Consider the following 49,551-nt stretch of genomic DNA (forward strand, 5'->3'; position numbering starts at 1 on the left):
CGCTCGGCATCACGACGTTCGCCGAGATGGGCGAGACGGGCGAGGCGCGCGACAAGGTCATGCACGGGATGCTCGAGACCGAGGCGGGGCTGACCCTCATGGGTGCCGACACCCCGCCCGGTGAGCGGTTCGACACCGGCTCGCGCATCAGCGTGACGCTCAGCGGCGACGACGGCGACGACCTGCGCCGGTGGTTCGACGCGCTGGCCGAGGGCGGCACTGTGGCGGTGCCCATGGGCATGCAGCCCTGGGGCGACGAGTTCGGGATGTGCACCGACCGCTTCGGCGTCGTCTGGATGGTCAACATCACCAAGGCCGGCTGAGCGGGCTCAGACGACGGCGCCGTCGTCCCAGTCGTCGGGGCCGTCGCCGAGCCGGCTGACCAGCACCAGGAACCCGCCGACGAAGGCCGAGACGCCGAAGAGCCCCAGCCAGCCGGTGACGTCGATGTGCAGCCACAGGGCCAGCAGGAACAGCGCCGGCATCAGCAGCACCGCGGCCCACGCGAGCGCGGTGACCACCGTGATGCGGGGGAGCGGCGGCGGCGGCTCCGGCTCGAAGTGGTCGTCGTGGTCGACGACCTCGAACTCGGCGACCCGCTCGTCGGGCTCGGGGCCGGTGCCCGGGCGCTCGAGCAGCGCACCGGCAACGGGCTCGGCGCCGGTGGGAGCGGCGGGCGGCGGGAGCACGCGACCGGACATGTCCGCCGACGGGGCGCGGAACGAGGCCACGATCCCCGCCCACACGTCGTCGTCGACGCCGACCGCGGGGAGCTCGGCACCCTCGCCAGCGGCACGCCTGGACGGCTCCGACTCGTCGCCGGCGGGGACGTCGTCGGCGGTCCCGGCCCCGGCGTCGGTCGTCGGGTCAGCACCCAGCTCGGCGGCCTGGTCGGCAGGCACGGTCGCGCCCTCGTCGTCACGCATGCGGGGCAGCCGCTCCTCGAGCAGCGCCCGGGCCGCAGCAGCGCTGCCGCTCTCGACGAAGAGCCGGTCGAGCGTCGTGGCGCCGTGCTCGGGGCCAGCGGTCTCGGCGTAGGCCGGGACGCCCGCGTCTCGGAGCAGCACCAGCACCGCGTCGACGAGGTCGGGGGCGAGCTCCGCGAGCGCGACGAAGCTCTCGCCGCGCAGGCCGTTGTCACGCACGCGCGGCCCCCGCCGGGTGGAGGACCATGCGGGCGTGAACGACGCGGGCGCGCGGGATAGTCCCGCGCGGCGCGAGGGGCCGCTTCGGCATGCGGCCATGGTCGCACGGACGGCTGACGGTGTCAGTCCCATCGGGCGGACGCCCGGTGCTCTAGCCTGACGCGGTGTTCTACTGGCTCATGAAGCGCGTGGTCATCGGCCCCGCGCTCTGGCTCCTGTTCCGGCCCCGCGTCGAGGGGGTCGAGAACGTGCCTGCCGAGGGCGCGGCGATCCTGGCCAGCAACCACCTCTCGTTCTCCGACTCGTTCTTCCTGCCGCTGGTGCTGCGCCGGCGCGCGACCTGGATGGCGAAGTCCGAGTACTTCGACACCCCCGGGCTGCGCGGCCGGCTGACCGCCTGGTTCTTCCGCAACGTCGGCGCGACGCCCGTCGACCGCTCCGGCGGTCGCGCGAGCGAGGCGGCACTGCGTACCGGTCTGCGGGTGCTCGGCACCGGCGAGCTGTTCGGCATCTACCCCGAGGGGACCCGCTCGCCGGACGGGCGGCTCTACCGCGGCCGCACCGGCGTGGCCCGCCTCGCGCTCGAGGCGCGGGTCCCGGTCGTGCCCGTCGCGATGATCGACACCGAGAAGGTCCAGCCGCCCGGCCAGGTCGTGCCGACCCCCGGCCGCATCGGCGTACGCATCGGACGCCCGCTCGACTTCTCCCGCTACTACGGCCTCGAGACCGACCGGTTCGTGCTGCGCGCGGTGACCGACGAGATCATGTACGAGCTGATGCGCCTGGGCGGCCAGGAGTACGTCGACGTCTACGCCACCACGGTCAAGGGCCGCAAGGGTGCGGCGCGCGAGGAGCAGGCCGCGGGCTGACCGGCGCGGGGTTCGCGGCGCGTACGCCGGGGGTAGGTCCGCGGCGTGGCCGAGGAGGAAGCGTCGACCCGCACGGTCGTGGTGGCGGCCTCGGCGAACCTGCTCGTCGCCCTCGCCAAGGGCGTCGCCGCGCTGCTCACCGGCTCTGCGGCCATGCTCGCCGAGACGCTGCACTCGGTGGCGGACACCGCGAACGAGCTCCTGCTCTTCGTCGGGCTGCGCCGCAGCACGCGTCCGGCCGACGAGGACCACCCGCTCGGCTGGGGCCAGGAGCGCTACTTCTGGTCGCTGCTCGCCGCGGTCGGCATCTTCGTCGTCGGCGGCCTGGCCTCGGTCTACGAGGGCTGGTCGGCGATCCGCCACCCCGAGCCGGTCGAGTCGGTGCCCGTCGGCGTCGGGGTGCTCGTCGTGTCGATGGGCCTCGAGGGCTGGTCGTGGCTGACCGCGCGCCGCCAGCTGGGCCAGGAGGCGGGACGGCGGCGGGTCTCACGCCGCACCTACCTGCGCCACTCGTCCGACCCCTCCGCCACGACGGTCTACCTCGAGGACAGCGCTGCGCTCATCGGTCTCTCGCTCGCGCTGGCCGCCCTGGTGCTGCACGCCGCCACCGGGCAGGCGGTCTGGGACGGGCTCGCCAGCATCGCGATCGGCGTCCTGCTGATCGCGGTCGCCGTGCTGCTCGTGCGCCGCAACCAGGAGCTGCTGGTCAACAGCTCGGTGCCCGACCCGGTCGTCGACCGGCTGCGTGCGGCGGTGCTGCAGGCCGACTGGGTCGACGAGGCCCCCGACGTGGCGGCGGTGTGGCTCGGCCCGTCGCAGCTGCTGCTCCTCGTCACCGTGCGGGTGCGCCCGGGCGGGACGGCTGCCGAGCTGGTCGACGACATCGCCGCGCTGCGCCAGGACCTCCGCGGCATGGGCATGGTCGCGCGGGTCGAGGTCACGCCCGTCGCCTGAGCGCCCGACGGGGAGCCTGCCCGACCTGGGGTCGGAGTCGTGGACAGCACCCGGCGCTTCCGCCGCCGGCCGCACCGGGGGACCGTCACAGCGTCGAGAACCCGGGAGCTCAGCCGGTCGGAGCAGGCGTGAGGACCTCGTAGACGACGTAGGTGAGGTCGCCGTAGGCCTGGCTGCTCACCAGCTTCAGCGAGGCGGTCTTCGCGCAGCCGTCGAGCAGGCGGTTGCCGGACCCGAGCACCACCGGCAGCACGAACAGCCGCAGCTCGTCGACGAGGTCGTGGTCGAGCAGGTGGCACGCGAGCTGGTAGCTCGCGTAGACGACGACGTCGCCGCGCGCCTGCGCCTTGAGCCGCCTCACCTGACCCAGGACGTCGCCGGTGATGATGCTGGCGTTGCTCCAGCTCGCGGGGGTCGCGGTGGAGGAGACGACGTACTTCGGCATGGTGTTCATGCGCTCGGCCCACTCGCCGGGACGCCCGAGCCAGCGGGCGGCGAACCAGGCGTCGGTGCGTCGTCCCAGAAGGAGCGCCTCGGAAGCCATGGCCTCCTCGGACTCGATCGCTGCCCAGTGCTCGATGTCGGACCCGGCTGCGGCGTTGAACCACGCGCCGAGCCCGGAGCCCTCCTTGCCGTCGGGGTCCTCGACGACCCCGTCGAGCGATGCGTTCGTGGCGATGACGAGCTTTCCCATGGTGTGCTCCTGCGTCTGCGACGGGCGTGTCAGCCAGGTAGACACCGCGGGTCGCGAAGAGTGGGCAGCGCCAGCGGGAGTCCGAACCACGAGAAGTCCACCGTCTCGAAGCGCGACATCGCGGAGATGCGGCCACCGGCGACGGTGACGACGAACAGCCCTGTCGCGCGGCGGACACCGTCGGCTGCGAGGACGTAGGCGCCGAAGGCCGGCGCCCCGTTGGCACGGGTCGCCACCAGGGTGTAGCAGCGGGACGACACCAGCAGCAGCTCGAAGAACCGCTCGACCAGCTCGCGCCCCTCGTACTCCAGATGCATCGGCGGCATGGACAGGAAGACGTCGTCGGTGAAGAGCTCGACGAGAGCCGGGACGTCGGCCGCCTCGTACGCAGCCACGAACCTCGCCACGATCGCCTCCTCGTCAGCCGTGCCGGCGACCGGCGACGTGCGGGCGCGCAGCTGGGCCTGGCGAGCGTCGAGGCCGGCCCGGGCCCGCTTGAGCGAGCTGCTGACCGACGACGCCGTCGTGTCGAGCATCTCCGCGACCTCGCTCGCGGGAAAGCCGAGGACGTCGCGCAGCACCAGCACGGCGAGCTGTCGCGGCGGCAGCACCTGCAGCGCGGCGACGAAGGCCAGCGATATCGACTCGGTCTGCTCGTAGAGCGCCTCCGGCCCGACCGGCAGGTCCGACGCCCCCTGCAGCAACGAGTCGGGAAAGGCGCCGAGCCACGGGACCTGCCCGAGCCGGCTCGGCTCCGGCGGCTCGACGCCGGGGATGTCCCACGCCTTGGCGGGGCGCCGCCGCGTCGTGCGCATCGCGTTCAGGCAGGTGTTGGTAGCGATCCGGTAGAGCCAGGTGCGGATCGAGGCCTGCCCGGCGAAGCGCGGCAGACCGCGCCACGCCGCGACGAGGGTGTCCTGCAGCGCATCCTCGGCGTCCTGCACCGAGCCGAGCATGCGGTAGCAGTGCACGTGCAGCTCGCGGCGGTGCGGTTCGGTCAGCGCCCGGAACGCGTCGCCGTCACCTGCCCGCGCCCGCGAGATCAGATCGGCGGTCACTCCAGCTATGACACCACGGTGCCCGCCAGGTGGGCGCCCGTCCACCAGCTGCCCCGGTGTCCGTGCCTGCGTCTCCGGTGCGCTGTTCGCCTTCACCTGCCTGGGGTCGCTGCTGAGGCAGGCTGTCCGGTCCCCGGGCACCGCCCCGGACCCACGGCTGCACCGGCCGGTCCGGCGAGCTCGACCGAACGGATCACGAGGGTCTCAACTCGCGCGCCCGTGGGAACGCTGCGGGCATGAGCGACTCCACGCCCCAGTCCGGTAGCCGGCCCAAGGTCGTCGTGGTCGGCGCCGGATTCGCCGGCATCAACGCGGTGCACCAGCTCGCCCGCCACGAGGTCGACGTCACGCTGGTCGACCGCAACAACTTCCACACCTTCCAGCCGCTGCTCTACCAGGTGGCGACGTCGTACCTCCCGCCCGAGCAGGTCGGCGCGACCATCCGCGCGGTGTTCCGCAAGCAGCGCAACGTGAAGGTACGCGTGGGCCGCGTGGACGACGTCGACTGGGACGAGCGCGCGGTCGTCCTCGAGGACGGCGACCGGCTGCCCTACGACTACCTGGTCGTGGCGGCCGGCGCGACCACCAACTTCTTCGGGATCTCCGGCATGGAGGACCACGCCTGGCCGCTCTACACGATGGGCGACGCGGTGCGGCTGCGGCTGCACCTGCTCGAGGAGCTCGAGCGGGCGGCAGCCGAGCCCAGCGCTGACCTCGCCCGCCAGACGGTGGTGGTCGTGGGCGGCGGGCCGACCGGCGTGGAGACCGCCGGCGCGCTGGCCGCGATGGGCAAGGAGCACGTCGGCGGCGACGTCGACATGCGCGTCGTGCTCGTCGAGGCGCTGCCCCGGCTGCTCAACACCTTCAGCGAGAAGTCGGGGCGCCAGGCCCTCGACGACCTGCGTCGGCGCGGCGTCGAGGTCCTGCTCGACACCGCCGTCGCCTCGGCCGACGACAAGGGCGTCACCTTCAAGTCCGGGGAGCGCATCGACACCCGCACGGTCGTCTGGGCCGCCGGCGTGCAGGCCAGCCCGCTCGGCCGCGCCGTGGGAGTCGAGCTCGGCAAGGGCGGCTCGATCGTGGTGGGGCCGGACCTGCAGGTGAAGGGGCACCCGGGCGTGTTCGCCGCGGGCGACATCGCCTCGATCTCGCCGCCCCCGCACGGCACGCCGCCGCCGCTGGTGGCGCCGAACGCGATCCAGCAGGGCAAGCACGTCGGGCGGCAGATCGCCCGGCTGGGGGCGGGGGAGCAGACCGAGCCGTTCAGCTACTTCGACAAGGGCTCGATGGCGGTGATCGCCCGCGGAGACGCCGTCACCGAGATCCCGGTGCCCGGGCTGCGGGGCCGCATCCTGCGCGTCGCGGGGCTGCCGGCGTGGCTGCTCTGGGCCGGCGTGCACGTCGTCTACCTCATCGGGTTCCGCAACCGGGTCAAGACCCTCACCGACTGGCTGTGGAGCTCGCTGACCTCGTCGGGCGGCGGGGCGATCCTGGTGCGCGCCACCCGCACGCCGAAGCCTGACGTCGGCTGAGCTCGGTCAGCCCGTGACCCGGTGGGCGCCGTAGCTCGCCCACAGCTCGGCGTAGGCGCCGCCCGCTCCCAGCAGCTCGTCGTGGGTGCCGTCCTCGACGACGCGGCCGCCGTCGAGGACGATCACGCGGCCGGCGCGCGCCGCGCTCTGCAGGCGGTGGGCGACGGTGAGAGTCGTACGCCTGTGGCGCAGCCGCGCCGTCGCCTCCCGCACCGCCGCCTCGGTCGCGAGGTCGAGCGCGGCGGTCGCCTCGTCGAGCAGGAGCACCGCAGGGTCGACCAGCTCGGCCCGGGCCAGCGAGAGCAGCTGGCGCTGGCCAGCTGACAGCCCGCGCCCGCGCTCGCCGACGGCGGCGTCGTAGCCGCCCGGCAGCCGGCGCACCATCTCGTCGGCGCCCACGGCCTCGGCGGCCCGGCGCACGTCGTCGTCGGTGGCGTCCGGACGGCCGTAGGCGATCGCGTCGCGCACCGTGCCCTCGAACAGGTAGGGCTCCTGCGGCACGTAGCCGAGCTGCTGGCGGTAGTCCTCGAGGTCGAGCCGGCGCAGGTCGACGCCGTCGACGCGGACCGCCCCCGAGGTCGGGTCGTAGAACCGGGCGACCAGCTTGAGCACCGTGGACTTGCCCGCTCCGGTCGCCCCGACCAGCGCGACGTCCTCGCCCGCGGCGATGCGCAGCGTGATGCCGGCGATCGCCTCGGGGCTGCCCTCGGCGTAGCGGAAGTGCACGTCGTCGAGCTCGAGCTCGCCGCGTACGCGTCCGACCGGCTCCGGGTCGGCGGTCCACGGCGTGGTCGTGGGCGTGCGGAGCAGCTCGCGCAGCCGGCGGAGGCCGACCGACGCCTGCTGGTAGCCGTCGAACACCTGCGAGACCTGCTGCACCGGGGCGAAGAACAGCTCGACGTAGAGCAGGAAGGCGATCAGCGCACCGGAGCTGAGCGAGCCCTCGCGCACGCGGGAGGCACCCACGAGCAGCACCAGTGCCGTGGCGACCTCGCTGAGCAGCTCGACGCCGGGGAAGTAGGCGGCGATGTAGCGCTGGGCGCGCAACCGGGAGTCGCGGTAGGACTTGCCGGCAGCCGCGAACGCCGCGGAGTCGCGCTGCTCGCGGCGCGCGAGCTGGGTGACGCGCAGGCCCGCGACGCCCTCCTGGAAGGCGGCGTTGACGGCGCTCACACGCTCGCGGCTCTCGGCGTAGACCGGCACGGACAGGCGCCTGAAGACGAAGGTCGCGACGGCGAGCACCGGCAGGGTGGCGACGAGCACGCCGGCGAGCGGCGCGTCGAGCACCAGCATGGCGACCAGCACGCCGAGCAGCGACAGCACGCTGATGACGGCACTGGTGAGCCCGGTCTGCAGGAACTGGCTCAGCGCGTCGACGTCCGTCGTCATCCGCGTCATGATCCGGCCGGCCAGCTCGCGCTCGTAGTAGTCGAGGCCGAGCCGCTGGAGGTGGGCGAAGGTCTTCACCCGCAGCACGAACAGCAGCCGCTCACCGGTGCGGCCGGTCACCCGCTGCTGCAGCAGGTTGACCCCCCAGTCGAGGCTGACCACGAGCGCCGCGGCGGCGGCCGCCCACAGCAGCACGGCCTCGCTGTGCTTGGTCACGCCCGAGTCGACGGCGGTGCGCACGATCGCGGGCACGGCGATCTGTGCCGCCGCGTCGAGGCCGACGAGCACGAGCCCGAGCAGCAGCGGCAGCGCGAACGGTCGGAGCAGCCTCGACAGCGAGAACTCGAGGTCGCTGGCCTCGGCGGCGGCGAGGTCGACAGCCGGCTCGTCGGTCGCGGGCGGGAGGGCGTCGAGCAGGGTGCGCAGCGAGTCGGTCACGGGCACGGCCGCCAGGCCGGCCATCATGCCGCCGGGCCCGCCCGGCGCGGCGACCGCGCCGGTCGAGAGGGAGCGCGCCGCGGTCGGGCGCAGCGGCTTGGCAGCGGCGGGCGCGACCTCCGCCGCGCCGTCGTCGTGGTCCCCGGGATCGTCCGGCGTCAGCTCGCCGCTCAGCAGCCTGCGGAAGACCGGTGAGCGGGCGTCGAGCTCGTCGACGGTGCCGACGTCGACGACCCGGCCGCCCTCGAGCACCGCGACGCGGTCGGCCAGCGCGAGCGTCGAGCGCCGGTGGGCCACCACGAGCGTGGCCCGCCCGGCCAGCAGCGGGCGCAGCGCCTCGTGGATGCGGCCCTCCGTCGTCGGGTCGATGGCCGAGGTCGCGTCGTCGAGCACGAGCACCCGCGGGTCGGCCAGCAGCGTGCGCGCCAGCGCCACGCGCTGTCGCTGGCCGCCGCTGAGCGTCAGGCCCTGCTCGCCGACGCGGGTGTCGTAGCCGTCGGGCAGGGCGCGGACGAAGCCGTCGGCCTGGGCGACGAGCGCGGCGGCGGTGACCTCCTCGTCGCTCGCCTCCGGCCGGGCGTAGGCGAGGTTGGCGCGCACGGTGTCGGAGAACAGGAACGCCTCCTCGGGCACGACGCCGAGAGCACCGCGCAGGGACGCGAGCGTCAGGTCGCGCACGTCGACCCCGCCGACGCGTACGGCGCCCGACTGCACGTCGTAGAGCCGCGACACCAGCTCGGTGACCGTCGACTTGCCCGAGCCGGACGCGCCCACCAGCGCAACCGCCTCGCCCGGGCGCACGCGCAGCGAGAAGCCGCGCAGGACCGGGCGGTCGGGGTCGTAGCCGAAGGTGACGTCGTCGAGCTCGACGCCCAGCGGGGCGTCGGCCGGCAGCGTGCGCGCGTGCGGGCTCTCCTGCACCGAGGGCTGCAGGTCGAGAATCTCGAGGACCCGCTCGACGCCGGCCCGCGCCTGCTGGCCCATGACCAGCAGGGCGCCCAGCTGCCGCACGGGTGCGACGAGCGAGCCGATGTAGGCCGAGAACGCGAGGAACGTGCCGAGGCTGATCGAGCCGCGCAGGGCCAGCCAGCCGCCGAAGGCGAGGATGCCGACCTGGCCCAGCGAGGGCACGGCCTGGAGCAGGGGGTTCCAGACGCTGGAGATGCGCACCACCCGCAGGCGCGAGGCGAACAGCGAGCGGGAGAGCCGCTCGAGCCGGGCGAGCTCGCGCCGCTCCTGCCCGAAGCCCTTGACCACCCGCACGCCGGTGACCGCGGCCTCGACCGCACCGGCGATCTCGGCGGCCTGCTGCTGGGCGTGCCAGTTGGCGGGGAACAGCTGCCGGCGGCTGCGGGTGGCGACCAGCCACAGCCCGGGCGCGACGGCGAGCGCGACGAGGGTCAGCAGCGGTGAGAGCACCAGCATGATGCCGAGGCTCACGAAGAACAGCAGCACGTTGCCGGTCAGGTTGGGCACGAAGAAGAGCAGTCCCTGCACCAGCTGCAGGTCGCTGATCGAGCGGCTGACCAGCTGGCCCGTGGCGACGGCGTCCTGGCGGGCGCCGTCGAGGCGCTGCACGGCGGCCAGCAGGTCGTTGCGCAGGTCGAGCTGCACGTCGAGCCCGAGCCGGCCCGCGCGGTAGCGGCGCAGCGCGCCCGCCGCGAAGCGCAGCACGCCGGCTGCGACGAGCAGCAGCGCCCACGGCGTCACCGACGCCCTGCTGCCCGCGGCGACGGTGTCGACGACGTGGCGGGCGACCAGCGGGGTCAGCGCCGCGAGCGACGAGCTGACCAGCGCGCCCCCGAAGGCGAGGACGGCGTCGGAGCGGCGGCGCAGGCAGTAGCCGACCAGCCGGCGCAGCCAGCCCGCGGGCTCGGGGGAGGGCGGCAGCTCGGGGAGCCGGGACCCGGCGGCGGGCGTGAGGGTGTCGACCATGTCGTTCCTCAGGCTAACCATCGGGACCGACAGCCACCCCTTCAGCCGAGGGGGTGCACGAACAGCCCGCTGCCGAGCTTGGGGTCGAACCACGTCGACTTCGGCGGCATGTCGACGCCCGCATCGGCACACGCGACGAGCTCCGCGACCGAGGTCGGGTGCAGGGCGAAGGCCACGGAGCCTGCCACGGCGTCAGCGCGCCCGGCCAGCGCGTCGGTGCCGACCTCGCCGCCCACGAACGCGAGCCGAGGCTCGGTGCGGGGGTCGCGGATGCCGAGCAGCGGCTCGAGCACCCGGTCCTGGAGCAGCGCGACGTCCAGCGAGGCCACCGGGTCGCGCTCGTTGACCGAGCCCGGCGCAGTCGTCGCGGTCCACCAGCGGTGCCCGACGCGTACGCCGAAGCAGTGCCGCTGCTGCGGCCGCCCCCCGCCCGGCCCGTCGTCGGTCTCGGCGACCGTGAACCCGGCCGCTCGCAGGGCGGCCGGCAGCTCCTCGGCGGGCAGGCCGCCGGTGTCGAGCACGAGGCGGTCGTAGGCGAGCACGCGCACGTCGTCGGCCGGGACGAGCACGGCGAGGAAGGCGTCGGCGCCCGGCGAGAGCTGCCCCCGCTCGCGGCGCAGCCGGCGCACGCGGGCCGCGGCGGCGCTGCGGTGGTGGCCGTCGGCGACGTAGGCGCGGGGGAGCGCGGCGAGCGCGGCGCGTACGTCCTCGACCGCTGCGGCGGAGGTGACCGGCCAGACCTGGTGGCGCACCCCGTCGTGCGCGACGGCGTCGGTCTCCGGGTCGCCCGCCGTGGCGGTGGCGATCACCTCGCGGAGCACCGCAGTCGGGGGCGCGATGAGGAACACCGGCTCGTCGTGCGCGTCCACGGCGTCGACGTGGCGCACGCGGTCGAGCTCCTTGTCGGGGCGCGTCGACTCGTGGGTGGCGATGACGCCGGACTCGTAGTCGTCGACCGACGCGCAGCCCACCAGGCCGGTCTGCGAGCCGTGCGCGTCGCTCCTGCGGTAGGCGAAGTACGCGGGCGCGGGGTCGCGCCGCAGCACCTCGCGCGCGACCAGCCGCTCGAGCGCAGCGCCCGCCGCCGCGTAGACCTGCTGGTCGGCCGGGTCGACCGCGTCGGGCAGGTCGATCTCCGGGCGCGACACGTGCAGGAAGCTGTCGGGGTCGCCCGCCAGCGCGCGGGCCGAGGCCACGTCGACGACGTCGTAGGGCGGCGCCAGGACCCGGGCGGCGGCCGCGGGCACGGGCCGCAGCGCCCGCATCGGGGCGAGGTCGACCATCGCAGTCCTCCCAGGCGTCGGCGGCTGGCGGGGATTCTGCCCCACCGCCGCAGGAGGACGGCGGCGGACGGCTAGCGGACGCGTACGGTGCGGCGCACCTCCGTGACCGCGCCGAGCTGGTCGACGAGCACGATGCGTACTGCGTGCGACCCGCGCGGCAGGTGGCGCACGAGGGCGCCGGTGCCGTCCTCAGCCGCGTCGCGCGCGGCGGCGCGGCCGTCGACCGTGGCGGTCAGCTCCTGCACCCGCGCGCCGGGCCGCATGGCCGGCTGCACCGTGAGCACGCCGCGAGAGAGCGACAGCTCGACGGCGGAGGGCAGGCGCACGACCGCGCTCACGCGCGCCCAGGCGTCCGGCGCCGAGCCGTGCACCGTCACGACGAACGAGTGCCGGCCCTGGCGCAGGGCGGTCGCGGCGACGTAGAGCCGGTAGGGCTCCGAGCGGTCGACGGCGACCAACCGCCCGTCGACCTGCAGGTCGACGTCAGAGACGACCGCCCCGCCGGTGGCCGTGACCACCGGGCGCAGCACGACGCCGGTCGGGCCGGCCGCAGGAGCGGCGAGCGTGACCGCGAACGCCGGTGCGGCCTCCACCGGATCGGGGACGGGCGCCGTCTCCGGCCCCGTGCCCGGCGTCGGGCCGTCGGTCGGCTCGGGCGTCGCTCCGGGCACCGGGGCCTCGCTCGGCGCGGGCGTCGTGGTCGGCTCCGGGGTCGGCGTCGCGGGGGCGGTGGCCGCGGGGTCCGGCGTCGGCGAGCCGGTGGACGCAGGTGCGCTGTCGGTCAGGGCCGCCAGCGGGTCGACGAGGCCGGCGCCGAAGAAGTCGTCCCGACCCGGCGCGCCGAGGTCCTCCGCCGTGCGCACCAGGTGGTCGCGCAGGTCGGCCGGGGTGAACGACGGGTGGGCGGCCCAGTCGAGGGCGGCGGCCGCCGCGACGTAGGGCGTGGCCATCGAGGTGCCGGAGTCGTTGGCGTAGACCGAGGTCGGGTAGGTCGAGGTGACCTGGTCGCCCGGTGCCGAGATGTCGACCTGCGGCCCGTGGGTCGAGTAGGGCGCGATGGCGTCGCCGGCCTGGGCGGTGGCCCCGACGGCAAGGGTCTTCACGAAGCCGGCGGGGTACTCGACCGGGTTCGCCGCGTCGCCCTGGTTGCCGGCGGCCGCCACGACCAGTGCGCCGTGGGCCTCTGCGTAGTCGACCGCCGCCTGCTCCTGGGCGTCGACGCCGCTGCCGCCGAGCGAGAGGTTGAGCACCTTGGCGCCGTGGTCGACCGCCCAGATCATTCCCTGGGCGATGGTCGACCCGAGCCCGGTGCCGGCGCTGCCGAGCACCCGCACCGGCATGATCCGGGCCGAGCGCAGGAAGCCGGTGACGCCGACGCCGTTGCCGCCGACCGCCCCGATGATGCCGGCGACGTGGGTGCCGTGGCCGTTGGGGTCGGTGGCGGTGCCGGGAGCGATGGCGGTGCCGCGGATCGCGTCGTAGCCCGCGACCTGCACGCCCGCGAGGTCGGGGTGCGAGCCCTGGATGCCGGTGTCGATCACCGCGACGACGGGCGCGGGGCCCGCCACGGGCAGCGCGCTGACCTGGTCGTGGCGCAGCCGGTCCAGCGCCCACTGCATGCTGCGGTAGGGGTCGTCGTACGCGGCGGCGGCCGAGACGTCCGAGGCGGTCGCGACGGTGTCGAGCCCGGCGGACTCGACCGACGGCTGGCCGTCGAGCAGCGCGACGAGGGCGCGCGCCCGGCCGTTCTCGGCGCGCAGGCGCACGACCTGCAGGCGCGTGCCCTCGCGCACGGTGAGGGCGACGGGCACCCCGTCGGTGCCCGTGGTCAGCGCGTCGGTGGCGCGGAGGCGCTCCGACACGTCGAGCTGGCCCAGCAGGGGAGCGGGCAGCGCGCGCAGCTCGGCGCTGGCGCTGCCGGCCGCGAGGGCGTCGTTGCTGGCGTCGTGGGTCGTGTCGGCGGCGGCGACCGCTGGAGCGGCGAGCGCGACGGCGGAGCAGAGGAGCGGGGAGAGCAGAGCGGCGGCACGGACAGGACGGCGAGGCGAGTGCAGGCGGACCACGAGGTTGTCGTCGGCCCGTCAGGGCTCCGGCTTGAGCACTCGTACGGGTGACGCCCGGGCGGCGACGGTAGCCTTGGCCCCTGTGAGCACCGACGCGCTGGACCTGCCCGTGCTGCCAGCGGCCCAGCAGCCCGACTGGCCCGACCGTGCGGCCCTCGACGCGGTGGAGCGCGAGCTGAGGAGCCTACCGCCCCTCGTCTTCGCCGCCGAGTGCGACGCGCTGAAGGAGCGGGTGGCCGCCGCCGCCCGGGGCGAGGCGTTCTGGCTGCAGGGCGGCGACTGCGCCGAGACCTTCTCGGGCGCCACCGCCGACGCCATCCGCGGCAAGCTCAAGACGCTGCTGCAGATGGCCGTCGTGCTCACCTACGGCGCGCGCGTGCCCGTGGTGAAGGTCGGCCGGCTCGCCGGCCAGTTCGCCAAGCCGCGCTCCTCGGGCAACGAGACCCGCGACGGCGTGACGCTGCCCGCCTACCGCGGCGACGCGGTCAACGGCCTCGAGTTCACGGAGGCCTCACGCGTACCCGACCCGCGCCGGCTGGTGCAGATGTACAACACCTCCGCCGCCACCCTGAACCTCGTCCGCGCCCACACGCAGGGCGGCTTCGCCGACCTGCGCCAGGCGCACGCCTGGAACAAGGGCTTCGTCCGCGACGGCGGCGCGACGGCGCGCTACGAGAAGCTCGCGGGCGAGATCGACCGGGCGATCCAGTTCATGGAGGCGGTCGGCGCCGACTCGCCCTCGCTGCACCGGGTCGACGTCTGGACCAGCCACGAGGCGCTGCTGGTCGAGTACGAGCGCGCGCTCACCCGCATCGACTCGCGCACCGGCACGCCCTACGACACCTCGGCGCACTTCGTGTGGATCGGGGAGCGTACGCGCCAGCTCGACGGCGCCCACGTCGACCTGGCCGCCCGGGTGCGCAACCCGATCGGCGTCAAGCTCGGCCCCACCACCAGCGCCGACGACGCCCTCGCGCTGGTCGACCGTCTCGACCCCGACCGCGAGCCCGGCCGGCTGACCTTCATCACGCGCATGGGCGCCGGGCGCATCCGCGAGGCGCTGCCGCCGCTGGTCGAGAAGGTCACCGCGAGCGGGGCGCAGGTGCTGTGGGTGTGCGACCCCATGCACGGCAACACGATCGAGGCGGCCGGGGTCAAGACGCGCCGGTTCGACGACGTGGTCGACGAGGTGCGCGGCTTCTTCGAGGTGCACCGCGCGCTCGGCACCGTTCCCGGCGGCGTCCACGTCGAGCTCACCGGCGACGACGTGACCGAGTGCATCGGCGGCGCGAGCGGGCTCTCCGAGCCCGACCTGGTGCTCCGCTACGAGACCGCCTGCGACCCGCGGCTCAACCACAGCCAGTCCCTCGAGCTCGCCTTCCTCGTCGCCGAGATGCTGGACCAGCGCTGACGCCCCACCCCGCGATGTTGATCGGCAAGGCCGATCACACTCGTGCCAGGCCTAGCAGCTTGCATGGGCCTGGCACGAGTTCGATCGGCCAGGGCGATCAACGTCGGGCGGCTCAGCTGAGCTCGACGACCTCGTTCTCGCCGCCGTCGAAGCGGGTGCCGGTGACGCGGGCCTTGACGTAGCTGATCAGGGTCGTCACCTTGCCGCCCGGGGTGTCCCAGTACTCCGCCGACTCGGCCTCCACGCGCAGCAGCGCAAGGCCGGGCGTCTCGGGGCCGTCGGGGAACCACGCGGTGAGGGCCGGGTTCCACAGCTCCTTGGCCTTGTCGAGGTCGTGCACGACCTGCGCGCGGCCGGCGACCGAGACCCAGGCGTCGTTCGAGGAGAAGGCGACGCCCACCTCGGCGTCGGCCTCGACCTGGTGGACCTTGCGCGAGTCCTCGTCGATCGCGAACCACAGGTCGCCGTCGAACTCGACCTGCTGCACCGCCATCGGCCGGCTGACCAGCCGCCCCTGCTCGTCGACGGTCGTCAGCATGCAGGTGCGGATGTCCTTGATCAGCGCGGCCACCTTGGCGACGCCTTCCTCGTGCGACACGGGCTGCTCCACCACGGTGGTGTCCTCTCGTTCGGCTGTCCCCGGCCCCTACCCGCCGAGCGACCCCTCAGACCGCGCCGCGGCCGGCCGATGGTCAGGGCATGCGGCAACGTGCGTGGTGGCTCCCTCTCCTCCTGGGGGCGGCCGGCATCGCCGCGTACCTCCTCTCGCCCGTGGCGGCGAAGGACTGGGTGTACGCGGCGGTCGGCGCCGCCAGCGCCGTGGCCATGGCGCGCGGTGCGGCACGGCAGAGCGGCCGGGCACGGCTGGCCTGGGGCCTGCTCGCCGCCGGGAACGCCGTCGCCGTCGTGGGCGACGTCCTCTGGGTCGTCGTCGAGACCTTCACCGGCGCGGACCCCTACCCGTCGGTCGCCGACGTCGCCTACCTGCTCGAGTACCCGCTGGTCGCCGCGGGCCTGATGACGGTCGTGCGCGCCCGGCGCAGCAGCCTGGCCCGCGAGGCGCTGGTCGACAGCTCGATCGTCACCGTCGGGCTCGGACTGCTCGTCTACGTCACGCTGGTACGGCCGCTGATCGGCAGCAGCGACCCGCTGCTCACGCGCCTCGTGGGGCTGGGCTACCCCGTGGGCGACATCGTGCTGCTCGCGTCGCTCGCGCGGCTGCTCACCTGCGGCGGCTCCCGCACCCCGGCGTTCCGCCTGCTGAGCGGGGGGATGCTGCTCGTCCTGCTCGGGGACACCGTCTTCACCGCAGCCTCGGACGCCAGCTCGTCGTCCGTGGTCGGGATGCTGAGCTCGGTGCCGTTCCTGGCGGCGTACGCGGTGTGGGCCGCCGCCGCGCTGCACCCGTCAGCCCCTGCCTTGCTCGAGGACCCGGAGGAGACCGTCGTCTTCTCGCGGCGCCGGCTCGCGGCGCTGACCGTGGCCAGCCTGCTCTCGCCGGCCACGCTGGCGGCGGAGCTCGCCCTGGGCCTCCGGCTCGACGGCTGGGCGGTGGCGTCGAGCTCGGCGCTGCTGTTCTGCCTCGTCGTGCACCGCATGTCGGGCCTGCTGGGCCGCCTGCAGGACCAGACCCGCCGGCTCGAGGACCAGACCGCGCGGCTCGAGGAGCAGGCCGTGCGCCTGGACCTGCTCGCCCGCACCGACGAGCTGACCGGGCTGCCCAACCGGCGCAGCGGCGACGCCGAGCTCGAGCGGGCGCAGGCCGCCGGCGCCCCGCTCTCCGTCGCGCTGCTCGACCTCGACCGCTTCAAGGGCTACAACGACGAGCACGGCCACCAGGCCGGCGACCGGCTGCTCGTCGGTGCCTCGGCGGCCTGGCTGGCGTGCCTCGGGCCGGGCCAGGTCCTGGCCCGCTACGGCGGCGAGGAGTTCCTGCTCGTGCTGCCGGGCGCCGGGGCCGAGGACACCGCCGAGCTGCTCGAGCTGCTGCGCCGGGCCACCCCCGACGGCCAGTCGTTCTCGGCCGGCGTCGCCGCCTGGGACGGCGTCGAGGCGGCCAGCCGCCTGGTGCACCGCGCCGACCTCGCGCTCTACGAGGCCAAGCACGGCGGCCGGGCGCGTACGACCGTGGCCGCCTGACGCCTGACGCCTGACGCCTGACGTCCGGCGACACAGCGACACGGCGACCCGGCGGACGCGCTAGCCCCGCCCCACCATCGGCGGCAGCTGCCGGCACACCGCCGCCAGCGCGCGCAGGTCGGAGTCGACCAGCGCCTGCGGCCCGTCGCACAGCGCGGTCTCCGGGTGCGGGTGGACGTCGACGAGGATCCCGTCGGCGCCGACCGCGATCGCCGCGCGCGAGAGCGGCAGCACCAGGTCACGGCGCCCGCCCGAGTGCGACGGGTCGACCATCACCGGCAGGTGCGAGAGCCCGTGCGCCACCGCCACGGCAGCGATGTCGAGGGTGTTGCGGGTAGCGGTCTCGAACGTACGGATCCCGCGCTCGCACAGCACGATGTCGAGGTTGCCGCGCTGCGCGACGTACTCGGCGGCCATCAGCCACTCCTCGATGGTCGCGCTCATCCCGCGCTTGAGCAGCACCGGCTTGCCCACCGAGCCGACCGCTTGGAGCAGGCCGAAGTTGCCGGCGTTGCGGGTGCCGATCTGCAGCATGTCGGCGTAGGACGCGACGAGCTCCACGTCGTGGGCGTCCACCACCTCGGTGACGACCGGCAGCCCGGTCTCGGCGCGCACGTCGGCGAGGATCTGCAGGCCGCGCTCGCCGAGTCCCTGGAAGGCGTAGGGCGAGGTCCGCGGCTTGTAGGCCCCGCCCCTCAGCAGCGTCGCGCCCGCCGACTTGGCCATCTGCGCGGCGGCGAGGGTCTGCTCCGGCGACTCGACGGCGCACGGACCGGCCACCAGCGTGAACGTGTCGGGCCCGATCGGCACGCCGCCGACGTAGACGGTCGTCTTGGCCGGGTGGTGCTCGAGGCTGACCAGCTTGTAGGGGGTGCTGACCCGCACGACCTCGTGCACGCCGCCCATGGCGGCGAGCCCCATGTCGGCGAACGCCTCGACGTCGCCGACCAGCCCGATGATCGTGCGGGTGACGCCGCGGCTGACGAAGGCCTGGCCGCCAGCGCCCTCGACGCGCGCCACGACGGCGCTGATCTCATCCTCTGCGGCCCCGGGGGCCATGACGACGACCATGGGAACTTCCTCCTGGTGCGAACGGGCAAAAAGAAGACCCCGGTGCTCGGGCGAGCGCCGGGGTCGGAGGTGCGGGGTGCGGTCAGGCAGAGTCTGCCGGGCGCCCCGCCCGGATGCTCCCGGGCGCGTCGCCATAGGCGAAGACGGTCTGCTGCACGTCGCACACCGTACAGCACCCGCTGTGTCCGAACGGACTGCTGTCCCACCAGACGAGATGCCGCGGCGCGTTCGGACACTAGGCGTCGCGGAGGCGGACGAGCGTGGCGATGTCGCGCGCGTTGTCGGCGGGCTCGCCCGGGGTCTCGACGACGAGGGGTACGCCGCGGACCGCCGGGTGCCGCAGCAGCCGCCCGAAGGGCGCCTCGCCGATGTGGCCGGCGCCGATGTTCTCGTGGCGGTCCTTCGAGGCGCCGCAGACGTCCTTCGAGTCGTTGGCGTGCACGAGCCGCAGCCGACCGGGCCCGGCCACCTCGACCAGCGTGTCGAGCATCGCCTCGACCCCGCCCTCGGCCGCGAGGTCGTGCCCGGCGGCGAACGCGTGGCAGGTGTCGAGGCAGACGCCGACCTTGGGGTGCCGGTCGAGCGCGTCGAGGTAGGGCCCGAGGTCCTCCACCCGCGCGCACAGCGACTGGCCCTGGCCGGCGGTCGGCTCGAGCAGCAGGTCCGGGGCGTCGGCGAGCGCGTCGAGCTCGTCGAGCAGCGGCAGCACGCTCTCGCGCACCTGGCGCAGCGCCGCCTCGCGCGAGGTCGCCGCGACCGCCGAGCCGGTGTGGACGACGACGCCGCGCGCGCCGACCTGCGCGCCGCGCGCCAGCGCGTGGCGGACGCTCTCGACGCTGCGCTCCACCGTCAGCGCGGTGGGCGAGCCGAAGTTCACGAGGTACGCGGAGTGCACGAAGGCAGGGATCCCGGCCTCGGCGCACCCGGCGCGGAACGCCTCGTCCTGGGCCGGGTCACCGGCGGGCAGGGCCCACCCGCGCGGGTTGCCGACGAACAGCTGCACGGCCTCGGCGCCGATCGAGCGGGCGTAGGGCAGGCCGCCGCGCGCGAGGCCGCCCGACACCTTGATGTGCGCGCCGACCGGCGAGCGCAGGTCGGACCGCCTGGCTGGGCTCAGGACGCGCTCACGTGATCGTCAGGTGGATGGTCGTCCCCTTGGGCACCATCGACCCGCCCTTGCGGCTCTGGAACAGCACGAGGTGCAGGATGTCGACCCCGCTCGTGGTGACCTTGAAGCCGGCGGCCTGCAGCTTGGCGACCGCGCTGCCGCGGGTCTTGCCGACGACGCCGGGCACCTTGACCAGCGGCGGGCCCTTCGAGACCACGACCGCGACGCTGGTGCCGGGCAGCACCGAGGTGCCGGCCGGCGTGGCCTGGCTGATCACCGTGCCGTCGGGCACCGTCTCGCTGTAGTCCTCGGTGCTCGCGACCTCGAGCCGGAGCGCGGTCAGGGCCGTGGTCGCGTCCTCGAGCGTCGAGCCGACGAGCTTGGGGACCGCAACCGGCTGGGGGCCCTTGCTCAGCACGAGCGCGACCGGCTTCCCGTGGAGCAGCGACGCCCCGGCCACGGGCGAGCTCGAGGCGACCTGGCCCGCGGGCACGCTGTCGCTCCAGGCTGCCGTGACGCGCCCGGCGCTCAGGTGCGCGGAGCGTACGAGCTCGGTCGCCTCCTCGCGCGTGCGGCCGGTCAGCTGCGGCACCGTGCGCAGGTCCGGGCCCTTGGAGACCACGAGCCGCACGGCGCGGCCCTTGCGCAGCCAGCCGCCCGGGCCGGGCGAGCTGGTCAGCACCTCGCCCTTCGGGACGGTGTCGTCGAAGCGCAGCTCGGTGGCGGCCGCGTGGAAGCCGGCCGACTGCAGCCGCTCGGCCGCGGTGGCGGCGCTGAGCCCCACGAGCCGGGGCGCGCTGGCGTAGCGCCAGGGACCGAAGGCAGCGCCGGCCGCGCCGGCACCGAGCAGCAGCACCAGGAGGGTCGCGAGCAGGGCGCGACGACGGCGTACGCGGCGGCGCCCCGGCCGCTCCGCCGCCTCGGGCCCCGGCCGGGGAGCGCGGGTGGTCGGCTCGGCGGCCGCCGGGCGGGGGGTGCGGGTGGTCGGCTCCGAGCGGGGACGCGGACCGGGCGGGGCGACCAGCTCGGTCGGCTCGTCGGCCGGCCCGAGGGTGCGCTGCGCCGCGATCGCCTCGGCGAGCATCTCGCCCGCGTCGCGGGGGCGCTGGTCGGGGTCTCGGCGGGTGGCGCGCACCACCAGGGCGTCGAGCGCCGCAGGGAGCCCGCGCACGCGGGTGGAGGGCGCGGGGACGTCGCCGTGCACGTGCTGGTAGGCGACCGCGAGCGGGGTCTCGCCCTCGAAGGGCTTGTCGCCGGTCAGCAGCTCGAACAGCAGGATGCCGGCGGCGTAGACGTCGACGCGCTCGTCGGCGGTGCCGCGCTCGAGCAGCTCGGGGGCGAGGTAGCTCACCGACCCGAGAACGGCGCCGTCGCTGCGCGTGTGGGAGCTCGCGGTGACGGCGCGCACCAGCCCGAAGTCGGCGACCTTGACGGTGCCGTCGACCCCGACCAGCACGTTCTCGGGCTTGACGTCGCGGTGCACCAGGCCGGCGGCGTGCGCGGCGGCGAGCGCCCGCAGCAGCGGCAGGGCGACCTCGAACGCCTCGGCGGGCTTCAGCCGCCCCCGGGTGGTGAGCACGTCGCGCAGCGTGCGGCCCTCGACGTGCTCCATCGCCAGCCACACGAGCTCGCCGTCGCGGCCCTGGTCGTGGACGGCGACGACGCTGGGCGCCGACAGCCGGGCCGCGGCCTTGGCCTCGCGGGCGAAGCGGGCGACCAGCTCGGGGTCGTTGGCGAGCCACGGGTGCATCACCTTGAGCGCGACGACCCGCTCGAGGCGGGTGTCGAGCGCCTCGTAGACGACCGCCATGCCGCCCTGCGCGATGCGCCGGGTCACGCGGTAGCGACCGTCGAGGACCTGCCCGACCAGCGGGTCGGTGACGGTGGCATCCACCCTGCCGAGTCTAGGTACCCGCGCGCCGTGCTCGGCTCCGGCGCGCGGGCCGCCTGCTCAGAAGCTGCGGCGCAGGCTCATCACGTTGGACACGTAGCGCTTGGTGTCGGAGTACATCCCGTTCTTCCGCACCGAGGCCAGGCCCTGGTAGTAGCCGGCGACGGCCTGCTCGGTGGAGCTCGCCGTGCGGGTCAGGATGCGCAGCAGCACCACGCCGGCCGTCGCGTTGTCGCGCGGGTTGAGCAGGTCGAGCCGGCGCCCGATGACGCTCGACGCCCACTCGCCGGTGGCCGGCATCACCTGCATGGCGCCGATCGCGTTGGCGACCGAGACGACCCGCGGGTTGAACCCGGACTCCTGGTAGGCCACGGCCAGCGCGAGCGAGGGGGACACGCCGTTGGCGCGCGCGGTCGCCGAGATGATGGAGCGCATCTGCGTACGCGTCGGCATCGAGCGCCGCGCCAGCACCGAGCGGTTCGCCGCCGCCCGCTGCACGGTCGCATTGGGGTACGTCCGCCCGGCGAAGGTGTTGTTCTTCGTGGGCTTCGAGGTCTTCTTCGACGAGACGCGGACGGGCGCCTTGACGGTGTGCGAGGTCGTCGTGCGCTTCACCACCGGGATGCGCAGGTGCTGGCCGATGCGCACGACGCCCGAGACGGGCAGGTGGTTGGCGAGGCGGATGCCGCTCGTGCGCGCGCCGAAGTGGCGCCCGATGCGGATCAGCGAGTCGCCGCTGCGGACGGTGTAGGAGACGTACACGGTCCTGTACGTCGTGCGCCGGACGGTGCGGGTGGCGCTGCGCGACGTGGTGGACCGCCGCGACGCGCTCGCCTTCGGCTTCGCCTTGGCGCGGGACCTGGCGATCTTCGCCTGCGCGGCGGCCGTCGGCACGCGCAGCCGCTCACCGGCGTAGATGGTCGAGCCGTTGCCGGGGAGGTCGTTGGCCCGGACCAGCCGCGAGACGCTCGTGTGGTAGCGCTTGGCGATCTCGGACAGCGTGTCGCCGCGGTGGACGAGGATCGACTGCCAGCCCGGCGTGCCTGCGGTGACCAGCCCCGCGAGCAGGAGGGGCAGGGCGGCGACCCCGAGCGCGCGCCGCCACGAGCGCGTGCCCGTCCGCGGTGCGTCGGTGTGCGGTGCCTGGCTCAATGCCCGTCCTCTCGTCGGTCCGACACGACATCTCTCGGCGTGTCGTCACCAGGAACTGATGAGGCAAGGTAATAGCCTTGTGACGCCTGTGACAACTGGGACTGCTGGTTTGCCAGAGGCGCACGCTCAGTCGTGCCCGATTTGTCCGCATCCTGGGACGGGTTCCCGGAGCGCCGATCCGCCCGTTCGAGCGGTCGGCGACCCAGGTCGTAGGCTCCCGTCGTGGACACCCCTGCCGAGCTCGACGCGCTCGTCCCCGACTGGCTCGCTGTTCCCGACGTCGCCGAGGCGCTCGGCGTCGACGTGGTCAAGGTCCGCTCGCTGCTGCGCGAGCGCCAGCTGCTCTCGACCCGCCGCGGCGAGCGAAACGTCGTCTCCGTGCCGGCCGACTTCGTCGTCGACGGCGCGATCGTCAAGGGCCTGCCGGGCCTGATCACGCTGCTGTCGGACTCCGGCTACGACGACGAGGCGGCGCTGCGCTGGATGTTCACGCCCGACGACTCGCTGCCCGGCACGCCGGTGCAGGCGCTGCGCGAGAACCGCGGCACCGAGGTCAAGCGCCGCGCGCAGGCCCTCGCGTTCTAGCCGCTCGCCGGCGAGCCGGGCTCAGTACGCCGGGGCGCTGAGCGCTCGCCAGCGACCCTCGTCGCGGCGGGCCAGGGCGGCGCGCGCCATGCCGGGCGCCGCCACGGCCAGCCGGCGGGGGAGCGGCACCGAGGCCCGGCCCGAGAGCACGTCGTGGTCGGCCTTCTCGACCTCGTCGAGGATGCCGCCGTAGAGGCGCAGCGCCGTCTCGATGCAGTCGCGGCTGGTCGGGTGCAGCAGCGGGATGCCGGTGGCCGCCTCCGCGTAGAGCGCGCGGCAGCGGGCGACCTCGAAGCGCACCAGCTCGCGCACGGGCTCGCCCGCGGAGCCGAGACCCAGGTCGGAGCGCTGGACGCCGAAGCGGGCGAGGTCCTCGAGCGGCAGGTAGACCCGGCCCCGCTTGTAGTCCTCCGCCACGTCGCGCACGAAGTTGGTGAGCTGGAACGCCTCGCCCAGCGCCTGTGCGGGCGCCAGCGCGTCGGGCGACAGCGGCTCGAGCAGCGGCACCATCTGCAGCCCGATGACGGCGGCCGAGCCGTACATGTAGCCGCGCAGGTCCTCGTAGGTCTCGTAGTTGGTGACCGTCAGGTCCATCGCCATCGAGTCGAGGAACGCGACGAAGTAGTCGCGCGGGATGTCCCAGCGCAGCACGGTGTCGACGGCGGCGCGGCAGACCGGGTCGTCGGAGTGCCCGCGGTCGAGGTCGGCGAGGAACCGCTCGCCCCACGGCACCAGCGCCTCGGGGTGCGGGTCGTCGAGCGAGTCGACGAACTCGTCCGCGTAGCGGGCGAAGCCGTAGAGCGCGTGGACGTAGGGCCGCTTGTGGCGCGGCAGCAGCAGGCTGGCGAGGTAGTAGGTCTTGCCGTGCAGGGCGTTGAGCCGGCGGCACTGCTCGTAGGAGGCGCGCAGCTCCGGGTCGGTGATGCCGGCCGCGTCGAGGTCGCGCGCGCTCACCGCCAGGCCCGCGAGCGGTAGGAGCGGTCGGGCCCGGTGATGCGCTCGGCGGCGAGCCGCCCGCTCACCAGCACCATGGGCACGCCGACGCCCGGCAGGGTACCGCTGCCGGCGAAGACGACGTTCTCGCCCCAGGTGTTGCGCGGGCGGAACGGGCCGGTCTGGAAGAACGTGTGGGCGGCCGCGAACGGGGCGCCGCGCTCCATGCCGCGCTGCTGCCAGTCGAGCGGGGTGGTGAGGTGCTCGACCTCGATGGCGTCGCCGAACCCGGTCAGGCCACGTGACTCCAGGGTGGCCACCATGCGGTCACGGTAGCGAGGACCCTCGGAGCGCCAGTCGATCGGGGCGCTGAGGTTGGGCGTGGGGAACAGCACGTAGTAGGACTCGCGCCCGTCGGGCGCCAGCGACGGGTCGCTCGCTGTCGGCCGGGTGACGAGGTAGGACGGGTCGCTCATCAGCTCGCCCCGGTCGATGATCTCGTCGAACACCTGCTTCCACTCGTGCCCGAAGGAGATGTTGTGGTGCACGAGGCCGTCGTAGCGCGCACTGCTCCCGACCAGCAGCACGGCGCAGGACGGCGAGTAGCGCAGCCGGCGCAGCGTGGGCGGTGTCGACCCGAGCAGGTCGCGGTGCGCGACCGGCAGGTCCGGGTTGAGGACGACCGCGTCGCACTCGATGCGCTCGCCCGCGGACGTGTGCACCGCGACCGCGCGGCGCCCGCGCAGCTCGACCTTCGTGGCCGTGGTGCCGTAGCGGAACTGCACGCCGTGCTTCTCGGCCGCGCCGGCGAGCGCCCGCGGTACCGCGTGCATGCCGCCGCGCGGGAAGAAGACGCCCGCGACCGAGTCCATGTAGGCGATGACCGCGTAGAGCGCGAGGGCGTCGTGCGGCGAGAGGCCGGCGTACATCGCCTGGAACGAGAGCACCTTCTGGGTGCGCGGGTCCTTGAGATACTGCTCGACCTTGGGCGCCAGCTTGCGGAAGGCGCCGATCGCCGCGAGGCGGCCGAGGGTGGGGGAGACGAGCGAGAAGGGCGAGTCGATGTTGCGGTCGATGAACTCGCGCATCTCGTAGTGGTAGAGCGTGGACACGAACTCGACGTAGCGGCGGTAGCCTGCGGCCTCGGCCGGCCCGCACACGCGCTCGATCTCGTCGGCCATCGCGTCGACCGAGCCGTGCACGTCGAGCACGGAGCCGTCGGCGTAGGTCGCGCGGTAGAGCGGCTCGACCGGCAGCAGCTCGAGCCAGTCCTCGAGCTTCTCGCCCACGCAGTCGAGCGCGTCGGCGATGAGGTCGGGCATGGTGAGCACCGTCGGGCCGGTGTCGAACGACCAGCCGCGGTCCTCGAGCAGGCCCGCCCGTCCGCCCGGCACGTCCTCGCGCTCGAGGACCGTCACCTCGCGGCCGGCGCCGGCGAGCCGGAGCGCCGCCGAGAGCCCGCCCAGCCCGGCACCGACGATCACCACGCGGTCGCTGGGACCCGACGTCGTACGCATCGCGCGCCTCAGACCGAGCGCGCGGTCGCCGCGACCGCGAGCTCGCGCAGGACGCCGGCGGCCTCGCCGTCGATGCAGCCGTCGGCGGCGGCCGCGTCGAGCGCACCGAGGGCGGCGTCGAGGCTGGCCGTGATGCGCCGCTCCGTCGCGTCGAGGGCACCTGTGTCGACGATCACCTCGCGCAGCGTGCTGACGCCGGCCGCGTCGAGGCGCGGGTCGCCGAGCAGCCGCGAGACCGCCGCCGACTGGGCCGGCGTGGCCTGCGTCAGGGCCTCGGCGACCAGCACCGTGCGCTTGCCCTCGCGCAGGTCGTCGCCGGCCGGCTTGCCGGTCTCGGACGGGTCGCCGAACACGCCGAGGACGTCGTCGCGCAGCTGGAAGGCCTCGCCGAGGCCGACGCCGTAGTCGGTGTAGGCCTGGACCGTGGCGGGCCCGGCGCCGGCGAGCGTCGCGCCGAGGTGGAGGGGCCGCTCGATGGTGTACTTCGCGCTCTTGTAGCGGGCCACGCGCAGCGAGCGCTCGACCGAGGAGGAGCCGACCGCCTGCTCCAGCACGTCGAGGTACTGCCCGGCCATGAGCTCGATGCGCATGGCGTCGTAGACGGGCTGGGCCCGCACCAGCGCAGCGGGGTCGAGCCCCGAGCCCCACAGCATCGCGTCGGCCCACACCAGGCACATGTCGCCGAGCAGCACCGCGGCCGACAGGCCGAACGACTCGGGCGCGCCGTGCCAGCGCTCGCCGCGGTGCATCGCGGCGAAGCGCCGGTGCACCGAGGGGTTGCCGCGGCGGGTGTCGCTGCCGTCCATGAGGTCGTCGTGGATCAGCGCGCACGCGTGAAGGAGCTCGAGCGAGGAGGCCGCCGCCACCACCTCGTCGCAGTCGGAGCCGCCCGCGCCGCGCCAGCCCCAGTAGGCGAACGCCGGCCGCAGGCGCTTGCCGCCCTCGAGCAGGAAGTCCTGCGCCGCGCTCAGCGCGGGGGTCAGCTCGGGCCCGACCGCGTCGAGGGACGGAGCCTGCCCGTCGAGGAAGGCGGCGAGCGCCTTGCCCACACGGGCGCGCAGGTCGTCCACGTCGAGCGGGTGGGTCACGGTGTCTCCTCGCGGTCCGGGGTCGCGTCGAGCCTAGGCCAGTCCGGGCGTACCGGCAGTCCGAGACGACGCGCGCGGGAAGGCCCGCCCAGCCCCTACCCGGTAGCGTGGGCCCGTGCCCGTCTCGAGCCCGACCGCCCCCAGGACCGCCCAGCGACCCGGCCGGGTCGGCGCCCTGCTCAGCTCCGGGACGCCGTCGTTCTCCTTCGAGTTCTTCCCGCCCAAGACCGACGAGGGCGAGCGCCAGCTCTTCCGCGCCGTGCGCGAGCTCGAGTCGCTGAGCCCCACCTTCGTCTCGGTCACCTACGGCGCCGGCGGGTCCACCCGAGACCGGACCGTGCGCATCACCCGGCGCATCGCCGAGGAGACGACGCTGCTCCCGGTCGGCCACCTCACCTGCGTCGGCTCGTCGCGCGACGAGCTCCGCTCGGTGATCGGGCAGTACGCCGACGCCGGTGTGCGCAACGTGCTCGCCCTGCGCGGCGACCCGCCGAGCGGCGTCGGCACCGAGTGGCGCCCCCACCCCGAGGGCCTGAGCTACGCGGTCGAGCTGGTCGAGCTGGTCCGCTCGCTGGGCGACTTCTCCGTCGGCGTCGCCGCCTTCCCCGAGAAGCACCCCGAGGCCCCCGACCTCGACGCCGACGCCAGCCGGCTCGCCGACAAGGCCGCCGCCGGCGCGGAGTTCGCCGTCACGCAGTTCTTCTTCCAGTCGGCCGACTACTTCCGGCTCGTCGAGCGCCTCGACGCCCTGGGCTGCCGCATGCCGGTCGTGCCGGGGCTCATGCCGGTCACCAACGTCGCCCAGATCGAGCGGATGGTGGCCCTGTCGGGGGCGGCGTTCCCCGCCCGGCTCGCCGAGCGGCTCCACGCGGTCGACGGCGACCCCGAGGCCGTGCGCCGGGTCGGCGTCGAGATCGTCGTCGAGCTCGGCCAGGAGCTGCTCGACGGCGGCGCGCCCGGCCTGCACTTCTACACGCTCAACCGCTCGACGGCGACCCGCGAGGCCTACGCCGCGCTCGGCCTCGGCTCGCGCTGAGCCTGCGCCGCCCGGTGCTCTCCCGAGCCGAGTACCTCTCCCGCTGGTCCGAGCTGCACGGCGGCTACGACCCCGCGCGCTCGCGGTGGGTGCTCGGCTGGCTCACCACCGCGTACGCCTGCGCCCGGCCGCTGGTCGCGCTGCGCGCGTCGCCCGACGCGGTGACGCTGCTCGGCCTGCTGCTCGGCGCAGGGGTGCCCGCCGCGGCGGCCGCCGGCGCGCACTGGCCCGTGCTCGGTGCGGCGCTGGCCGGCCTGACCGGGCTCGCCGACGGGCTCGACGGTGCCGTGGCCGTCGTCACCGGGCGCACCACCCGCTGGGGCTACGTGCTCGACTCGGTCGTCGACCGGCTCACCGACCTCGCGCTGCTGGCGGCCCTGGGACTGCTCGGCGCGCCGTGGGCGCTGGTCGCCGCGGTCGCCTCGCTGACCTTCGTGCAGGAGTACGCGCGGGCGCGCGCCGCCGCGGCCGGCCTGTCCGAGATCGGCGTCGTGACGCCGTGGGAGCGCCCGACCCGGATCGTGGTCGTGGCGCTGTTCGGGCTCGGCGCCGGGCTGTGGCCGTCGGCGGCCGGCACGTGGGTGGGCGCCGCGGCGTGGCTCGGCCTCGTGCTGGCGGTCGGGTCGGTGGTGCTGCTCGGCGTGGTGCTGCGCCGTCAGCTGCGCTGACGCCCGGTCAGCGCGTCTTGACGAGGATCGGCGAGGTCCCGATCTTGACGACCTGCCCGTGCCGCGTCGGCGTCGACGCGCCGCTGAGCGCCACGGCGGCCTTCGTGCCCCACGGCGCCGCGTAGTCGACCGGCTTGCTGCCTGCGCCGGGGTTCCACACGACGCGGCCGGTGGCGACCCAGCAGGTCCAGGTGCCCTCGTTGTCGACGCTGCAGCCGCGGAAGCCGCTGCCCTGCAGCCAGGTGTGGATGCGGTCGTAGGCCTTGCCGGCGGCGTTCGGCGTCGTGCCGTCGCTCTCGGTCAGCGGCACGCCGAGCACGTGGTTGTCCCACGCGTACCAGTAGGCGCGCCCGACGCCGAGGTGCGCGGTAATTAGGTAGGTGCGCGCGACCCACGCCGCTGCGTCGTCGGCCGACAGCGGTGCCGGTGCTGCGGCGCCCCCGGTCGGCAGCAGGTAGTTGACCTCGGTGTTCCAGATGGGCTTCTCGACCCCGAAGGCGGCGAGCCGTGTCTTCACCTGGTCGAGCAGCGGGGCCATCGCCTCGGGGCCCTGGTCGGCGTCGGGATAGAGGTGCAGGTTGACGACGTCGGCCCACTTCGCACCGTCGGCGGCGAGGTAGCGGGTGAGCTCCCCCTGCTGTGCCGGGCGGCGCACCACGAAGCTGGGGGTGGTCACCGTCGCTCCCGGGTCGACCGCCTTGATGGTGGTGTAGGCGGACTTCGCCAGCGGGATCAGGTCGCCCTGGCTGCCCAGCCAGAAGTTCTTCGCGTTGGGCTCGTTCCAGACCTCGTAGTCGGCGATCCGGCCCTTGTAGCGGGTGACGACGGCCTTGACGTAGGCCGTCCAGTCGGAGAGCTTCTTCGGCGGCGAGGAGCCAGTGGGCAGCTGAGAGGGAGGCGTGGTCACGGCTACCTTGTCCGCGGCCCACTGGGGCGTCTGGCCGAGCACGAGCATGACGCGGGCGCGGGCCTTGTTGGCCGCGGCGACCTGGGCGTCCAGCCTCGCCCAGTCGAACGTCCCTCGCTCCGGCTCGAGGTCCTGCCACGTGACCTGCGTGTCCCACAGGCGCACAGCGCCGTAGGGGGCGTCGACGGCGGCGCCCGAGCCGTAGCCGTTGACCGTCAGCCCGAACAGCGAGGCCGGCACGCTGGTCGGCGCGTGCGGCGGGGTGACGTCGGACTGCGCCGGTGCTGTCGGTGTCGGCGAGGACGCCGGCGTCGTCGGCGGCGTCGGCGTGCTGGCGGGCGGGACCACCGGCCTGCTCGGCGTCGGCAGCGGCACGGTCACCGGCGGCACGACGCTGACCGGCGGGATCGTCGGCGGCGGTGCGGCCACCGGGGGCGCGGTCGGCGCGGCGTAGGACGGCAGCGCGCTCCCGCCGGCGAGCGGACCGGTCGAGGGGTCCACCATCCAGCCCGGAGTCTGCGAGAACGTCGCGATCGAGGCCGCCGAGGCACCGTGCGGCTCGCCGTCGACGACGCTGACCGCCACGACCGTGCCGGCCGCCAGCAGGACGGCCACGCCGGCCGCTGCCGCAGCGCGCGTCGAGCGCCGCGCGGGCATCCGGGGGCGCAGCCGCACCAGCCCGGCGGGTGCGGCGGGCAGGCGCGGGAGGGTCAGGCGCGGTCGGGGCAGGCGCATGGAGCGGCGGTGTCCTTCTCGGCTGGGGGCGGCTCGGCTGGAGCAACGGCTCCACCCACACTACTTGCCGGTCGGGGCCTCGCCGGACCTCGCGCGGCCGGTGCCGAGCAGCCCCGTCGTGCGGTAGGGGACCAGGTCGCGCAGCACCACGGCGGTCGTCGTCCGCCGGATCCCGGGGCACGCGAGGATGCGCTGACCGACGCGGTAGAGGTCGTCGGGGTCGCGTGCGACCACGCGCACCATGACGTCGTGGTCGCCGGTCGTCGCCGCGACCTCCAGCACCTCGGGGATGGCCCGCAGCCCCGCCACCACGGCGCCGAGGTGGGCCTGGTCGACGTCGGCCTCGACGAACGCGCCCACCGCGTAGCCCAGGCTCGCCGGGGCGACGCGGTCGCTGTGCGGGCGCAGCAGCCCCTCGTCGTGGAGCCGCGAGAGCCGGGTCTGCACCGTGCGGCGCGCGAGCCCGAGGCGCTCGGCCAGCAGCAGCACCGGTACCCGCGGGTCGGCGTCGAGGGCGAGCAGGATGCGCCGGTCGGTGTCGTCGAGCGTGGCCACGGTGTGCCTCCGGGGTGCACGGACGGGCAAGGGAGTGACCATTCTGCGCCACTTCGGCGGCGATGGTTGACCACCTCGACCACCGCATGGCTCGATGACGCGCATGGACGACACCTCCGACCGCTCGGCCGGCGCGGCCACCCTCCCGCTCGCGGCCTACCTCGCACGGCGGCTGCGCCAGCTCGGCGTCGACCACGTCTTCGGCCTGCCCGGCGACTTCAGCATGGGCCTGCTCGACGGGATGCTCGAGGGCACCGGCCTCGAGTGGGTCGGCACGACCAACGAGCTCAACGCCGCGTACGCCGCCGACGGCTACGCCCGCCTGCGCGGCTTCGGTGCCCTGGTGACGACCTACGGCGTGGGTGAGCTGTCGGCGCTCAACGGCGTCGCCGGCGCGTACGCCGAGAGCGTCCCGCTCGTGCAGGTGACCGGTGCGCCGCCGCGCGGCGCGGCGCGCGGCGGCTCGCTGGTGCACCACTCGCTCGTCGACGGCGACCTCGGGCACTTCGCCCGTGCGTACGCCGAGGTGACCGCCGCCGCGGAGGTGCTGGAGGAGGCGAGCGCGGCCGAGCAGGTCGACCGGCTGCTCACGAGCGCGCTGCGCGAGCTGCGCCCGGTCTACCTGAGCGTGCCGAGCGACCTGACCGCGCTCCCGGTGCCGGCGGCGCGGCTGCAGCAGCCGCTGGCGCGGCCCGCCAGCGACCCGCACGCGCTCGCCCTGCTCGGCGAGGCGCTGCGCTCCCGGCTGGCCGGCGGCGCGCCGGTCACCCTGCTCGCCGGACACCTGGTCCGCCGGCGCGGGCTGGGCCAGGTCGTCCGGCGGCTCGCCGACGCAGGCGTCACCGTGGCGACTCTGCTGGGTGCCAAGGGGCTGCTCGACGAGGACCACCGCTCGAGCGCCGGCACCTACGTCGGCGCCCTGACCGCGGACAAGGCGACCCGCCGCGCGGTCGAGCACGCGCCGCTGCTCGTGCTCGCCGGTGCGGTGCTCAGCGACCTCTCGACCGGGATGTTCAGCGCCGAGCTCGACGAGTCCAGCGCTGTGGTGCTCGGACTGCGCGAGGCGCGCGTCGGCGACCTGCGCGTCGCCGACGTCGACCTCGCCGACAGCCTCGAGCTGCTCGCCGACCTGGTGGCGCCGCACGAGGAGGCCGACCGCCCGCTCGACCAGGCGGGGCTCTGGGCGACGCTGCAGTCGTGGCTGCCGGCCGGCACCCCGCTGCTGGCCGACGCGGGCACCGCCTACTTCGGCGCCGCGGAGCTCGCCCTGCCCCGCGGCACCGAGCTGGTCGGGCAGCCGATCTGGGCCTCGATCGGCTACACGCTGCCGGCGCTGCTCGGCGCCGCTCTGGCCGACCCGACCCGGCGCCCGGTGCTGGTCATCGGCGACGGTGCGGCGCAGCTGACGGTGCAGGAGCTCGCCACGGTGCTGCAGCGCGGGCTGCGCCCGGTCGTCGTGCTGATCGACAACGGCGGCTACACCGTCGAGCGCGCGATCCGCAGCCCGCAGGCGACCTACCACGACATCACCGACTGGGACTGGGGCTCGCTCGCCACCGCGCTGGGGGGCGCGCACCCGCCGCTCGTGCTGCCCGCGGGCACCCGGGCCGAGCTGGCGGCCGCGCTGGGCACGGCCGGAGCGACCCCCGGGCGTGCGGTGCTCGTGCACGCGGTCCTGCCCCGACACGACGTGCCCGCCCTGCTCTCGGCCATCGCGACCGGGCTCTCGGCGTCGCACGACGCCGGCGCGGACGACGTCGTCGGACAGCCCGCCTAGGAGGCCCGGGGGCGCCGCTCGGCCTTGCCGACCATCTCGGCGACGATCGCCGCCGACAGGGCGACGAGCGGGAGCCCGCCCCCGGGGTGCGACGACCCGCCGACCAGGAAGAGTCCCGGCACGGGGGAGCGGTTGGCCGGGCGCAGGAAGGCGGCGCGCGGGCCGTTCGACGACGTGCCGTAGATCGCGCCGCCGGGCGATCGGGTCTCGCGCTCCAGGTCGGCCGGCGTGCGCACCACGCGCCAGCGCAACCGGTCGCGCACGTCGAGCCCGCGCCGGGCCAGGATCTCGAGCACCGAGTCGGCGTAGGCGTCGGCGAAGCCCGGCGCGTCCCAGTCGGTGCCGGTGCCCGGCTCGTGGCGCGGCGCGTTGACCAGCACGAACCACGCCTCGCTGTCGTCGTCCGGGCGCAGCGCCGGGTCGTCGGCCGCGCTGACGTAGACCGTCGGGTCGGCGGGGACGCGGCCGCCGAAGACGGAGTCGAACTCGTCGTCGTAGTCGGCGGGGAACAGCACCGTGTGGTGGGTGAGCCCGGGCGTCCGGCCCTCCAGCGCCAGCAGCAGCACGAAGCCCGACAGCGACGGCTCGGCCCGGCGCAGGCGGCGCAGCGGAGCGGCCGCGACGTCGGGCGCGAGCAGGTGGCCGTAGAGCTCGCGGGCGTCCGATCCCGCGACGACGACGTCGGCGTCGACGCGGCTCCCGTCGGCCAGCTCCACCCCCGCGGCGCGTCCGCCCTCGACGAGGACCCGGCGCACCTCGGTGCCGAGGCGCAGCTCGGCACCGGTCTGGACGGCGCGCGCGCAGACCGCGTCGGCGAGGCGGCGGATGCCACCGCGTACGTGCCAGGCGCCGAAGGCCTGCTCCATGAACGGGATCACGCACAGAGCCGCCGGCGCGCGCCGCGGGTCGGACCCGGTGTAGGTGGCGTAGCGGTCGAGCACCATGCGCAGGCGCGGGTCGTGCAGGCGTCGGGTGCCCACGGTGCGCAGCGAGCGCCACGGCGCGACGGTGCGCAGCGCCCGCAGGTCGCGCGAGAGGCGCACCATGTCGCGCGCGGTCAGCGGCGCCTCCAGGAAGGGCCCGCGGGTCGCCTCCCACACGCGCGCGGCGTGGGCGATGAGGGCCTCCCAGTCGTCGGCCGCCTGCTCGCCGAGCGACTCGCCGACCGCCTGCCGCACCGCGGCGCGCGAGGCGTTCGGCATCCGCAGCCGGGTGCCGTCGGGGAAGCGGTAGGTGAAGACCGGGTCGACGGGCTGCAGCTCGACCTCGTCCTCCAGCGGGCCGCCCGTCTTGAGGAACAGGTCGCGGTAGGCCGCCGGCAGCGTCAGCAGCGAGGGCCCGGTGTCGAAGGTGAAGCCGTCGCGCGAGACCGTGCCGACCTTGCCGCCCGCGCGCTCCGACTGCTCGCACACGACGACCGAGTGGCCGAGCGCCCCGAGCCGCGCCGCCGCGGCCAGGCCGCCCATCCCTGCACCCACCACGACGACCCTGGCCACGCCCGCGAGCCTAGGTGCCGCGGGAGTCCAGCGCAGTGCGACCCCGGCGCCTCTCAGCGCAGTGCGACCTCCCGCAGGTCGATCGCCGGGCGGTGCGCCAGGTCGATCAGCGACCCGTACTCCGCCGGCCGCGAGAGCAGGTAGCCCTGGCCCAGGTGGCAGCCGCTCGCGGCGGCCAGGTTGAGCTGCGAGCCCGTCTCCACGCCCTCGGCGACCGTCACCAGGCCCAGCGCCCGCGCCAGGTCGGCGACCGAGCGCACCACCGCCCGGTCGACCGGGCTGGTGTCGATCGCCTGGGTGAAGCTGCGGTCGAGCTTGACCGCCGAGACCGGCAGCCGGGTCAGGTAGGTCAGCGCCGTGTGGCCGGCGCCGAAGTCGTCGATCGCGAGGCGTACGTGCTGGCGGCGCAGCTCCTGCAGCGCCCGGCCGGTGGTGGCGAGGTCCTCGAGCAGCGCGTTCTCGGTGACCTCGACCGTCAGGTCCTCCGGCGCTAGACCGGCGTCGGAGCGTGCCGACTCGGTCACCTTGCACAGGGTGGGCGAGGCCAGCGTGCGGGCGGAGTAGTTGACCCACGCGCCGAGCCCCCGGCCGAGGGCGCGCCCGAGCACGCCGATGTCGGTGCAGGCCTGCCGGGCGACGTGCTCGTCGAGCTCGATGATCAGGTCGGAGTCCTGCGCGAGCGGCAGGAAGTCGTCGGGCGCCAGGAGCCCCATCGTGGGGTGCTGCCAGCGCATCAGCGCCTCGGCCGCGACCATCGCGCCGGTGCGCAGGTCGACCAGCGGCTGGTAGTGCACGACGATCTCGTGGCGCTCCAGCGCCCGGTGCAGCTCGGCGCGCAGCCGCATCCGCCCGCGGGCCCGCTCGCGCATCCGCTCGTCGAAGAGCACCGCCCGCCCGCGGCCGGCGTCCTTGGCGGCGTAGAGCGCGAGGTCGGCGTCGCCGATCAGCGCCTCCGCGCTCAGGTCGCTGCCGGACTCGCGGTTGACCGCGACGCCGACGCTGACGGTGGGGAACACCTCGGTGCCCGAGATGGTCACCGGCTGGCGCACGCCCTCGACGATGCGCGCGGCGAGCCGGAAGACGGCGTCGGCGTCGGGCACGTCCTCGCACAGGATGACGAACTCGTCGCCGCCCAGGCGCACGATCGTGTCCTCGGGGCGCACGGCGTCGCGCAGCCGGCTCGCGATGGTGACGAGCAGGGTGTCGCCCGCGCCGTGGCCCAGGCTGTCGTTGACCGACTTGAAGTGGTCGAGGTCGCACAGCAGCACGCCGACGCGGCTGCGGTGGCGCCCGACGCGGGCGAGGGCGTGGCTGAGCCGGTCGTCGAGCAGCGCGCGGTTGCCGAGCCCCGTGAGCGTGTCGTGGCGCGAGAGGTAGGTCAGCTTGCGGGCGAGCTCGGTGCGCTCGGTCGTGTCGCGCACCATCGCGCAGCTCAGCCGCCGGCCGGGCACGTCGACGGTGGTGACGCTGACCTCGGCGGGGAACGTGCTGCCGTCGCGGCGCCGGGCCGTCACGTCGTGGCCGCGTCCGAGCAGCGCCGGGTCCTCCGGCTCGGTCGCGGCCTCGACCGGGGCAGGGGTGTCGTCCGAGTCGCTGGGCAGCAGCCGGCCGAGCTCGAAGCCGACCAGCTCGCCGGGCCCGAAGCCGAACATCCGCTCGGCCATCGGGTTGGCCGTCTCGATCGTGCCGTCCTCGAGCACGGTGAGGATGCCGTCGGCGGCCGACTCGAACACCGCGCGGATGCGCTGCTCGGACTCGCGCAGCGCCTCCGCGGCGCGCTGCTCGCGCTCACGGCTGCGGAACTGGTCGACGGCCAGCGCCACCCGGTCGGCGACCAGGCGCATGAGCTGCAGGTCGTCGACGACGAAGCGGTTCGGCTCGTAGGCGGAGACCTGCACGACCCCGGTGACCGCGCCACCCAGCACCAGCGGCGCCAGCAGCAGGCTGCGCAGCGGCGCGTCCTGGGCGGCCAGCGGCTGGCGCTGCCGCGAGGCCAGCAGGTCGGGGATGATCCGGGCCTGCCGGCTCTCGGCGACGCCGCCCAGGATCCCGGCGCCCATCGCGATGCGCTCGAGACCGGGCTTGCTGTCGCGGAAGCCGACGCTGGCGTGGGCGACCAGCTCGCCGCCCTCGACCAGGTAGAGCGTCGCGGCGTCGCCGCCGAGGGTGTCGCGGAACCGGGTCACCAGCTCCACCAGCGCCTGGTCGGGCGGCAGCGGCAGCAGGGCCACGTCCACCATCTGCTGGAGGACCAGCATCAGCAGCTCGGGCTCCGGCGTGTCGGTGCCCGTGCTGCTGGCGCTCGTTGCGCTCGTGGGCATGGCCGCAGGCTCCTCGTACGTCGAGTTCAGACCCCCGTGGACCGAACGGTGTGTGCTGCCTCGCTTACCCAGCGTACGGCTGGGGATGTCCCGGATGCACCGACACCACCCGTTCGGCCCATCCAGCCACTCGTCCGAGGTCGTGCGCGCGCGGCGCGCCGGGACGTCACCCTGCCGGGCGTCACCCCAACGGGCGGCCCTTCCACGCCAGCGTGCCGGCCCGCCGGCCGAGCCACGAGCGCACCGCCAGCCAGCTGAAGACGGCCACCGACGCCGGGTGCGCGAGCGCGTCGAGCTGCCGGCCGCCCGTGCGGCGCGCGACGAGCACCCTCCCCGCGACCGCGGCGGCGTAGCCGGCCAGCCCCGCGCGAGAGCCGCGCAGGGCAGCGGCCGGCGGCACGACGTACGCGAGGGCGAGCGCCCCTGTCACCGCCGCGGTGCCGGCGGGAGAGCCGAACGCCGCCCACAGCGACTTGGTGTAGCCCTCGCGCAGCTCGCCCCAGCCGGTGTACATCCGGCAGGTCGCGAGCGTCGTGCCGTCGGCGACGCCGCCGCGGCCGCCGCTGCGCTTGACCGCGCGCAGCAGGGCGAGGTCCTCGAGCACCTCACGGCGTACGCCTGCGTGCCCGCCGCACCGGTCGTAGGCCGCGCGGTCGACGCAGAGCAGCTGGCCGTTGGCGGCCGCGAGCGAGGGCCGGGTGCTCCGCTCGGCCAGCCCCAGCGGCAGCGTGGTCGCCCACGACCACTGCAGCAGCGGCTGCACCAGCCGCTCGGCCGGCGACGCGCACAGCTGCCGCGGATAGGGCGAGACCAGTGCGAGGCCGCGCTCGCGCAGCAGCTGCACGGTGGCGCGCACCGCGTGGGGGGCGAGCACGACGTCGGCGTCGACGAAGACCAGCGCGCTCGAGGCCGGGTCGGCCAGCTCGGCCAGCTGGGCGCACGCCCACGGCTTGCCCAGCCAGCCGGCCGGCAGCGGGCGCCCGCTGACGACCCGGCCGACGGGCCCGAGCACCTCGGCGGCGAGCGCGGCGGTGCCGTCGGAGGAGCCGTCGTCGAGCACGAGCACCTCGACCCGTGGGTCGGCGCGGACGACCTCGCGCAGCGCCTCGAGGCAGGGGCGGGCCCGGTGCTCCTCGTCGCGCAGCGGCAGCAGCACCGAGACCCGCTCGGCCAGCGGAGCGGGCTCCGCCGGCGGGCGCGGGAGGCGGCGCAGGTTGTAGGCGGTGTGCGCGGTGCCGAGCGACGCGAGCATGGCGCCGGCGCGCACCAGCCTGCTCACCGGGCGTCCCGCACCAGGCTGCGCACGAACGGCACCGCGACCAGGCCCATGACGACCCCGCCGACCAGCGCGACGCTCGGGCGGCCGAAGAACGCCGCAGCGGCCAGGGTCGAGCCGACCCACGTCCAGAGGAAGAGCACGGCCGGCACCAGCTCGTCGACGGGGCCGTGGGTCCGCCGGGCGTCCGGCAGCAGCCGGTCGAGCAGCGCCATCAGCACCGCCGCGACGAGCAGCCAGCCGGCGACGTTCGTCACCGGGATGCCCGGGACGCCCGGCAGCGCGGGGTCGGGGTGCACCCAGGTCCAGTGGCCGGCGTCGACCATCTGCGGGTCGAGGAACAGGTCCCAGCTCGCCAGCGCGAGCGTCGCGGCGCCCACCCGGCCGGCCCTCGTCGTGCCGACGCGGCGCCCCACGACCAGCGCCGGGTAGGCGAACATCGCCCACGCCAGCGGGATGACCAGGGGCACGTCGAGCAGCTTGGGCCCCAGCGACCCGGCGTAGGAGTAGTCGCCGAACGGGTAGCCGGTGGCCACGCCGACCGCCTCGGCGCCGAGGCCGACGGCGAGCGTCGTCGCTGCGTACGTCGCGGCCCAGCGCGCCCCCCGCTGCACCGCCGCGTCGGCGAGCACCGCGGCGAAGAAGACGCACACCGTCGCCACGGTCAGCCGGTCCTGCGCGGTGCCCTCGGGGGTCAGCGGGTAGGCGACCTGGAGCAGCACCACGGCCGCCGCGGGGAGCAGCGTCCAGGGCAGCCGGGTCGCGGCGGGGAGCGCGCGCTGCACGGTCACGGGCTCGTGCCGGCGTGGGTGCCGCCGGCGTCGAGGACCTCGAAGCGCGCGAACAGCTCCTCGGAGTACCACTGCAGCTCGGCCGTCCGCCGCACCGCCTGCTGGTGCGCGGCGCCGCGGTGGGCGAAGGCGGTCAGGTCGGCGGCGGAGTCCCAGACCGAGAAAGTGCCCTGGAGCCCGACGGGCGCCTCGCCGATGCCGAGCGCCAGGCGCAGTCCGGGGGAGCGGTGCAGGTCGGCCGAGACCGGGGGCACCGAGCGCCAGAAGCGGGCCAGCGTGCGGGGGCGCAGCCGCGCCCGCGTCAGCGCCGCGACAGGGCCCTGGTGGCCTCGCACGGGCTCGGGGTCGCCGAACGGCTCCAGCCCCGCCCAGCGCCCGCGGCTGGCCAGCGGGCGCAGGTCGAGGTGCAGGACCTCGGTGCTGCGCCGGGCCCAGCCGGCGTGCAGGCTGCCGCGCTCGAACGCCCGGGCCGCGTCGGGGCCGTCCCAGGCGGCGAGCAGCGCCCAGTGCGTGAGGTCGGCGTCGCGCAGCCCGAACGTGCGGCCCGACCCGGTGCCCAGCAGCTTGGCGAAGCGCAGGCCGGGTACGCGGTGCAGCCGCCGCCGGTCGAGCGCCATCGCCGCCAGCGCGCCGCCCACCGCCGCCGGCCGTACGCCCCACACGTGCAGCGTGACCAGGGGGGTCGTGCTGGTCGGGCTCGGGCTGGTCGTGGGGGTGCTCTCCATCGCCCTCGCGACCCTACTTGCCGCCCCGCGCCCCTGCACCCGCGCGCCGGGCCTGCTCGCCCCCCGCTCGCGATGGTCATGGGGTTCTCAGGCGACACGCCGGCGTGCCGCGCTGACAACCTCATGATCGTCCGACTGGCGGTGGTGCGGTGGTCCCGCGGGCGCTCCACAGGGGTGGAGGGGACCCGTTGCGCCGGGCCCGTGCACCGGTCTACTCTCGAACTGTTCGAACACTCGTTCGAACAGCCTGGTGCTGGCGGCGTGGGACCTCGACCCCCGCGCCGCCGGCACCAGGCGGTGGTGCCGCGGGTCGGCTGGGCGTGGGGAAGCGCTCCAGCCGGGCCGCGCACCTCCACGACGTGCTGCCTTCCCCTCGGCACGCCGACCCTGCCCAGCCCCGCCGCGCGCTGCCCGCGTGCTGCTCGGCCAGGTCCGGGTCGGGCTGCGGACAGACCGGCAGGACGATCGAGGAGGCGCGGAGTGCGACGCTACGACGACCCGGTGGACGTGCGGGCGGGTGACCTGCACGACCCCGAGCTGCAGCAGCCCCAGCAGTTCCTGTGGCGCGGGCGGCTCTACGTCGTCCGCGACGTGCTCGCCCACTGGGTGGAGACCGGTGCCTGGTGGCGCGCCCCGTCGGCGCAGGTCGTCCACGGCCTCTCCGACGCGGAGCCCGTGCCGTCCGGCGTGCCGTCCAGCGGGTCGTCCGGCGTGCCGGCAGGCGGGCGGGCCGCAGCGGTCCTGCCGCGCGCGGTCGCCGACGACGGCGAGCGGCAGGTGTGGCGGGTCGAGGCCAGCGCCGGGCGCGCGCAGGGCACCGGCGTCTTCGACCTGTCCCACGACCCCGCTGCCGGTGCGTGGCGGCTCACCCGGGCCCTGGACTGAGCAGCGATGACCACCACTGCCCTGCGCTCCGCCGCCCCGCTGCCCGGCGGCGCCCTCGACCTGCTCGGCTCGGCGCACCGCGACCTCGACGAGGCCGTGCGCGCGCCGGCACCCACCGACCGCTACGCCGCCGCCCACCGCTCGGCGCTGCGGGCGGCCGCCGCGGTGCTCGCCGTCCGCGCCCGCCCCGACGGCCGCCGCCGCGTGCGCACCGCCTGGGACCTGCTGGCCGGCGTGGCGCCCGAGCTGCAGGAGTGGGCCGCCTTCTTCGCCGCGGGTGCGGCCAAGCGGGCCGCGGCCGAGGCCGGGCTGCGGCGCAGCGTCTCCGAGCGCGACGCCGACGACCTGGTCCGCGACTCCCGCACCTTCCTGCAGGTCGTCGAGCGCTCCCTGGGGGTCGAGTGAGCGCCGTCGGCAGCGACCCGTTCGTCCACCTGCACGTCGCGTCCGGCTACTCGCTGCGGCACGGCACCAGCCACCCGCACCTGCTCGTCGAGCGCGCCGCCGAGCACGGCATGGACACCCTCGCGCTCACCGACCGCGACGGCACCTACGGCGCGGTGCGCTTCGCCAAGGCCTGCCGGTCGGCGGGGCTGCGCCCGGTGCTCGGCGTCGACCTGGCCGTCGAGCCGAGCGGCCTGCTGCCCGAGCCCGGGGCCGCGGCGGGCGGCGCCGCCCGGCGCACCCCTGCCCGCGGCGGCGCCGAGGTCGACCCGAGGCACCCGCGGGCCGTGGTCCTCGCGCGGGCCGGCGGCGGCCTGGGCTGGCGCGCGCTGTGCCGGCTGGTCTCGGCCACCCACCTGCGCGGCGAGCGCGGCCGGCCCGTGACGACCCTCGAGCTGCTGGCCGAGCACGCCGCCGACGGCGAGCTCGTCGTCCTGCTGGGCGCGGCCTCCGAGGTGGCGCGGGCGCTCGAGGCCCGGCGCGACGACCTGGCCCGCGAGCTGGTGCAGCGCTGGCGCGCCGCGCTCCCCGCGGGCGCGCTGGTCACCGAGGTGGTGTCCCACCGCGGCCCGGGCGACAGCGTGCGGGCCGCCCGGCTCTACGCACTGGCCGCAGAGGAGCGGGTGCCCGCGGTGCTCACCAACGCCGTGCGCTGCCTCGACCGGTCCGACGCCCCGGTCGCCGACGTGCTCGACGCGGCCCGCCGGCTCGTGCCGCTGAGCGAGCGCTCGGTCGACCGGGCCAACGCCGAGGGCTTCCTCAAGAGCGGGCGCGAGATGGCGGTGGTCGCCGCCGAGGTCGCCCGGCTGGCCGGCGCGGCCGACGAGACCGGCGGAGAGCTGCTCCGGGCGACGCGCCGCATCGCCGACCAGTGCGCCCTCGACCCCAAGACCGACCTCGGCCTCGGGGTCGTCCACCTGCCCGAGCTCGACGTGCTCGACCGGGGCGGGCTCCCACTGGGGACGGTCCGCGAGTCCGCCCAGCAGGACGCCAACGCCGTGCTCGCCGCCCGGTGCGAGGCCGGGCTCGTCCGGCGCCGTATGGACCAGGGCTCCGAGCTGGGCCGCCTCGAGGCCCGGCGCCGGCTCGACGACGAGCTCGGCGTCATCGCCACGCTGGGCTTCGCCTCCTACTTCCTCACCGTCGCCGACGTCGTCGACCTCGTCCGCGAGATGGGGGTGCGGTGCGCGGCCCGCGGGTCGGGAGCCGGCTCGCTGGTCAACTACCTGCTCGGCATCTCGGGGGTCGACCCGCTGCGCCACGGCCTGCTCATGGAGCGGTTCCTCTCGCCGCTGCGCGCCCAGCTGCCCGACATCGACATCGACGTCGAGTCGGCCCGGCGCACCGAGGTCTACGAGCGCGTCCTGGCCCGCTTCGGCGCCGAGCGCGTGGCCTGCGTCTCGATGACCGACACCTACCGCGTGCGCCACGCGATCCGCGACGTCGGCGCCGCGCTCGGGATGCCGCCGACCGAGGTCGACATGCTGGCCAAGGCCTTCCCGCACATCCGGGCCCGCGACGCGCGGCTCGCCATGGAGGAGCTCCCCGAGCTGCGCGCCAGCGGGCTCGACGCCGGTCGGCTCGACCTGCTGCTCGGGCTCGTCGAGCGCCTCGACGGCCTGCCGCGCCACATCGCGCTGCACCCGTGCGGCGTGCTGCTCTCCGACGCCACGCTGCTCGACCGCACGCCCGTCGAGTCCAGCTGGCTGGGCTTCCCCATGAGCCAGTTCGACAAGGACGACGTCGAGGACCTCGGGCTGCTCAAGCTCGACGTGCTCGGCATCCGCATGCAGTCGGCGATGTCGCACGCGCTGGAGGAGGTGGCCCGGGTCGACGGGGTCCACGTCGACATCGACGACCAGCTCCAGGTGCCCCTCGACGACCCGGCGACCTTCCGGCTGGTGCAGTCCTCGCGCACGCTGGGCTGCTTCCAGATCGAGTCGCCCGGCCAGCGCGAGCTCGTCGGCAAGTTCGCGCCCGAGACCTTCGCCGACCTCGTCATCGACATCTCGCTGTTCCGGCCGGGCCCGGTCAAGAGCGACATGGTCACCCCCTTCCTCCAGGCGCGGCACGGCTGGACCGGTGCGAGCTACCTGCACGAGGACCTGCGCCCCGTCCTCGAGCCGACCTCGGGCGTCGTCGTCTTCCACGAGCAGGTCCTCGAGATCGTCGCGACCTTCACCGGGTGCTCGCTCGCCTACGCCGACGAGGTGCGCCGCGCGCTCGGCGACCCCGTGGGCAAGCCGGAGGTCGAGGCGTGGTTCCGGCCGACAGCGCTGGCCCGGGGCTACTCCGAGCACGACGTCGAGCGGGTGTGGGAGGTGCTGGTCGCCTTCGCGTCGTTCGGCTTCTGCAAGGCCCACGCCGCCGCCTTCGCCCTGCCCACCTACCAGTCGGCGTGGCTCAAGGCCCACCACCCCGCCGCCTTCCTCGCCGGCGTGCTCACCCACGACCCCGGCATGTACCCCAAGCGGCTGATCCTCGACGACGCCCGCCAGTTCGGCATCGCGGTGCTGCCGCTCGACGTCAACGCCTCCGACCCCGAGTACCGCGTCGAGCGCGTCGGCGTCCTCGACGAGCCGCCGCCCGCGATCCTCGGCGCGCCGCCCCGGCCGGCTCCCGAGGAGGGCCTGCCCGACGGCCGCGCCTACGGCATCCGGCTCGGGCTCGACGACGTCAAGGGCATCTCCGACGCCGAGGTCGCCCGCGTCGTGGCCGGCCGGCCCTACGCGACCCTCGCCGACTTCTGGCACCGCGCCCGCGTCTCGCGCCCGGTGGTCGAGCGGCTGGTGGTCGCCGGCGCCTTCGACTCGCTCTACGGCATCGGCGCGCCCGCGCCCGTGCGCCGGCGGGGCGCGGTCACCCGCCGCGACCTCCTGCTCCAGGTGGCCGACCTCGACCGCTGGACGCGCTCGACGTCCTCGGGCGGTGGGGGACGCGCCGGCGGCCGGCGCTCCGCAGGCACCGGCCGCTCCGCCGGGGGACCGGGGCGCACCCGGCCGGCCGACGCCGCGGCGGGCCAGGGGAGCGGCCGGCAGGTCGAGCGGCCGGACGGTCGGCTCGACCGCCCGAAGGACGGGTGGCCCGAGCGGGCGGGCCGCGGCGGCTGGGCCGACGACCTCGGCGACGCCGCCGCCCGGGCGGCCCGCCAGTCGCAGGCGCCCCGCTCGCGCGGCGCCACGGCGGGCGAGCAGTCCGTGCAGCTCGCCCTCGACCTCGGCGACGCGCCCGACACGGCGCTGAGCAGCGGGCTGCCCGAGATGACCGCGGCCGAGCGCGTGCGCGCCGAGCTCGAGGTGCTCGGGCTCGACGTCAGCCGCCACGTGGTCGACTTCTACGCCCCGCTGCTCGACGCGCTCGGCACCACCCGCTCGCCCGACCTGCTGCGCCGCCGCTCGGGGGCCGAGGTGCTGGTCGCCGGGGTCAAGGTGGCCACCCAGACCCCTCCGGTCCGGTCGGGCCGCCGGGTGATCTTCGTGACGCTCGACGACTCCACCGGCCCGGTCGACGCGACGTTCTTCGAGGACGCGCAGATCGGCTACGCCACCACGCTGTTCCACTCGTGGCTGCTGGTCGTCCGGGGCGAGACCCGGCGCACCGGGCCGCGCGGCATCTCGCTGCGCGCCACCGGCTGCTGGGAACTGCCCCGGCTGTTCGCGGCGTGGGAGACGGGCGGCATGCCCGCGGTCGAGGAGCTGCTCAACGCGCCTGCGGTGGTCAGCGAGCAGGCCGTCGCCGGCGCGGCGGCCAGCCGGTCGAGCCGCCCGGTGCTGGTCAGCCCGCCGGTGGGCTCGAGCGCGCAGGTCTACGAGCCGCGCGACGACAGCGCCGGGTCGGGGGCGGGCGGGATGCGCACCCGGGTCACCGACCGCGTGCTCGTCCACCCGAGCGGCTTCCGCCAGTCGCCCTACGCCGACATCGCGCCGGCCGGCGACGACGCGAGGAGCGCCCCGCGCAAGCTGTGGCACTCGAGCCCCGGGAGCGCGGGCGGATGACCACCACCCTGCCGCCGTCGTCCCTGCCGTCGTCCCTGCCGCCGACGTCCCTGCCGACGGAGGCCCTGCCGACGGCCCGCTGCCGGCGGACGGCCGCTCCACTAGGGTCGGAGCCGTGCCGGACCCGCAGCGCGCCCGCCCCGACCGCAGCCGAGTCCGCACGGCCGTCGTCTGGGACGTGCTGCGCGGCGTCCTCGCGGGCGGGCGCCCGCTCTCGGTCGTCGACGCCGGTGGCGGCACCGGCGGCTTCGCCGTCCCGCTGGCCGAGCTGGGCCACGACATCACCGTGGTCGACCCGAGCCCTGACGCGCTGGCCGCTCTCGAGCGCCGCCTCGCCGACGTCGAGGCCGAGGGCCGACCCGTCCGGGGCAGCGTCCGGGCCGTGCAGGGCGACGTCGCGGGCCTGCTCGAGGTGGTCGAGCCCGCTGCCGCCGACCTCGTCCTCTGCCACGGTGTGCTCGAGTTCGTCGACGACCCGGTCGAGGCGCTGGGCGCGGTGGCCCGCTGCCTGCGCCCCGGCGGCTCGCTCAGCCTGCTCGCCGCCAACCGCTCCGCCGTCGTCCTCTCGCGCGCCGTCGCCGGGCGCTTCGCCGAGGCGCGCCACGCCCTCGACGACCCGTCCGGCCGCTGGGGCGAGCGCGACCCCGTGCCCCGCCGCTTCACCCGCACCCAGCTCGAGCAGCTGCTCGGCGACGCCGGGTTCGCGGTCGCGGCGGTCCACGGCGTCCGGGTCTTCGCCGACCTCGTGCCCGGTGCGCTCGTCGACGGCGAGCCCGGTGCGGTCGACGCGCTGCTCGCGCTCGAGGCCGCCGCTGCCGCGGAGCCTGCGTTCCAGGCGGTCGCGACCCAGCTGCACGTGCTCGCCACGCTGGGCTGAGCCCGCGCCTCCGGGCGCCGGAGCCCGAGGCGTGCGCCCTGACCCGTGCTGCCCCGGGCGAGGTCCCCGGTGAGCGCCGTGCTCGAGCCGACCGCCGACGACAGCGGCTGCACCCTGCTGCACGTCGACATGGACGCGTTCTACGCGTCGGTGTCGCTGCGCGAGCGCCCCGAGCTGCAGGGCACCCCGGTCGTGGTCGGCGGCAACGGCACCCGCGGGGTGGTGCTCTCGGCCACCTACGAGGCGCGGGCCTACGGCGTGCGCTCGGCGATGCCCACCACCCGGGCGCGCCGCCTCTGCCCGCAGGCGACGTTCCTGGCGCCCGACTTCGAGGCCTACACCCGCGTCTCGGCCGGGGTGATGGAGCTGTTCCGCACGGTCACCCCGCTGGTCGAGCCGCTCTCGCTCGACGAGGCGTTCCTCGACGTGGGCGGCGCGGTGCGCCGGCTGGGCCGCCCGGCCCGGATCGCCCAGCTCCTGCGCGACCGCGTCGCCGACGAGCAGGGCATCACCTGCTCGGTCGGGGTGGCGCCGAGCAAGCTGGTCGCCAAGCTCGCCTCGACCGCCTCCAAGCCCGACGGCCTGCTCGTCGTGCCCGCCGACAGCGTGCTCGCGTTCCTGCACCCGCTTCCGGTCTCGGCGCTGTGGGGGGTCGGCGAGAAGACCGCCGAGGTGCTCGGACGGCTGGGGCTGCGTACGGTCGGCGACCTCGCGCACGTGCCTGCCCACACGCTGCGCCGTGCGCTCGGGCCGGGTGCGGGTGCCGCGCTGCACGCGATGGCCTGGGGCCGCGACTCCCGGCGCGTGACCCCGCTCGAGCCCGAGCGCAGCACCGGCGCCGAGGAGACGTTCTCCCGCGACGTCGACGACCCGCGCGCGATCCACCGCGAGCTGCTCCGGCTCTCGCAGCGCACCGCCGAGCGCCTGCGGCTCGCCGGCCACGTCGGCCGCACCGTCGTGGTCAAGGTGCGGTTCTCCGACTTCACCACGATCACCCGGTCGCGCACGCTGCGCGAGTCGACCGACGTGGCGCAGGAGATCTACGCGACCGCCCGGGGGCTCTTCGACGGGCTGGGGCTGCAGCGCGCCCGCATCCGGCTGGTCGGCGTACGCGTCGAGGGCCTCGCCGAGCTCGAGCGCACTCCCCGCCAGCTCGCGCTCGACGAGCGGGCGACCGGCTGGCGCGACGCCGAGCGGGCGGCCGACCGGGCGGCCGCGCGGTTCGGCAGCGGCGCCGTACGCCCCGCGACCCTGGTCCGCACCACCTCGGGCGAGCCGGACGACCGCGGCGGCCGCGACGACGCCTCCGCCCGCGACCACCCCTTCGTCCGCACCCGCCAGGACCCGTCCACCCGCGCCGGGCGGCCCGCCTGACGCCTCCTCGCCGACGGCTGGACGCCGCCCCGCCGGCGCGCCTGCAGGGGCGTTCACCGACGGCCCGGCGCGGGTACCTGCGCACGAGTAGGTCACAGTTGGGGTTGTGGGTTTCCCACTGCGCGAACCCCACCTATCCTGGTAGCACCGCCGCGATGGCGGAGTAGGCGTGGAGGAGGACACCGTGCCGCTCTCTGACCACGAGCAACGACTGCTCGAGCAGATGGAGCGCGCGCTGTACGCGGAGGATCCGAAGTTCGCTTCGGCTCTGCGCGGCAGCGACTTGCGCCGGATGCACCGCCGGCGTGTCCTCAAGGCTGCCGTGGGCGTCTTCGTCGGCATCGCCCTGCTGCTCACCGGCGTCATCACCAAGGTCATCGCGCTGGGCGTGCTCGGCTCGATCCTGATGATCCTGTCGGCGCTGCTCGCGGTCCACAGCTGGCGCCAGATCCCCGGCCCCGACGGCGCGACCCCCGCTGCGCCGGGACGCGCCCCCTCCGGCCCCCGCGGACGCGGTCCGCGCGGCAGCCGCCCGATCATGCAGCGCATCGAGGACCGCTGGAACCGCCGCCGCGAGGGCAACGGCTTCTAGCTCCGGCTCGACACCACGACGGCCGCACCCCACCCGGGGTGCGGCCGTCGTCGTACGTGCTGGCGCGGCCTGCCCGCCGGCCTCGCCGGACGCGGTGCGGACGAGCGGTAGCAGCTGCGGGTCGGCGGCAGCCGAGGTGCTAGAGCCGGCCCGCAGGTGCTACCGCCCAGCGCGTCACCGCCCGACCGCCGGGCGCCACCGCCCGGCGGGAGGAGCTGACGACCGGACCGCGAGGTGACCGAGCCCGCGGCCCGCGCCGGGCACCGCGTGGAGCGGATGGAGCCCTACCCCCGCAGGCGGAACAGCTGCCGCGGCCGCAGGCGCGCTGCTGAGTCGCTGACCGTGCCGGCAGCGCTCGACCACGTGCGCCCCACCGCCGCCCGCACCGACGACCACGTCGAGCGCGGCACCCAGCGGGCGCGGAACCGGTCGGTGGCCTGCGCGGAGTCGAGCAGGGCGCGGGACACCGCGCGCGCGTCGGCGCTGACGTCGGGCATCGCGGCGCCGCGGGCGGCGAAGCGGGCCCGCTCGTAGGCGGTGAGCAGCCGGGCGAGGGGCCCGACCTCGGTGAGCGGCAGGCCGGACGCGCGGGCGAGCTGGGCAGCGTACTGGCGGGGTGTCTGCGCACCGCTGCGCCGGCCGAGCCCGAGGTCGAGGGCCGTGTCGGCGACCTCGTCCCAGGCGGCGCCGACCCCCGCGGCGGTGGCACCGGCGCCCAGGCGGCGACCGCGCAGGCGGCGGCGGGCGAGCACCGGCAGCAGCCAGAGGGCCAGGACGGCGAGGAGGACGACACCGGCCCGCACCGGCGTCGAGTAGTCGGAGGAGGACCCGCCCGGACCGCCGCTCGCGGCTGCCGCGCTGGCGAGGCCCGGGTCGCGGTCCTTGGCGCTGGCCGTCGACGAGGCCGAGGTCGCCGAGCTGGACGGCTCGGCGCTCGAGGCCTTGGCGGCGTCCTCGAGCTCCTTCGCGTTCGCGGCGGTGGCGTAGCCGGGTGTGTCGGTGCTCACGCCGTCGTTGCGGGGCGTCGGCTCGAACCGCAGCCAGCCGTAGCCCTCGAACCACAGCTCGGGCCAGGCGTGCGCGAGCAGCGTGGTGATCTCGTAGGTCGTCTTGTTGTCGCTGCCGGTGACGCCGTCGCCCGGGAGGTAGCCGATGGCGAGCCGTGCGGGGATGCCCAGGGCGCGCGAGAGCAGCACCATGGCCGTCGCGTAGTGGACGCAGAAGCCGCTGCGGTTCCGGAGGAACGACTGGAGCAGCGTCTCCTGGTTGCCCGGCGTCGGCGCGTGCTCGTCGTAGGCGAAGCCCGCGCGCGAGGGGTTGTGGAACCAGTCCTGGAGCGCGAGCGCCTCGGCGTAGGGACGCTCGTCGCGCGAGGCCGCTGGGCCCACGGCCTCGTCGAGCGCCTCCTGGACGTAGCCCAGGTCGCCGAGCCCGGCCGTGTCGACGTAGCGGCGCGACGGCTGGCCCGCCTTCCCCGGCTCGGCCGCCTGCACCTTGAGCAGGTCGTCGGCGTCGGGGTCGGGCTCGACCTGGGTGACCTCGTAGTCCATGTCGGCCGAGGTCTGCCCGCCCTGACCGACGACCTCGTGGAGCTCGTCGTTGCCGGCCCACGTGCCGTCGAGCCCGCTGACGACCTTGGGCGCGTAGGGCAGCGGCAGGTAGCGCGAGCGGTAGGCCTTGGTGGTCGACACCTGGATCTTGCGCTCCTCGCCGGCCGCGACGACCCAGCCGGACGGGAACAGCGTGCCGTCGCGGCTGGTCGAGTCGGCCTCGCCGCGTGGGTCGTGCTTCCACGTCGTGCCGGTGAAGGAGCTGAAGACCTCGGTGCGCATGTAGGGCGACGCGCCCTGGTCGACGAAGGTGGCGCCGGTCGGCGGCCGGGGGACCGAGACCGTGAAGACCTTGACCTTCTGGCGCGAGCCGAGGTCGCGCGAGAGGTTGACGAGCGGGTCGCCGGTGCCGATGCGGCCGTTGGCGCTGGGTCCGCCGCCGCCGAAGCGCAGCGCGTGTCCGTCGAGCCCGGGCACGGCCACGGGGGCGACCACGGCCAGGGCCAGCGCGGTGCCGCCGACCCGGCGGCCGACGACGGAGAGCGGGTTGGCCGACTGGGTGCGCGGCCCGCCGAGCAGACGCCCCCACCGGCCCACGCGGTCGCGGGACTCCGCGAGCAGGAGGCCGAGGTAGGACGCCGCGCCGAGCAGGAACGCCCACCACGGGACGCCGGCGCTCGAGACGGCCCCCGGGACGGCGTAGACGGCGAGCAGCACGAGCCCCGCGGCCGCAGGACGACGCAGGGTCACCGTCACCACGTCGATCGCCACAGCGACGAGCCCGAGCCCGCCGACCGCCAGCAGCGCGAAGCCGGGCGTGACGGGTACGGGTGCGGCGTAGTTGTCGACGTCGGAGACGCCGCTCTGCAGCACGTCGCCGAGCGCGCGCAGGGCGCCGGCCGAGGGCAGCAGCCCGAACGGAGCGGCGTCGCGGGCGCGGTAGGCGACCAGCCAGACCAGCAGCACGGCGAGCGAGCCGAGCGGCACGAGGACGCGGGGGAGGCCTGCGCGTCGCAGCAGCTCGGCCGCGGCGATGACCAGCACGACCGTGAAGGCGACCGGCACCATCCAGGCGCGCGAGTCGTAGACCGGCCACAGCGAGGTGGCCGCGCACAGCAGCGCGACCGTCTCGGCGACCACGAGCACCAGCCGGTCCCTCATGCAGCTCCTCCAGACGTACGCAGGCCTGCCGACCCCGCACCGGCGCCGAGCCCGGCGCCCAGCCGGCCCCATGCTGCGGTGACGGTGTCGCCCGAGGCGATGACCGTGGCCCGCCACCCCGCCGCGCGCAG

At 75.5% G+C, this 49,551-nt stretch carries 38 protein-coding genes (1 of these 38 cut by a window edge); 16 read left to right on the top strand and 22 right to left on the bottom strand.

Annotated elements, in window-relative coordinates; translation table 11 throughout:
- On the top strand, positions 1 to 323 hold the 3' portion of the coding sequence (locus CLV35_RS12685; RefSeq protein ID WP_121193833.1) for a VOC family protein. 85 nt of this gene lie to the left of the window's left edge; the window shows 323 of its 408 coding nt (coding positions 86-408); the start codon falls outside the window, past its left edge; the stop codon is at positions 321 to 323.
- Positions 324 to 329: 6 nt separating this feature from the next.
- On the opposite strand, the gene CLV35_RS12690 is transcribed toward CLV35_RS12685, so the two are convergent.
- The gene (locus CLV35_RS12690) at positions 330 to 1,145 is read right to left on the bottom strand and encodes a hypothetical protein (protein WP_121193834.1); all 816 of its coding nucleotides are present in this window, start codon (positions 1,143 to 1,145) and stop codon (positions 330 to 332) included.
- A 164-nt stretch (positions 1,146 to 1,309) separates the two neighbouring features.
- Between CLV35_RS12690 and CLV35_RS12695 the strand changes: the two genes are divergently transcribed.
- Entirely contained in the window at positions 1,310 to 2,014 is a 705-nt protein-coding gene (locus CLV35_RS12695; RefSeq protein WP_121193835.1) for a lysophospholipid acyltransferase family protein, read from the top strand.
- A 45-nt stretch (positions 2,015 to 2,059) separates the two neighbouring features.
- Positions 2,060 to 2,968 carry a cation diffusion facilitator family transporter gene (locus CLV35_RS12700; protein ID WP_121193836.1) on the top strand — a complete coding sequence of 303 codons (909 nt, stop codon included), beginning with the start codon at positions 2,060 to 2,062 and terminating at the stop codon, positions 2,966 to 2,968.
- A gap of 109 nt (positions 2,969 to 3,077) precedes the next feature.
- On the opposite strand, the gene CLV35_RS12705 is transcribed toward CLV35_RS12700, so the two are convergent.
- Entirely contained in the window at positions 3,078 to 3,662 is a 585-nt protein-coding gene (locus tag CLV35_RS12705) for a dihydrofolate reductase family protein (RefSeq protein WP_121193837.1), read from the bottom strand.
- Between the two features lie 29 nt (positions 3,663 to 3,691).
- Complete coding sequence (locus tag CLV35_RS12710; protein WP_121193838.1) at positions 3,692 to 4,720, bottom strand: sigma-70 family RNA polymerase sigma factor; 1,029 nt, start codon at positions 4,718 to 4,720, stop codon at positions 3,692 to 3,694.
- A 236-nt stretch (positions 4,721 to 4,956) separates the two neighbouring features.
- Between CLV35_RS12710 and CLV35_RS12715 the strand changes: the two genes are divergently transcribed.
- Positions 4,957 to 6,252, top strand: coding sequence for an NAD(P)/FAD-dependent oxidoreductase (locus tag CLV35_RS12715; protein ID WP_121193839.1), 1,296 nt, complete (start codon positions 4,957 to 4,959; stop codon positions 6,250 to 6,252).
- A gap of 6 nt (positions 6,253 to 6,258) precedes the next feature.
- On the opposite strand, the gene CLV35_RS12720 is transcribed toward CLV35_RS12715, so the two are convergent.
- From CLV35_RS12720 to CLV35_RS12730, 3 genes are all read right to left on the bottom strand, one after another.
- Entirely contained in the window at positions 6,259 to 10,014 is a 3,756-nt protein-coding gene (locus CLV35_RS12720; RefSeq protein WP_121193840.1) for an ABC transporter ATP-binding protein, read from the bottom strand.
- Between the two features lie 41 nt (positions 10,015 to 10,055).
- Positions 10,056 to 11,297: a DUF1015 domain-containing protein gene (locus tag CLV35_RS12725; protein ID WP_121193841.1), complete on the bottom strand. Its 1,242-nt coding sequence runs from the start codon at positions 11,295 to 11,297 to the stop codon at positions 10,056 to 10,058.
- A 71-nt stretch (positions 11,298 to 11,368) separates the two neighbouring features.
- On the bottom strand, positions 11,369 to 13,360 hold the full coding sequence (locus CLV35_RS12730; RefSeq protein ID WP_121193842.1) for a S8 family serine peptidase: 1,992 nt from the start codon (positions 13,358 to 13,360) through the stop codon (positions 11,369 to 11,371).
- An 82-nt stretch (positions 13,361 to 13,442) separates the two neighbouring features.
- On the opposite strand from CLV35_RS12730, the gene CLV35_RS12735 reads away from it, so the two are divergent.
- Positions 13,443 to 14,771: a class II 3-deoxy-7-phosphoheptulonate synthase gene (locus CLV35_RS12735; protein WP_121193843.1), complete on the top strand. Its 1,329-nt coding sequence runs from the start codon at positions 13,443 to 13,445 to the stop codon at positions 14,769 to 14,771.
- Positions 14,772 to 14,883: 112 nt separating this feature from the next.
- Here the strand turns inward: CLV35_RS12735 and CLV35_RS12740 are convergent, their stop codons facing one another.
- Positions 14,884 to 15,369, bottom strand: coding sequence for a pyridoxamine 5'-phosphate oxidase family protein (locus CLV35_RS12740; RefSeq protein ID WP_121193941.1), 486 nt, complete (start codon positions 15,367 to 15,369; stop codon positions 14,884 to 14,886).
- A gap of 101 nt (positions 15,370 to 15,470) precedes the next feature.
- On the opposite strand from CLV35_RS12740, the gene CLV35_RS12745 reads away from it, so the two are divergent.
- A complete protein-coding gene (locus CLV35_RS12745; RefSeq protein ID WP_121193844.1) occupies positions 15,471 to 16,910 on the top strand; it encodes a GGDEF domain-containing protein in 1,440 nt (479 codons plus the stop codon).
- 60 nt (positions 16,911 to 16,970) lie between these two features.
- On the opposite strand, the gene aroF is transcribed toward CLV35_RS12745, so the two are convergent.
- The 4 genes from aroF to CLV35_RS12765 all read right to left on the bottom strand — a co-directional run bounded on the left by aroF (position 16,971) and on the right by CLV35_RS12765 (position 22,132).
- Positions 16,971 to 17,981 (bottom strand): 3-deoxy-7-phosphoheptulonate synthase, encoded by a 1,011-nt coding sequence (gene aroF, locus CLV35_RS12750; protein ID WP_121193845.1) that lies wholly within the window; start codon positions 17,979 to 17,981, stop codon positions 16,971 to 16,973.
- 235 nt (positions 17,982 to 18,216) lie between these two features.
- Entirely contained in the window at positions 18,217 to 19,074 is an 858-nt protein-coding gene (locus CLV35_RS12755) for a deoxyribonuclease IV (RefSeq protein ID WP_121193846.1), read from the bottom strand.
- A 31-nt stretch (positions 19,075 to 19,105) separates the two neighbouring features.
- Positions 19,106 to 20,983, bottom strand: a complete 1,878-nt coding sequence (gene pknB / locus CLV35_RS12760; RefSeq protein WP_121193847.1) for a Stk1 family PASTA domain-containing Ser/Thr kinase — start codon at positions 20,981 to 20,983, stop codon at positions 19,106 to 19,108.
- Positions 20,984 to 21,040: 57 nt separating this feature from the next.
- Positions 21,041 to 22,132, bottom strand: a complete 1,092-nt coding sequence (locus CLV35_RS12765; RefSeq protein ID WP_121193848.1) for a lytic transglycosylase — start codon at positions 22,130 to 22,132, stop codon at positions 21,041 to 21,043.
- A gap of 222 nt (positions 22,133 to 22,354) precedes the next feature.
- On the opposite strand from CLV35_RS12765, the gene CLV35_RS12770 reads away from it, so the two are divergent.
- On the top strand, positions 22,355 to 22,717 hold the full coding sequence (locus tag CLV35_RS12770) for an Rv2175c family DNA-binding protein (RefSeq protein WP_121193849.1): 363 nt from the start codon (positions 22,355 to 22,357) through the stop codon (positions 22,715 to 22,717).
- Between the two features lie 21 nt (positions 22,718 to 22,738).
- On the opposite strand, the gene CLV35_RS12775 is transcribed toward CLV35_RS12770, so the two are convergent.
- Genes CLV35_RS12775 through CLV35_RS12785 form a run of 3 tightly spaced genes read right to left on the bottom strand, consistent with a single transcriptional unit; the run spans position 22,739 to position 26,255 of the window.
- Complete coding sequence (locus CLV35_RS12775) at positions 22,739 to 23,671, bottom strand: phytoene/squalene synthase family protein (protein WP_121193850.1); 933 nt, start codon at positions 23,669 to 23,671, stop codon at positions 22,739 to 22,741.
- The gene (crtI, locus tag CLV35_RS12780; protein WP_121193851.1) at positions 23,668 to 25,167 is read right to left on the bottom strand and encodes a phytoene desaturase family protein; all 1,500 of its coding nucleotides are present in this window, start codon (positions 25,165 to 25,167) and stop codon (positions 23,668 to 23,670) included. The genes CLV35_RS12775 and crtI overlap by 4 nt, the downstream gene beginning before the upstream one ends.
- Positions 25,168 to 25,175: 8 nt before the next feature.
- On the bottom strand, positions 25,176 to 26,255 hold the full coding sequence (locus CLV35_RS12785; protein ID WP_121193852.1) for a polyprenyl synthetase family protein: 1,080 nt from the start codon (positions 26,253 to 26,255) through the stop codon (positions 25,176 to 25,178).
- Between the two features lie 115 nt (positions 26,256 to 26,370).
- Here CLV35_RS12785 and metF point away from each other — a divergent pair, with 115 nt between their 5' ends.
- Positions 26,371 to 27,291 (top strand): methylenetetrahydrofolate reductase [NAD(P)H], encoded by a 921-nt coding sequence (metF, locus tag CLV35_RS12790; RefSeq protein ID WP_121193853.1) that lies wholly within the window; start codon positions 26,371 to 26,373, stop codon positions 27,289 to 27,291.
- Between the two features lie 14 nt (positions 27,292 to 27,305).
- Entirely contained in the window at positions 27,306 to 27,959 is a 654-nt protein-coding gene (locus CLV35_RS12795; protein WP_121193854.1) for a CDP-alcohol phosphatidyltransferase family protein, read from the top strand.
- Between the two features lie 7 nt (positions 27,960 to 27,966).
- Here the strand turns inward: CLV35_RS12795 and CLV35_RS12800 are convergent, their stop codons facing one another.
- Complete coding sequence (locus CLV35_RS12800) at positions 27,967 to 29,601, bottom strand: GH39 family glycosyl hydrolase (RefSeq protein WP_121193855.1); 1,635 nt, start codon at positions 29,599 to 29,601, stop codon at positions 27,967 to 27,969.
- A gap of 60 nt (positions 29,602 to 29,661) precedes the next feature.
- Positions 29,662 to 30,156, bottom strand: a complete 495-nt coding sequence (locus CLV35_RS12805) for an Lrp/AsnC family transcriptional regulator (protein WP_231121769.1) — start codon at positions 30,154 to 30,156, stop codon at positions 29,662 to 29,664.
- A 103-nt stretch (positions 30,157 to 30,259) separates the two neighbouring features.
- On the opposite strand from CLV35_RS12805, the gene CLV35_RS12810 reads away from it, so the two are divergent.
- On the top strand, positions 30,260 to 31,933 hold the full coding sequence (locus CLV35_RS12810) for an alpha-keto acid decarboxylase family protein (RefSeq protein WP_121193857.1): 1,674 nt from the start codon (positions 30,260 to 30,262) through the stop codon (positions 31,931 to 31,933).
- On the opposite strand, the gene CLV35_RS12815 is transcribed toward CLV35_RS12810, so the two are convergent.
- The 5 genes from CLV35_RS12815 to CLV35_RS12835 all read right to left on the bottom strand — a co-directional run bounded on the left by CLV35_RS12815 (position 31,930) and on the right by CLV35_RS12835 (position 38,542).
- Positions 31,930 to 33,429, bottom strand: coding sequence for a phytoene desaturase family protein (locus CLV35_RS12815; protein ID WP_121193858.1), 1,500 nt, complete (start codon positions 33,427 to 33,429; stop codon positions 31,930 to 31,932). The two genes, CLV35_RS12810 and CLV35_RS12815, sit on opposite strands and share 4 nt — an antisense overlap.
- Before the next feature lie 53 nt (positions 33,430 to 33,482).
- A complete protein-coding gene (locus CLV35_RS12820) occupies positions 33,483 to 35,750 on the bottom strand; it encodes a putative bifunctional diguanylate cyclase/phosphodiesterase (RefSeq protein WP_121193859.1) in 2,268 nt (755 codons plus the stop codon).
- A gap of 181 nt (positions 35,751 to 35,931) precedes the next feature.
- On the bottom strand, positions 35,932 to 37,002 hold the full coding sequence (locus CLV35_RS12825; RefSeq protein ID WP_121193942.1) for a glycosyltransferase: 1,071 nt from the start codon (positions 37,000 to 37,002) through the stop codon (positions 35,932 to 35,934).
- A gap of 23 nt (positions 37,003 to 37,025) precedes the next feature.
- Positions 37,026 to 37,817, bottom strand: a complete 792-nt coding sequence (locus tag CLV35_RS12830) for a carotenoid biosynthesis protein (RefSeq protein WP_231121771.1) — start codon at positions 37,815 to 37,817, stop codon at positions 37,026 to 37,028.
- Positions 37,814 to 38,542, bottom strand: coding sequence for a monooxygenase (locus tag CLV35_RS12835; RefSeq protein WP_121193860.1), 729 nt, complete (start codon positions 38,540 to 38,542; stop codon positions 37,814 to 37,816). Before CLV35_RS12835 ends, CLV35_RS12830 begins: the two co-directional genes overlap by 4 nt.
- Positions 38,543 to 39,022: 480 nt before the next feature.
- Between CLV35_RS12835 and CLV35_RS12840 the strand changes: the two genes are divergently transcribed.
- From CLV35_RS12840 to CLV35_RS12865, 6 genes are all read left to right on the top strand, one after another.
- A complete protein-coding gene (locus CLV35_RS12840; protein WP_121193861.1) occupies positions 39,023 to 39,427 on the top strand; it encodes a DUF6504 family protein in 405 nt (134 codons plus the stop codon).
- Positions 39,428 to 39,433: 6 nt separating this feature from the next.
- A complete protein-coding gene (locus CLV35_RS12845; RefSeq protein WP_121193862.1) occupies positions 39,434 to 39,832 on the top strand; it encodes an SAV_6107 family HEPN domain-containing protein in 399 nt (132 codons plus the stop codon).
- Positions 39,829 to 43,866 carry a DNA polymerase III subunit alpha gene (locus CLV35_RS12850; protein ID WP_121193863.1) on the top strand — a complete coding sequence of 1,346 codons (4,038 nt, stop codon included), beginning with the start codon at positions 39,829 to 39,831 and terminating at the stop codon, positions 43,864 to 43,866. Before CLV35_RS12845 ends, CLV35_RS12850 begins: the two co-directional genes overlap by 4 nt.
- A 115-nt stretch (positions 43,867 to 43,981) precedes the next feature.
- Complete coding sequence (locus CLV35_RS12855) at positions 43,982 to 44,743, top strand: methyltransferase domain-containing protein (RefSeq protein WP_121193864.1); 762 nt, start codon at positions 43,982 to 43,984, stop codon at positions 44,741 to 44,743.
- Between the two features lie 129 nt (positions 44,744 to 44,872).
- Complete coding sequence (gene dinB, locus CLV35_RS12860; RefSeq protein WP_121193944.1) at positions 44,873 to 46,117, top strand: DNA polymerase IV; 1,245 nt, start codon at positions 44,873 to 44,875, stop codon at positions 46,115 to 46,117.
- A gap of 184 nt (positions 46,118 to 46,301) precedes the next feature.
- Positions 46,302 to 46,709 carry a DUF3040 domain-containing protein gene (locus tag CLV35_RS12865; RefSeq protein ID WP_121193945.1) on the top strand — a complete coding sequence of 136 codons (408 nt, stop codon included), beginning with the start codon at positions 46,302 to 46,304 and terminating at the stop codon, positions 46,707 to 46,709.
- 284 nt (positions 46,710 to 46,993) lie between these two features.
- Here CLV35_RS12865 and CLV35_RS12870 read toward each other — a convergent pair whose 3' ends face one another.
- The gene (locus CLV35_RS12870) at positions 46,994 to 49,420 is read right to left on the bottom strand and encodes a DUF3488 and transglutaminase-like domain-containing protein (protein ID WP_121193865.1); all 2,427 of its coding nucleotides are present in this window, start codon (positions 49,418 to 49,420) and stop codon (positions 46,994 to 46,996) included.
- Between the last annotated feature and the right edge of the window lie 131 nt (positions 49,421 to 49,551).

The sequence above is a fragment of the Motilibacter peucedani genome (assembly GCF_003634695.1).
Taxonomy (GTDB): domain Bacteria; phylum Actinomycetota; class Actinomycetes; order Motilibacterales; family Motilibacteraceae; genus Motilibacter; species Motilibacter peucedani.

Coding starts and splice junctions, on each gene's coding strand:
- CLV35_RS12705 (WP_121193837.1), bottom strand. CDS start 3,662: ATGGGAAAGCTCGTCATCGCCACGAACGCATCGCTCGACGGGGTCGTC.
- CLV35_RS12715 (WP_121193839.1), top strand. CDS start 4,957: ATGAGCGACTCCACGCCCCAGTCCGGTAGCCGGCCCAAGGTCGTCGTG.
- CLV35_RS12720 (WP_121193840.1), bottom strand. CDS start 10,014: ATGGTCGACACCCTCACGCCCGCCGCCGGGTCCCGGCTCCCCGAGCTG.
- CLV35_RS12725 (WP_121193841.1), bottom strand. CDS start 11,297: ATGGTCGACCTCGCCCCGATGCGGGCGCTGCGGCCCGTGCCCGCGGCC.
- CLV35_RS12745 (WP_121193844.1), top strand. CDS start 15,471: ATGCGGCAACGTGCGTGGTGGCTCCCTCTCCTCCTGGGGGCGGCCGGC.
- aroF (WP_121193845.1), bottom strand. CDS start 17,981: ATGGTCGTCGTCATGGCCCCCGGGGCCGCAGAGGATGAGATCAGCGCC.
- crtI (WP_121193851.1), bottom strand. CDS start 25,167: ATGCGTACGACGTCGGGTCCCAGCGACCGCGTGGTGATCGTCGGTGCC.
- CLV35_RS12800 (WP_121193855.1), bottom strand. CDS start 29,601: ATGCGCCTGCCCCGACCGCGCCTGACCCTCCCGCGCCTGCCCGCCGCA.
- CLV35_RS12810 (WP_121193857.1), top strand. CDS start 30,260: ATGGACGACACCTCCGACCGCTCGGCCGGCGCGGCCACCCTCCCGCTC.
- CLV35_RS12820 (WP_121193859.1), bottom strand. CDS start 35,750: ATGCCCACGAGCGCAACGAGCGCCAGCAGCACGGGCACCGACACGCCG.
- CLV35_RS12825 (WP_121193942.1), bottom strand. CDS start 37,002: ATGCTCGCGTCGCTCGGCACCGCGCACACCGCCTACAACCTGCGCCGC.
- CLV35_RS12835 (WP_121193860.1), bottom strand. CDS start 38,542: ATGGAGAGCACCCCCACGACCAGCCCGAGCCCGACCAGCACGACCCCC.
- CLV35_RS12845 (WP_121193862.1), top strand. CDS start 39,434: ATGACCACCACTGCCCTGCGCTCCGCCGCCCCGCTGCCCGGCGGCGCC.
- dinB (WP_121193944.1), top strand. CDS start 44,873: ATGGACGCGTTCTACGCGTCGGTGTCGCTGCGCGAGCGCCCCGAGCTG.
- CLV35_RS12870 (WP_121193865.1), bottom strand. CDS start 49,420: ATGAGGGACCGGCTGGTGCTCGTGGTCGCCGAGACGGTCGCGCTGCTG.